The organism is Pseudomonas sp. WC2 (genome assembly GCF_050586545.1).
Classification (GTDB): domain Bacteria; phylum Pseudomonadota; class Gammaproteobacteria; order Pseudomonadales; family Pseudomonadaceae; genus Aquipseudomonas.
On the sequence record NZ_JBOBDR010000017.1, the window covers coordinates 57,672 to 113,724 of the forward strand.

Genomic DNA, 56,053 nt, shown 5'->3' on the forward strand with positions numbered 1-56,053 from the left:
CGCGCAGTTTGCCAGCGCGGGCCTGACCCCAGTCTCTGCTGCGCTCATCTAGTTTTTCTTGCGACAGATTGTTCAGCAGGGCTTGTGCAGCGTTGCGTGCGTCGGCCACCAGCGCCAGGTGCGGCGGGTAGTTGCGCACGGTCTGGTCGGCGTCGATATCGATGCGCAACAGTTTGCCGGGAATCTCGAAACCACCGGCGAAGGTCACATTGTAATCGGTCTCGGCCAGCTCGGTGCCAATGGCCAGCACCACGTCGGCATCAGCAACCAGCGCGCGGGTGGCGACCAGCGTCTGGGTCGAGCCGATCAACAGCGGATGGTTGCCCGGCAGCATGCCTTTGGCGTTGATGGTCAGCGCCACCGGAGCATCGAGCAGCTCGGCAAGTCGGGTCAGCTCCGGCGCTGCGTCGATGGCACCGCCCCCCGCCAGAATCAGCGGACGTTTGGCTTCGGCCAGCAACCCGCTCATGCGTTTAACGGCAGCGGGCGCAGCACCGGCGCGGTCAATATTGACCGGCACGCTGGCGAGCAATTCATCAGCGTTTTCGACCAGCACATCCAACGGAATCTCGATGTGCACCGGACGCGGACGACCGGCCTGGAACAACGCAAAGGCACGCGCCAGTACCACCGGCAATTCAGCGGCGGACATCAAGGTATGCGAGAACGCTGCGACGCCGGAAACCAGCGCGCTCTGGTTCGGCAGCTCATGCAACTTGCCGCGACCGCCGCCCAATTGGCTGCGCGATTGCACGCTGGAGATCACCAGCATCGGGATCGAATCGGCGTAGGCTTGGCCCATGGCGGTGGTGATGTTGGTCATGCCCGGGCCGGTGATGATGAAGCACACCCCCGGTTTGCCCGCGGTGCGCGCGTAGCCGTCAGCCATGAAACCGGCGCCCTGTTCATGCCGGGGCGTGACGTGGCGAATGCTCGAACGGGCCAGCCCGCGATACAGCTCTACGGTATGCACCCCGGGAATGCCGAACACCTGCTCGACCCCATAACCTTCGAGTAACTTGACCAATACTTCGCCACACGTCGCCATGTCGATTGCCCTTCCTATTTAATCGGTACGCCGGATCAAATGTGGGAGCGAGCAGGCTTGCTCCCACATAGTCCGTGGAATGGCCTCATTGAACGGTCGGCCGGTAGCGGCAACAATCGATTAAAAGTCATACTAGCCATGTCCTCACGTCATACCTTGGATCCACATGAAACGCCTGCCTCCCCTGCCCGCCCTGCACACGTTCCTGATCACCGCGCAGTGCTGCAACTTCACCCGCGCCGCCGAGCAGTTGCACATCACCCAGGGTGCGGTGAGCCGGCAGATCGCCGGGCTGGAGGAGCATCTCGGTTATCCACTGTTCATCCGTCTGGCCCGTGGCCTGGCGCTGACCGCCGAGGGACGTGAATGGCTGCCGCGCGTAGAGAAAATCTTCGGCCTGATCAGCGAGGCGACCGAGCAGATCGGCCTGCAACGCGAAACCCTGCAACTCAAGGCACCGAGCTGCGTGATGCGTTGGCTGTTGCCGCGCTTACTGCAATGGCAGAAAGAACGCCCGGACGTGCCCGTGAAACTCACGGCGTCGTTGCAACACGGCGTGGATTTTCAGCGCGAGCAATTCGATGCGGCAGTGATCTACGGCGCGCCACCCGATAACTCGCCGGGCGCGTTGCACCTGTTCGATGAACAACTGACGCCGGTGTGCTCGCCACTGTTGCTCAAGGGTTCGCCTGCGCTGAAGGCACCGACGGATTTGCAGGAGCATCTGTTGCTGCACCCGACGCACGATATTCAGGATTGGTCGGTGTGGCTCAACGCCGCTGAGCTACGACTGAACAACATCGGCAGCGGCCAGCATTTCGAAACGCTGGATCAGGCGATGTCGATGGCGTCCCACGGGACGGGGGTGGCGATCGGAGATTGGTCGTTGATTGGCGATGACTTGCGCGCAGGGCGGCTGGTGATGCCGTTTGATCTGAAGGTGAAGACGGGGTTGGCCTATTACGTGGTGTTGCCGCCGGGGGTTGAGGCCTCGCCGCAGCTGGAAGAGCTGATGATCTGGTTGGTGGAACAAGCCCACACCCGCTAAACACAAATCCCCTGTAGGAGCTGCCGAAGGCGGCAGCTCCTACAGGGGATGTATCAGTAGCCGACGGTGTAGCGCTTGCGCGAGTGCTTCGGCGTTTCCACTTCGTCGATCAACGCAATCGCGTAATCAGCAAAAGTGATCCAGCTACGCCCTTCAGCGCTCACCAGCAAGTGATCCTGGCCGACACGGAAACTACCCGTGCGCTCCCCTTCGACAAACTCTGCCGACGGCGACAGGAAGGTCCAGTCCAGATCCTGCTCCTGACGCAACGCATCCAGAAACGCCGCACCGGCGCTGGCCTCGGTCTTGTACTCTGCCGGGAAACCCGCGCTGTCGATCACCCGAGAATCGTCCGGCAGCAACAGCGAACCCGCACCGCCGACCACCAACAAGCGCCTCACCCCGGCCTGCTTAACCGGCCCGACGATAGCGCTCGCTGGAACAGTGGCGAAATGCGCTGCCGTAATCACCACGTCGTGACCGGCCACTGCATCCTGCAGCGCCGCCGCATCCAGCACATCGACATTCTTGCTGACCACACCGGCACGGGCGCCGATCTTCGAGGTGTCGCGGGCGATAGCGGTGATGCTATGTCCGCGACGCAGGGCTTCTTCCAGCAATTGGCTACCGGCACGTCCGGTGGCTCCAATGATTGCGATCTTGCTCATGACATTCTCCAGTTGGCTTGAGAGTGCTGCGTTTTCACGAATCGGCTTACCACTGCATTTCGCCCTTGGCGACTTTCGCGCTCAGCTCCAGCGAGCTTTCCTCGCCGAGTGTCGGGTAGCGCTTTTTCATCGCCGCGATCAGTGCGGCGGCGTCTTTGGCCTTGGCGGTTTCCGCGTCGAAAGCCTTAATGTAGTCGGCGGTGAATTTCACGCTGGCCAACGAATGGCTGCTGTCACCGAGGTAGTGACCCGGGACCACGGTGTTCGGCTTCAGGGTTTCGATCGAGTGCAGGGTTTGCAGCCAGTCGGCGTGAGATTGCGCGGTCTGGGTGTCGGCCATCCACACATGAATGTTCTCAGCGACGACCACGCCACCGACCACGGCTTTGAGCGACGGGATCCACACGAAACTGCGATCCGGCTGTTTGCCGTCAAGGCCGATCACCTGCAATTTCTGCCCCTCAAGCATCAGGCTGTCACCCTTGAGCACGCCCGGCACGATGGTTTTCGCTGGCACGTCGGCGCCCATTTTCGGGCCCCAGAAAGCAAGCTTGCCAGCGACGGTGTTGTTGATGTGATCGACGGTCGGTTGCGAAGCCAACACCTTGGCGTCGGGGAACGCTTTAGTCAGGGTGTCGAGGCCGAAGTAGTAATCCGGGTCGCCATGACTGATGTAAATGGTGGTCAAGTGCTTGCCGCTGGCGCGGATTTTTTCCACGACGTGCTCAGCTTGGGATTTGCCAAATTGCGCATCGACGAGGATCGCGTCTTTCTCGCCGCTGACCAGCACCGAGGTCACCGGGAAAATCGCTTCCGTGCCAGGGTTATACACATCGAGGGTCAGATTGGCTGCGGCGGCATGTGCTGCAAAACCCAGCGAGGCGCTGGCGAGAAGAACGCGTTTGATAAGGGTGAAGCCGATCATCTGTTGCTCCGGTGTTCGAATGCCATGCTTGGCGATGGAACAGAGCTTAGTTGCCTGACTCAGTACAAAAAATGCGATGCTTGGACATAGTTTGTTTCTGAAAGCGGGCAAATCATGGATCGTCTCCAGGCTATGCGGGTGTTTGTGACAGTGGTGGATCTGGGCAGCCAGTCAGCGGCAGCCGATCATCTGGACCTGTCCCGGCCCGTGGTTTCACGTTATCTGGCGGAGCTGGAAGACTGGGTCGGCGCGCGGCTGATGCACCGCACCACGCGCAAATTGAGCCTGACCGCCGCCGGCAGTGAAATTCTGCCGCGCTGTCGGCAGATGATCGAACTGTCGAACGACATGCAGGCTGCCGTCAGCGAACCCGACGACGCCCCACGCGGTTTGCTGCGCATCAGCGTCAGTACGTCGTTTGGCCAGGCGCAACTGGCCGATGCCATGGCGGCGTACGTCAAACGCTATCCGGGGGTGAGCATCGACCTGCAAATGCTCGACCGCACAGTGAACCTGGTGGATGAACGCATTGATCTGGCGATTCGCACCAGTAACGATCTCGATCCAAATCTGATCGCCCGGCGCCTGACCGTTTGCCGTTCAGTCGTGTGCGCCGCGCCGGCATATCTGCAAGAACAGCCGATGCCGTTACGGGTCGAGGAGTTGAGCCAACACAACTGCCTGACCCATTCGTATTTCGGGAAGAGCCTGTGGCACTTCGAAGAGGATGGCGAACCGGTTTCGGTGCCGGTACAGGGCAACATCAGCGCCAACGAGGCCAGCACGTTATTGCGCGCGACGCTGGCCGGTACGGGGGTGGCGATGCTGCCGACGTATCAGGCCGGCGTGCATATTCACAGCGGTGAGCTGGTACGGCTGCTGCCCCATGCCGAGCCACGGCAAATGAACATCTACGCGGTGTATGCCTCGCGCAAGCACATGCCGGCGGCGCTGCGCAGCCTGCTGGATTTTCTGGTGCAGCGCTTTCCCGAAAATCCCGAGTGGGATATCGGCCTGTAAACCCAATCCACTGTGGCTTCATCAATGTTCTGAATGGCGGGGTAAATCCTCGAACGCACTGGCTGGCAAGTCCGCCCCGCTGACCTATGCTGAAAGTAATACCGCAGGGTATTTCGTTCAGAGGTGAACGCCATGAACATCAAAACAAGAAGATACGTCGCGATTTTCATCACCTGCGCTGCCACGCTGGCGCTGTACGGCACCGCGGCCTGGCGGGTCGAACAAATGCGACAGCTGCCGCGCGAATATGCGAGCTGCAATTACGAGCGCTGCATTCCGCACAACGCCACGCTTAACGCGTTGCGCTGATGTGAACGAGTTGAGACACGCCCCTGTGGGAGCGAGCCTGCTCGCGAAAGCAATGGGTCATTCAACATAGTTGGCGACTGACACAACGCATTCGCGAGCAGGCTCGCTCCCACAGTGGGTAGTAGCGATAACCTTATTGCTCGGCCTTCAATCGGTCGCGGAACGCCTTTGGCGAAATCCCCACCCGGCGGCGGAACAGGCGTGTGAAGTTGGTTGGATCGGAAAACCCCAACAACTCCGACATCTCGTAAATCGTCATGCTGGTGTAAGTCAGTAAACGCTTGGCTTCCAGCAACTGACGCTCATGCATGATCTGCAGCGCCGGCTGTCCCGCCAGCTCACGGCACGTGCCGTTCAGGTGCGACACCGAAATGCCCAACCGATGCGCCAGATCCTCGACCTTTACATGCTGGCGATAGGTTTCTTCCACCAGTTGGATAAAGCCGTTGAGGTATTCGCGCTGACGTTGCGGACGCTGACTTGCCTTATGGCGCACGATCGCCTGGCGACTGACCCAGACCATGATCACGCTGACCAGCGAATGCATGAGCATTTCCCGCGCCGGTTGATGGCCGTTGTATTCGGCCTGTAACGCACTGAACAGGCTGTTGAGATAATCGCCGTCCTTGCCCGCCGGGTAGTTCTCCGCGAGGGCCAAGGCGTGCACCGAGTCACCGAGTTGCGCCTGCAAATGATTGATCAGCGGCGTGGCGAGGGTAACGATGAAACCTTCAACGTCCTCGGAAAAACGAAAGCCGTGCACCGACAACGGTGGCAGGACTTGAATGGCCGGGGTGTCGAGTTGCGTACGTTGGCCTTCGATTTCAAGCTCTGCCTGACCTTTGAAAACGAAGAGTAATTGGCACAAATCAGCATGGCGGTGGGGTTTGATTTCCCACTCGTGTTCGCGACTGCGGGAAGAAATGGTTTCACAGTGCAGCAAGTCGGGGGTCGGCCAGTCCAGGCTTTCACCGTAGAGCTTGAACACTGGAATCGAAGGCAGCTCAGGCTTGTTCATCACTTCAATCCAGGCCTCAGGGTTGTGGGGCGATAATCGCACCGATTGGCAGAATGTACAGGTATCGGCTCAGTTTTCACCTTCAATTGACAGACCCGCAAGGGAAAAATGCAAGCACTCGATCCATAAAAAACATTCGCCGGCCCTTGCCGCGTGAAGCTTGCGAGTCATAAAAACAATGAAAACGCTAAAAACCCAAGTCGCTATTATCGGCGCCGGTCCGTCCGGTTTACTCCTCGGCCAGTTGCTGCACAACGCTGGCATCGACACCCTCATCCTCGAACGTCAAACCCCTGACTATGTGCTCGGCCGCATCCGTGCCGGTGTGCTGGAACAAGGCATGGTAGAGCTGTTGCGCCAGGCCGGCGTGGGTCAGCGCATGGACGCCGAAGGGTTGGTCCACGGCGGTTTCGATCTGGCGCTGGACGGCCGTCAGGTGCACATCGACCTGCACGCGTTGACCGGCGGCAAGACCGTGATGGTCTACGGCCAGACCGAAGTCACCCGTGACCTGATGGCCGCTCGTCGGGAGGCTGGCGCGGCGACGATTTACCAGGCAAGCAATGTCGTTCCTCACGGCATGAAAAGCGACGAGGCTTTTGTCACCTTCGAAAAGGACGGCGAAACCTGGCGCGTCGATTGCGATTACATTGCCGGTTGCGACGGTTTCCACGGCGTAGCCCGGCAGTCGATTCCGGCGGATTGCCTGAAGGTGTTCGAACGGGTTTATCCATTTGGCTGGCTGGGCATTCTCGCCGATACGCCGCCGGTGCATGAGGAGTTGGTCTACGCCCGCCATGAGCGCGGCTTTGCCCTGTGCAGCATGCGTTCGGCGACCCGCACTCGCTATTACCTGCAAGTGCCGGCGCAAGAGAACGTCGAAGACTGGAGCGATCAGCGTTTCTGGGATGAGTTGAAAAATCGCCTGCCGGTGGACCTGGCCGAGAAACTGGTGACCGGTCCGTCGATTGAAAAAAGCATCGCGCCGCTGCGCAGCTTCGTGGTCGAGCCGATGCAGTACGGGCGGATGTTTTTGGTCGGTGACGCCGCGCATATCGTTCCGCCTACGGGCGCCAAGGGTTTGAATCTGGCCGCCAGCGATGTCAGCACTTTGTTCAATATTCTGCTGAAGGTTTACCGCGACGGACGCACCGACCTGCTGGAGAAATACTCGGAAATCTGCCTGCGCCGCGTGTGGAAAGCCGAGCGGTTTTCCTGGTGGATGACTTCGATGCTGCACCGCTTCGACGATCACGATGACTTCAGCCAGCGCATCAGCGCCTCGGAACTGGACTACTTTGTCAGTTCAGAAGCGGGGCGAAAAACCATTGCAGAAAATTACGTCGGACTTCCTTATGAGGCTATCGAATAGCCTGCTACCGGAGGGTGTGTCATTCATTATTTCTCGCGCCGCGTTGCCACCTGAAAGCGGGCCAGGCAAGGCGCAGCCTGAAGGTAAGGGTTGTTTCCTTGCCGAGGGCTGCAACGCAGCATGGCCCGCTTTCAGGTGACAACCCGGAGGGCCGGGCGTGCTGTTGCGCAGGGCTGCGTTGCTCGGAGCTTATTTGGAATGACCAAACCACGCTCCTCGCGCCTTGCCCTGCGCAACAGCACACCCGGCGCGGCGCGAGAAATAATGAATGACACACCCTGTTACACTGGCGAGCATCCCCGCTCGCCTGACGATCTGCGGGACTCTCACTGCCCGCAGGTTTTGCCCGTGACCAATCTCAATCACCCCGAAACGCCCAAACCGGCCATTCGCAGCGTGCTGGTCGCGCTGATGATGGCGATTTTTCTCGGTGCGCTGGATCAGACCATCGTTGCCGTGTCGATGCCGGCCATCTCTGCTCAATTCAAGGACGTCAGCCTGCTGGCCTGGGTGATTTCCGGGTACATGGTGGCGATGACCGTCGCCGTGCCGATCTACGGCAAGCTCGGCGATCTCTACGGGCGGCGCAAATTGATGCTGTTCGGCATGGGCCTGTTCACCCTCGCTTCGTTGTTCTGCGGCATGGCGCAGAGCATGGAGCAATTGGTGCTGGCGCGGATCCTTCAGGGCATCGGCGCCGGCGGGATGATCTCGGTCAGCCAAGCGATCATCGGCGACATCGTCCCGCCGCGTGAACGTGGCCGTTATCAGGGTTATTTCAGCAGCATGTACGCGGTGGCCAGCGTCGCCGGCCCGGTGCTCGGCGGTTACATGACCGAATACTTGTCGTGGCGCTGGGTGTTCTTGATCAACCTGCCGTTGGGCCTTGGCGCTTGGTGGGTGGCGCGGCGCAATCTGCGCGGGCTGCCGATTCCGCAACGCAAACCGATCATCGACTACCTCGGTACGCTGTTGATGATCATCGGCCTGACCGCATTGCTATTGGGCATCACTCAGGTCGGTCAGGGACACTCGTGGCGCAGCAGCGAAGTGCTGGGTTTGTTCGCCTGCGCGGTGGTGGTTTTGGCGGTGTTTGTCTGGCATGAGCGTCGGGCGCGGGAGCCGTTGCTGCCGATGCATCTATTCGCCAACCGCAATGCCTTGCTGTGCTGGTGCACGATTTTCTTCACCAGTTTCCAGGCGATTTCGCTGATCGTGTTGATGCCGCTGCGCTTTCAGACCGTCACCGGTGCCGGCGCCGACAGCGCAGCGTTGCACTTGCTGCCGCTGGCGATGGGGCTGCCGATCGGTGCGTTCTTCGCGGGCCGGCGCACCTCGATCACCGGGCGTTACAAACCGCAGATTCTCACCGGCGCAGTGCTGATGCCGATCTCGATTCTTGGCATGGCCTTCAGCCCACCCGAAGCGACACTGGTCAGCGGTTTGTTCATGTTGCTCTGCGGCATTTCCAGCGGAATGCAGTTTCCGACCTCACTGGTCGGCACACAGAATTCGGTCGAGCAACGCGACATCGGTGTGGCGACCAGCACCACCAACCTGTTTCGGTCGCTGGGCGGCGCGGTGGGCGTTGCATTGATGTCGGCGCTGTTGCTGGCATTGCTGCAGGACTCGAACTTTGCCCATCTGGCGAGCAGTTCGCTGATCAGCGAAGGTCATTCCGGCAACGTATTGCTCGATGGCCTGAACGCGGCACCGGGGGATGCACAAAACGCCCTGCGCGCGGAGCTGCTGGTGACGTTCCGGCATTTGCTGTGGGTGAGCGCGGCGGTGTCGTTGCTCGGGTTGGCGGCGGCGATTGCGATGCCGAACAACCTGCTGCGCGGGCGTGAGCACGGCGCGAAATAACCCTTTCACACGATCGTTCCCACGCGAAGCGCGGGAACGATCGGCGCTGGGACTCAAGGGCTGTAGTAACCGACCGCCACGAGGAAATGCCCGACCTTTTTCAGGTAGGCGTGTTTGTCTTCTACCTTGCCGGTCACCGGGTTCTTCCAGCGGTATTCGTACTCGCCCTCATCCTGCTTGCCGATCAGCGCCAGAATCGGCTCGCCCACCGGTTTGCCTTCCGGATCCTTGATCTTGCCGAAGTCGGTATTGATCAGTCGCAGGTTGGTGCCGTGGGCGACGTATCGCTGAGTATTCAGATCGACGACGAAGACATACAGATCGTCCTGCAAATAACCGCCCTTGAGCGAGTTGATCGCCGTCAGCGTGCCCTTCTCGTCTTTGCCCAGATCCGTCGCCGCTTTGTCCAGCAGCGCCTTGGCTTGCTCGGCCGAAGCGCGCGGCAAGTAATAACCCACCGCAAGAATCCGCTGGCCGATGCGCTGGTAGAACACGTGCTTGCGTTCGACCTTGCCATCGGCCCAGTTCTGCCAGCGGTATTCGGCCTGCTGAATACCGTTACCTTCCGGCACGGTCAACGCTTGCTTGAAGGCTTTCTGTAAATCCGGCCCGAGCACTTCGCTGACATCGCGGCCAATCAGGGCCGATGAAGGCCCGCCGCTGGCGAGCATTACCCCTTTGGTATCGACCACGAATACGTAGCGATCCTTGTCGACAAACTCGCCCTGGCGACTGAAGGCGGCGAACGCCTTGTCACCGTTATCGTGGTAATAGGCCAGCGCCTTTTCCAGCAGGGCAATGGCGGCCTGGCTGTCGTCTTTGGCGGTGGTGGCGGCGCTGGCCTGGCCGAGCCCGACCAATAACAGCAAACAGAGACAGGCGAATTTATGCACAAACCCCATGACGCATCCCTCGTTCTTGTTGATGTTTCAAGAGCGTAGACGGCTTGGGCTGATGCATGGATATTCAGACGGTTTCTGAACATGTCGGCGGTGCGGTGGCGAGCATTCTCTCACCGCCGCTGCCAAGGCTCAGGGGCGGGAATTGATCTGCTGCTGCAAGTTCTGGATTTGCGCCTGCAGGGTATTGAGGTTGCGGGTCATCTGGCCGCGAAACGCGTCGAACTCAGCGGTATTGCCGCCACCTTGCGGGGCTGCCGGACGATTGTCCTGCTCGCTTTTGAGCACAACGATTTCCTGCTCGAGACGGTCAATGGCTGCGCTCGGGTTGCCCTGCTTTTTCAGCGCGGCAATGTCAGCGCCAAGGCTTTTGAACTGCGCGTCGAAACCCTTGAGCTGGGCATCGACCTTGCTGGTATCAGCCGGGGTGTTTTTCAGCGCCGCCACTTCCGCCGTCAAGGCTTTGACCTGCGCCTGCAACTGGGTGTTGGCGTTCTGCTGTTCGGTGGTCTGCGCGGTCATTTGCGCCAGACGCTTGTCCAGATCGCTGGCCTGGCCGGCCACGCCCTGTTGTTCTTTGCTCTGATCGAGCAGCTTGCCTTCGAGCTGTTTGATTTGCAGCTTCAACGCTTCGCTGTCACTGGTGACATTGCTTTGGCTGGCCACGACCTTGCCGGAAATATCCTGCAGGCGCCCCGCCGCTTCTTCGCTGATCCGCGCGAAGCTTTCCTGGGTCGCCACCAGTTGCTGCTCCATCAGCGAAATCTGCTGGAAACTCCACCAGGCCAGACCGATGAAAGCGAAGAACAGCGCACCGACCAATGCCCACAAAGGCCCGGTGCTTGCGGCCTTGACCTTGACCACCGGCGGTGTGCGCGAGTGCACGGAGGTGCGCGCGGTGGTCGGAATGTCATCGTCGTCGAAGGTGTCGGCACGCAGGCTCGGGACATCGTCGAAATCGTCGTGGGCATCATTACGCATGGACATTGAGGCAACCTTTGTGAAACGCGGTGATGGCTAAATGCTGCGAAGTATAACCGCCGTAGCCGCAGGGATTGACCCTCAACCTGCAGTGCGGTTCATTGCCGCCCGGCCGAATCGTTTCAACGGATGTCCTGAGCTTTCCACCACGCGCAGAACTCATCCAGCGCCGACCACAGGCTGACTTTCGGATCGTAATCCAGATAATGCCGGGCGCGACTGATGTCGAGGGTGAAATTTTTCTTCATGACTTGCATGCCCAACCGCGACAGCGTTGGCTCGGGCCGGCCCGGCCAGAGCATGCAGGCGCCTTCATTCAGCGCCGCGACGCTGTAGGCCAGACCATACGAACGGTACTGGGTGACCTGCGGCACCTCCATCTTGCGCATCACGTAATTGACCACATCCCACAACGGCACCGGCGCGCCGTTGCTGATGTTGTAGGCCTTGCCCAGCGCGGAACCGGCGGCCAGCAGGCTACTGAGCATGGCTTCATTGAGGTTCTGCACGCTGGTGAAATCGACTTTGTTCAGGCCGTTGCCAATGATTGCCAGCCGGCCCTTGCGTTGCATGTTCAGCAGGCGCGGGAAGATGCTCATGTCGCCGGCACCAGTGACGAAACGCGGGCGCAAGGCGATGGTTTCGAGGCCGAATTCCTGCGCGCCGAAGACCTTTTGCTCGGCCAGGTATTTGGTCGCGGCGTAATGATGCTTGAAGCGTTTGGGCACTTGCTCTTCGGTCAGGCCCACGTGGTCGCGGCCATCGAAGTAGATAGACGGCGACGACAGATGCACCAAACGGCGGACGCGCTGCTTGAGGCAGGCTTCGACGACGTTTTCAGTGACCTGCACGTTGCCCTGATGAAAGTCCTGATATCGGCCCCAGAGTCCAACGGCGCCCGCGCAATGCACCACCGCTTCAACGTCGGAACACAGCTCGCGGACCAAATCAGGATCGGTCAGATCGCCGGGGACGAACTCGGCGCCACGGCGTACCAGATGCTCGACGCTCTCGGCCCGGCGACCGTTGACCCGCACGTCCAGGCCCTGCTCCAGGGCGAAACGCGCAAAGCGCCCGCCGATGAAGCCGCTTGCGCCGGTGACCAAAATTTTCATGCAAAACTCCAATGAAACCAGCTGCGAGCTTCAAGCGTCGAGCTGCAAGTTTAAAACGGTGCGCAGCGCTGAACTTGCCGCTTGCAGCTTGACGCTCATGGCTGTTTCCAAGGCACCAGCCATTGCGCTGAAGCGCGCACCAATTGCTCGGTCAGCAAACCCAGCAACTGACCGCCATTGCGCCAATGATGCCAGTACAACGGCACGTCGATCGGTTTATCTGGCAACAACTCGCGCAACATCCCGCGTTGCAGTTGATCGCGTACTTGCAGTTCCGGCACCAGGCCCCAGCCCAATCCAGCTTCGGTCAGGCGGATAAAACCTTCCGAGGACGGGCATAAATGATGTTCGAATCCGCCGTCTACGCCGAGCGAGGCCAGGTAGCGATGCTGAAGAAAATCATCCGGCCCGAACACCAGCGCCGGCGTGCGCGGCAGCTGCTCGGCGCGCACGCCGTCGGGGAAATGCCGTTCGATGAATGCCGGGCTGGCCAAGGCGCGATAACGCATCGCGCCGAGCAATACGCTGCGTGCCCCCGCGACCGGCCGCTCACTGGCGCAGAGGCAGGCAGCCACTTCACCGGCGCGCATGCGTTTGAGGCCGACGGTCTGGTCTTCCACCACCAGATCCAGCAATAAATGCTGTTCGGCGCAGAAATCACCCACCGCCTCGGCCCACCACGTTGCGAGGCTATCGGCATTGAGCGCAATGCGCAGACGTTCCGGCAGACCTTCTTCGTCCAATGCCGGCACCAGTGTCTGCAGGTCGCGTTCGAGCAAACGCACCTGTTGCACATGGTTGAGCAAGCGTCGGCCAATCTCGGTCGGCGACGGCGGCGTGCCGCGTATCAGCACCGGTTGGCCGACCCGCGCCTCAAGCAGTTTGATCCGCTGCGAAATCGCCGACTGCGACAACCCCAGTATTTGCGCCGCGCGCTCGAAGCCGGCCTGCTCGACCACGGCGGCCAGAGCGGAAAGCAATTTGTAGTCGAACATCAGTTTTCCTAATGAGCGATCAGCACTATTGGTTTTTCTTATACAGGTTTCGCCCGGAGAATAGCCAGCAAGCACTCTTTATCAAGGACCACTGTCATGGCTGGGGAAACTTCACTCTCGACTCTGCTGCGCAGCATGAGCCCGCAACTCAACGCCGGCGAATATGTGTTCTGCACCCTGCGCGACGCTCAGATGCCCGATGGCCTGACGATTGTCGGCAGCTTCCGCGAACAGGAAGGTCTGACGGTGATTCTCGAACGGTCCGACGCCGAACAGGCCGGTTTCAGCTTCGACTACGTCGCCGCGTGGATCACCCTCAACGTGCATTCAGCGCTGGAAGCGGTTGGCCTTACCGCTGCATTCGCCACGGCGCTGGGCAAGGCCGGCATCAGTTGCAACGTAATCGCCGGTTATTACCACGACCACTTGTTCGTCGGCCAAGCCGATGCCGAACGCGCCATGCAAGTGCTGCGCGATCTGGCAGCTAACGCGGAGTAAAGATTATGTGGCAAAGCTATGTGAACGGCCTGTTGGTGGCGTTCGGGCTGATCATGGCGATTGGCACGCAGAACGCGTTTGTATTGGCGCAAAGCCTGCGGCGTGAACACCACCTGCCCGTGGCGGCGCTGTGTGTGATTTGCGATGCGTTGCTGGTCGCCGCTGGCGTGTTCGGCCTGGCGACGATTCTGGCGCAGAACCCGACGCTGCTGGCGATTGCCCGTTGGGGCGGCGCGACGTTTTTGATCTGGTACGGCAGCCAGGCGCTGCGCCGGGCCTGTTCTAAACAGAGCATGAACCAAGGTGAGAACCAGACCGTGCGTTCGCTGCGTGCGGTGATGCTCAGCGCTTTGGCCGTCACGCTGCTCAACCCCCACGTTTATCTGGATACGGTGTTGCTGATCGGTTCACTCGGCGCGCAACAATCGGTGCCGGGGGCTTACGTGGTCGGTGCTGCGAGCGCTTCGCTATTGTGGTTTTTCACCCTCGCGCTAGGCGCGGCATGGCTGGCGCCATGGTTGGCCCGACCGAGTACCTGGCGGATCCTTGATCTGGTGGTGGCGTTGATGATGTTCACGGTTGCCGGGCAGTTGATATTGGCGGGCTGATTTATTCCAAACAGCTCTGGAACCTCTATCCCACACAGTTGTTGCGTGGTTATGGCGCAACCCCGGTGCTATGATCGAAACCCTGCGCCGCAAAGAGTAAAAACTCGCCGGTGCATTTCTGGCCGCCCGTGATCGGCCTTGCGCTCACCGCAACAGACCTGATTAGGAGAATCATCATGGCTTTCGAATTGCCGCCGCTGCCTTACGCACACGATGCCCTGCAGCCGCACATTTCCAAGGAAACCCTGGAATACCACCACGACAAGCACCACAACACCTACGTCGTGAACCTGAACAACCTGGTGCCAGGCACCGAGTTCGAAGGCAAGACCCTGGAAGAAATCGTCAAGACTTCCTCGGGCGGTATCTTCAACAACGCCGCTCAGGTCTGGAACCACACTTTCTACTGGAACTGCCTGGCGCCAAACGCCGGCGGTCAACCAACCGGCGCGCTGGCTGAAGCCATCAACGCTTCGTTCGGTTCGTTCGACAAGTTCAAGGAAGAGTTCAGCAAAACCTCGATCGGCACCTTCGGTTCCGGCTGGGGCTGGCTGGTGAAAAAGGCTGACGGTTCCCTGGCTCTGGCCAGCACCATCGGCGCCGGCAACCCGCTGACCAGCGGCGACACCCCGCTGCTGACCTGCGACGTCTGGGAACACGCTTACTACATCGACTACCGCAACGTTCGTCCTAAGTATGTCGAAGCGTTCTGGAACCTGGTCAACTGGAAGTTCGTTGCTGAGCAGTTCGAAGGCAAAACCTTCACCGCTTAAGCTGCGCGCCAGTCAAAAAACCCGGCTATTGCCGGGTTTTTTTATGGGCGTTCAATGATCGTTCCCACGCTCCTGCGCAGGAATGCAGGCCGTGACGCTCCGCGTCCCTAGCGGCATTCCCAAACAGAGCATGGGAACGATCATGGCGTTATTCCCACAGTAAATGCAGCCGCAGACGGCTTGCCGCCTCGGTACAGACGGCTAACATCAAAACATTGGGAATATTGTCGCGAACCGCTCAAGTTGAGGGCCGAAACAACCGACACAGTACAAATAGGGCTAATACTCCAGACAGCAGCATTTCGGCCAACGCCACGGGTAATTCATCCCGGGCCTGATTGTCCCTTTGACTGCCAACACGGGATTGCCAATACTCATGGCAAACTGACGCTACCCGCTCGGAACAAGGAATAACCCTTTGAAGCTGGAACTCAAGAACAGCTTGTCGGTGAAGTTGCTCCGGGTCGTGCTCCTGTCGGCATTGATCGTCGGCGTGGTCTTGAGCTGCGCGCAGATTGTTTTCGACGCCTACAAAACCCGTCAGGCGGTTGCCGGCGACGCCGAACGCATCCTCGACATGTTCCGCGACCCCTCGACCCAGGCCGTTTACAGCCTCGATCGGGAAATGGGCATGCAGGTGATCGAAGGCCTGTTTCAGGACGATGCCGTGCGTCAGGCCTCCATCGGCCATCCCAACGAAGCCATGCTCGCGCAGAAATCCCGCGACCTGCAGCATTCCAACAGCCGCTGGCTGACTGACCTGATCCTCGGTCAGGAACGCACCTTCACCACGCAACTGGTGGGGCGCGGCCCGTACAGCGAATATTACGGCGACCTGAGTATCACCCTCGACACCGCCACCTATGGCGAAGGGTTTATCGTCAGCTCGGTGATCATTTTCATTTCCGGCGTGTTGCGCGCACTGGCCATGGGTCTGGTGTTGTATCTGGTCTATCACTGGCTGCTGACCAAACCGTTGTCGCGGATTATCGAACACCTCACCGAGATCAACCCCGATCGCCCCAGCGAACACAAGATTCCGCAGCTCAAGGGTCACGAGAAAAACGAGCTGGGCCTCTGGATCAACACCGCCAACCAATTGCTCGAGTCCATTGAGCGCAACACCCACCTGCGCCACGAAGCGGAAAACAGCTTGCTGCGCATGGCCCAGTACGACTTCCTGACAGGCCTGCCGAACCGCCAGCAATTGCAGCAGCAACTGGACAAAATCCTCGTCGATGCCGGCAAGTTGCAACGCCGGGTCGCCGTGCTGTGTGTAGGGCTGGATGACTTCAAAGGTATCAACGAACAATTCAGCTACCAGACCGGCGACCAATTGCTGTTGGCGCTGGCTGATCGTCTGCGCGCCCACAGCGGCCGCTTAGGTGCCCTCGCCCGCTTGGGCGGCGACCAGTTTGCGCTGGTCCAGGCCGATATCGAACAGCCTTACGAAGCAGCGGAGCTGGCGCAAAGCATCCTCGATGATCTGGAAGCGGCGTTTGCCCTCGATCATCAGGAAATCCGCCTGCGAGCGACCATCGGCATCACCCTGTTCCCCGAGGATGGCGACAGCACCGAGAAGCTGTTGCAGAAGGCTGAGCAGACCATGACGTTGGCGAAGACCCGTTCGCGCAACCGCTATCAGTTCTACATCGCCAGCGTCGACAGCGAGATGCGTCGCCGCCGCGAACTGGAAAAAGACCTGCGCGATGCCTTGCTGCGCGATCAGTTCTACCTCGTCTATCAACCGCAGATCAGCTATCGCGATCACCGCGTGGTGGGCGTCGAGGCGCTGATTCGCTGGCAACATCCGGAACACGGTCTGGTGCCGCCGGACCTGTTCATTCCACTGGCCGAACAGAACGGCACGATCATCGCCATCGGCGAATGGGTGCTGGATCAGGCCTGCAAGCAACTGCGCGAATGGCACGATATGGGTTTCGCCGACCTGCGCATGGCGGTGAATCTGTCCACCGTGCAGTTGCACCACGCCGAGCTGCCGCGCGTGGTCAACAACCTGATGCAGATGTACCGCCTGCCGCCGCGCAGCCTGGAACTGGAAGTCACCGAAACCGGCCTGATGGAAGACATCAGCACCGCCGCCCAGCATCTCTTGAGCCTGCGCCGCTCCGGTGCGCTGATCGCCATTGATGACTTCGGCACCGGTTATTCATCGCTGAGCTATCTGAAAAGCCTGCCGCTGGACAAGATCAAGATCGACAAGAGCTTCGTTCAGGATCTGCTGGATGACGACGATGATGCGACCATCGTTCGCGCGATCATTCAACTGGGCAAAAGTCTGGGCATGCAGGTGATTGCCGAGGGCGTGGAAACGGCCGAGCAGGAAAGCTACATCATTTCCGAAGGCTGCCACGAAGGTCAGGGTTACCACTACAGCAAACCGCTGCCGGCGCGCGAGCTGAGCATCTATCTCAAGCAGGCACAACGCAGTAATGCGGCGATCCTTTGATCGTTGCCACTTCAGCGTCGTAAATAAGAAATATTTCCAGCCACAACCCTTTACACATAATGCGAAAGATTTGCATTATGTCGCAGCTTTGCGCACCCCCGCGCCTGTCCAATCAATCAACGAAGCAGGATGTTCGCCATGATTCGTATGCCTCTGGCTACCGCCAGTCTGCTGGCCATCGCTATTTCCCTCGCCGGTTGCGGCGAAGGCAAAGACAAGGCCGCCGCACCGGCCGCACCGACTCCAGCCGCCAGCACCACCGCACCTGCGGCTGCTCCTGCCGCTGCCGGTAAAGTCGATGAAGCCGCCGCCAAGGCTGTGGTTGCGCACTACGCCGACATGGTCTTCGCCGTTTACAGCGATGCCGAATCCACCGCGAAAACCCTGCAAACCGCCGTCGACGCTTTCCTCGCCAAGCCGAACGCCGACACCCTGAAAGCCGCCAAGGCTGCCTGGGTCGCCGCGCGCGTTCCGTACCTGCAGAGTGAAGTATTCCGCTTCGGCAACACTATCATCGACGATTGGGAAGGTCAGGTTAACGCCTGGCCACTGGACGAGGGTCTGATCGACTACGTCGACAAATCCTACGAGCACGCACTGGGTAACCCGGGCGCGACCGCCAACATCATCGCCAACACCGAAGTTCAGGTCGGCGAAGACAAGGTCGACGTCAAAGACATCACCCCGGAAAAACTCGCCAGCCTCAACGAGCTGGGCGGTTCTGAAGCCAACGTCGCCACGGGCTACCACGCCATCGAATTCCTGCTGTGGGGCCAGGACCTCAACGGCACCGGCCCAGGCGCTGGCAACCGTCCTGCTTCCGATTACCTCGAAGGCGCCGGCGCCACTGGCGGTCACAACGATCGTCGTCGTGCCTACCTGAAATCCGTGACCCAACTGCTGGTCAGCGACCTGGAAGAAATGGTCGGTAACTGGAAGCCGAACGTGGCTGACAACTACCGCGCCACTCTGGAAGCCGAGCCGGGCGAAACCGGTCTGCGCAAAATGCTCTTCGGCATGGGCAGCCTGTCCCTGGGCGAACTGGCGGGCGAGCGCATGAAGGTTTCCCTGGAAGCCAACTCCCCAGAAGACGAGCAGGACTGCTTCAGCGACAACACGCATTACTCGCACTTCTACGATGCCAAAGGCATTCGTAACGTTTACCTGGGCGAGTACACCCGTGTTGACGGCACCAAGATGACCGGCGCCAGCCTGTCGTCGCTGGTGGCCAAGGCTGACCCGGCTGCCGACACCGCATTGAAAGCCGATCTGGCGGCCACCGAAGCCAAGATCCAGGTCATGGTCGATCACGCCAACAAGGGTGAGCACTACGACCAGTTGATCGCGGCGGGCAACACCGCTGGCAACCAGATCGTTCGCGACGCGATCGCATCGCTGGTCAAGCAGACCGGTTCGATCGAAGCCGCTGCTGGCAAACTGGGCATCAGCGACCTGAACCCGGACAACGCTGATCACGAGTTCTGATCACAGCGTCTGCGTCAAAAAAAGGCGACCTTCGGGTCGCCTTTTTCATCCCTGCCAAACACAAACCCCTGCTTGAAGGTGTACCCAATCAATCCCTGTGGGAGCGAGCCTGCTCGCGAAGGCTGTATCGGCCACCACATTCTCAGCGCGTCAGACGCCGCTTTCGCGAGCAGGCTCGCTCCCACAGGGTTTGCATGGGCTTGAAGGTTTGCGCCATATAAAGCAAACGATAATTCCTCTTATTCAAACCCCCTCGCCCTGTTAGACTTTGCGCCTTTGTTTTCGCCCGTCCGCAGGATGTCTGATGCCCTCGCTGCCTCTTCGCTTGTCCGCACTGTTTCTGGCCTTGGGCCTGAGTGCCTGCGATGACGCCCCGCGTTTCACCAAGGCCGAGCCCGGTGAAGCACGCTCGGGCGGAGCGGCGACCGTGCGCAAGACCGATCAGAATGCATTCTCGCTGCCCTCGGCGAATCTGCCGCCATCGCGGCGGGTGGATTTCAGCGTCGGTAACAGCTTCTTTCGCAGCCCGTGGGTGATCGCACCATCGACCACCACTGCGCGCGACGGTCTCGGGCCTTTGTTCAACACCAACGCCTGCCAGAACTGCCACATCAAGGACGGTCGCGGTCATCCGCCGACGCCGGATGCGGCCAACGCGGTGTCGATGCTGGTTCGATTGTCGATTCCCGATGCGCCGGAATATGCCCGGCTCATCGAGCAGGTCGGTGTGGTGCCGGAGCCGGTCTACGGCGGCCAGTTCCAGGACATGGCTGTGCCCGGCGTCGCCCCGGAAGGCAAAGTGCGCGTCGAGTACACGCCAGTGCCCGTGCGGTTCAAGGACGGCACAGAAGTCGAATTGCGCAAACCGGTGTTGCACATCACGCAGCTCGGCTACGGCCCGATGCACCCGGACACACGTTTTTCCGCCAGGGTTGCGCCGCCAATGATCGGCCTCGGTCTGCTCGAAGCCATCCCCGACGATGCGATCCTCGCCAACGCTGCTGCACAGACCAAAGACAACAAAGGCATCAATGGCCGCCCCAATCAGGTCTGGGATGACGAACTGCAAAAAACCGTCATGGGCCGATTTGGCTGGAAAGCCGGGCAACCGAACCTCAATCAACAGAATGTTCACGCGTTTTCAGGTGATATGGGCCTCACGACCAGCCTGAGACCTTTCGATGACTGCACCGATGCGCAAACCGCCTGCAAACAGGCGCCGAACGGCAACGGCCCGGATGGCGAGCCGGAAGTCAGCGACAACATCCTGCGTCTGGTGCTGTTCTACAGCCGCAACCTCGCCGTGCCTGCGCGCCGTGGCGTTAACGATGCCGACGTCATCGCCGGCAAGAACCTGTTTTTTCAGGCCGGTTGCGATTCGTGCCACACGCCGACATACACCACCGCCGCCAACGCGGCCGAACCTGAACTGGCCAATCAAGTGATTCGCCCTTACAGCGATCTGCTGCTGCATGACATGGGCGACGGTCTCGCCGACAACCGCACGGAATTCCAGGCCTCCGGCCGCGACTGGCGCACACCGCCGTTGTGGGGGATTGGCCTGACGCAAGCGGTCAGCGGTCACACACAGTTTTTGCATGACGGTCGCGCGCGCAATCTGCTCGAAGCGGTGCTCTGGCACGGCGGCGAAGCGAAAGCGGCGCAGCAACAGGTTTTGTCTTTCAATGCCGAGCAGCGTGCCGCGCTGCTGGCGTTTTTGAACTCACTATAAACACTGATAAAGAATCGGGAGCCCGACATGTTCCGTCCCAAGCTACTGTTCACCAGCCTTGCCGCGCTCGCCCTCGGCGCCTGCTCGCCGCAGGATCCGCAAGCGGTCACCTCGGCGGCCATCGCCAAGTCGGTGATTCTGCCGACCTACACGCGTTGGGTCGAAGCCGACAAGCAACTGGCGGTCAGCGCCCTCGCCTACTGCCAGGGCAAAGAAACCCTGGAAACCGCCCGCGCCGACTTCCTTCACGCGCAGAAAGCCTGGGCTGAGTTGCAACCGCTGCTGATCGGGCCGCTGGCCGAGGGCAACCGTTCGTGGCAGGTGCAGTTCTGGCCGGACAAGAAAAATCTTGTCGGCCGTCAGGTCGAGCAACTGGTCGTCGCGCAGCCGCAGATCGATGCCGCGGCACTAGCCAAATCGAGCGTGGTCGTTCAGGGTCTGTCGGCCTACGAATACATCCTGTTCGACGCCAAGCCTGACGTGGCCAACGCCGATCAGAAAGCCAAGTACTGCCCGCTGCTGATCGCCATCGGCGAGCGTCAGAAGCAACTGGCCGAAGAGATTCTGCAGAGCTGGAACAACACTGACGGCATGCTCGCGCAGATGACCAAATTCCCCAACCAGCGTTACGCTGACTCCCACGAAGCGATCGCCGATCTGCTGCGGGTGCAGGTCACCGCGCTGGACACCCTGAAGAAAAAGCTCGGCACGCCAATGGGCCGCCAGAGCAAGGGCGTGCCACAGCCGTTCCAGGCCGATGCATGGCGTAGCCAGTCATCCCTGACCGCGCTGGAAGCCAGCCTCGCCGCCGCCAAAAGCGTGTGGGAAGGCGTCGACAACAAAGGCCTGCGCAGCCTGCTGCCAAGCGATCAGAAGCCACTGGCCGACAAGATCGATGCCGCTTACGCTGCCTCGCTGAAACTGTTCGACAGCACCCAGCGTTCGCTCGGCGAAATGCTCGAAGACGACGCCGGTCGTCAGCAACTCAACGATATCTACGACAGCCTCAACGTCGTCCATCGCCTGCACGAAGGCGAACTGGCCAAGGCGCTGGGCATCCAACTGGGCTTCAACGCCAACGACGGTGACTGATGAGGGCAAGTGCCATGCTGCGACGCCAGGCTCTGACTTTAGCTAGTACGCTGCTGGGAGCAGTGACACTGGGCGGCTGGACGCTGTTCAAACGCAAGGATCAGAGCCCGCTGTTGCTGTCGGCGCGCGACGATACCGACGGCAAGCACTACGCCGTCGGTTATCGGCTCGACGGCACGCGGGTGTTCGCCACTGAAGTCGGCCAGCGTTGCCACGACATCATCAACCACCCGACGCAGCCGATTGCGCTGTTCGTCGCACGTCGCCCGGGCACCGAAAGTTACCTGATCGACCTGCGCGACGGCACGTTGTTGCAGACCGTGACCTCGCAGCCGAACCGGCATTTCTACGGGCATGCCGTGGTGCACAAGGACGGCGAGTACCTGTACGCCACCGAGAACGACACGACCGACCCCGGTCGTGGTTTGCTTGGCGTGTACAAGTTCGTAGGCGAGCGACTGGTGCACAGCGGCGAGATTTCCACCCACGGCCTCGGCCCGCATCAAGTGTCATGGATGCCTGACGGCGAGACGCTGGTGGTGGCCAACGGCGGGATTCGTACCGAGGCGGAAAGCCGCGTCGACATGAACCTCAACGCCATGGAACCGAGCCTGGTGCTGATGCAGCGCGACGGCACGCTGCTGAGCAAGGAAACCCTGGCCCAGCAGATGAACAGCGTGCGGCACTTGGGCATCGCCAGCGACGGCACCATCGTCGCCGGTCAGCAGTTCATGGGCGCGTCTCATGAACGCTCGGAGTTGCTGGCGATCAAGCGTCCGGGCCAGCCCTTCGTGGCGTTCCCGGTGCCGGAGCATCAATTGCAGTCGATGGGGCATTACACCGCCAGCGTCGCGGTGCACAGCGAACTGCGTCTGGTCGCGCTGACGGCGCCGCGTGGCAACCGCTTCTTTATCTGGGACCTGGACAGCGGCGAAGTGCGCCTCGATGCGCCTCTGCCCGATTGCGCTGGCGTCGGTGCGGTGCAGGACGGCTTTGTCGTGACGTCCGGACAAGGGCGCTGCCGCTACTACGATTGCCGTCAGGATGAACTGCTGGCCAAACCGCTGGAATTGCCGGCGGGGCTCTGGGACAACCATCTGCATTTGATGGCATAACCGGCCCGTTTCAGCGACAGATACGCCATCAAGGGTGAGCGGGATTTCATCCCCCTCACCCTTTTCATCACCTGTAATAACTGCCAGTTGGAATACCCCCTGTACTCGGAGTAATGTGCCCGCCTGTCTCACCTGATTTATCCAAGGAACTGGAAATATGCTGCGTCGCCGCATGCTGATCATGTTGGGTGTTGTTTTGCTGATCGTCCTCGTGCTGGGCGGGTACAAAGCCTTTTCGATCTACACGATGATCCAGGGCTTTTCCAAACCGAAACCGCCGATCAGCGTCGCCGTGGCCAGCGCCTCGGAACAACCGTGGCAGATGCGCCTGCCCACCGTCGGCACGCTCAAGGCGCTGCAAGGTGTCGAACTGAGCCTGGAAGTCGCCGGCACTGTCACCGAGCTCAAATTCGAATCCGGACAGAAGGTCAAAGCCGGGCAGCCGTTGCTGCAACTCGACAGCGCCGTCGAAACCGCCCTGCTCGAAACCGCCAAGGCCGATCTGGGTCTGGCGCAACTGGACTTCGGCCGTGGCGCGCAATTGGTCGACAGCCGGGCCATCTCCAAAGGCGAATTCGACCGTCTCTCCGCCGTTCTGCAAAAGAACAAGGCCACGGTCAATCAGCTCAATGCCTCGCTGGCGAAAAAACGCATCCTCGCGCCATTCAGCGGCACCATCGGCATCCGTCAGGTCGACGTCGGCGACTACCTCGCCAGCGGCACCAAAATCGCCACGTTGCAGGACTTGAGCAGCCTCTACGCCGACTTCTACCTGCCCGAACAATCGGTGCCGAAACTGGCCATCGGCCAACCCGTACAGATCTCGGTCTCCGCTTACCCCGGGCAAAACTTCGCCGGCAAGATCAGCGCGATCAACCCGATCGTCGAAAGCACCACACGCAACATCCTGATCCGCGCCACCCTGGCCAACCCCGATGGCAAACTGCTGCCGGGCATGTTTACCAGCCTTGAAGTCCTGCTGCCTGACCCGCAAAAACACATCGTGGTGCCGGAGAGCGCAATCACCTACACCCTCTACGGCAACTCGATCTATGTGGTCGGGCAGAAGAAAGCCGAGGACGGCAACGTCGAAAAGGATGACAAGGGCCAACCAGTACTGATCGCCGAGCGCCGCTTCATCGAAACCGGTGAACGCCGCGATGGCCTGGTGATGATCAACAAGGGCGTGCAGAGCGGCGAACAAGTGGTGACGGCTGGCCAGATCAAACTGGACAACGGTGCCCACATCGCCATCAGCGACGACAAGACCCTCGGCGAGCAGAACAGTCCGCCCCGCGCCGACTGATCAAGGAATCCCCATGGCTTTTACCGATCCGTTCATCCGCCGCCCGGTGCTTGCCACCGTGGTCAGCCTGTTGATTGTGCTTTTGGGTTTTCAGGCCTGGAGCAAGTTGCCGCTGCGCCAATACCCGCAAATGGAAAACGCCCTGATCACGGTAACCACCGCCTACCCCGGGGCCAACGCCGAAACCATTCAGGGCTACATCACCCAACCGATGCAGCAGAGTCTGGCCAGTGCCGAGGGCATCGACTACATGACCTCGGTGAGTCGCCAGAACTTCTCGACGATCTCGATCTACGCACGCATCGGCGCCAACACCGACCGCTTGTTCACCGAACTGCTGGCCAAGGCCAACGAGGTGAAAAACCAGCTGCCCCAGGACGCCGAAGACCCGGTGCTGAGCAAGGAGTCCGCGGACGCCTCGGCGCTGATGTACATCAGTTTCTTCAGCGATGACCTGAGCAATCCGCAGATCACCGATTACCTGTCACGGGTAATCCAGCCAAAACTGGCGACGCTGCCGGGCATGGCCGAAGCGGAGATTCTCGGCAATCAGGTGTTCGCCATGCGCCTGTGGCTCGACCCGGTGAAACTCGCCGGTTTCGGCCTGAGCGCCAGCGACGTGACCAACGCCGTGCGCCAGTACAACTTCCTCTCCGCCGCCGGCGAAGTGAAAGGCGAGTACGTGGTCACCAGCATCAACGCCAATACCGAACTGAAATCCGCCGAGGCTTTTGCGGCGATTCCGCTCAAGGTCAGTGGCGACAGCCGCGTGCTGCTCAGTGACGTCGCGCGGGTGGAAATGGGCGCGGAAAACTACGACTCGATCAGCTCGTTCGGCGGCACGCCTTCGGTATACATCGGCATCAAAGCCACACCGGGGGCGAACCCGCTGGATGTGATCAAAGAAGTGCGCAAGATCATGCCGGAGCTGGAGGCGCAGCTGCCGCCGAACCTCAAAAGCGAAATTGCCTACGACGCCACGTTGTTCATCCAGGCCTCGATCGATGAAGTGGTGAAGACCCTGTTCGAAGCAGTCCTGATCGTTATCGTCGTGGTGTTCCTGTTCCTCGGTGCGCTGCGCTCGGTAGTGATCCCGGTGGTGACTATTCCGCTGTCGATGATCGGCGTGATGTTCTTCATGCAGATAATGGGGTACTCGATCAACCTGCTGACGTTGCTGGCGATGGTGTTGGCCATCGGCCTGGTGGTGGACGATGCGATTGTCGTGGTGGAGAACATTCACCGGCACATCGAGGAAGGCAAAACCCCGTTTGATGCCGCCCTTGAAGGCGCCCGGGAAATCGCCATGCCGGTGGTGTCGATGACCATCACCCTGGCGGCGGTGTACGCGCCGATCGGTTTCCTCAGCGGGCTGACCGGGGCGCTGTTCAAGGAGTTCGCCCTGACCTTGGCCGGGGCGGTGGTGATTTCCGGGGTCGTCGCGCTGACCCTGTCACCGATGATGTGCGCCTATCTGCTGCGGCACGAACAGAATCCCAGCGGCCTTGCCCATCGCCTCGACCGCATCTTCGACGGCCTCAAGCGCCGCTATCAAAGCACGCTGCACGGCACACTGAATACGCGGCCGGTGGTGCTGGTGTTTGCAGTGATCGTGCTGTGCCTGATTCCGGTGTTCCTCAAGTTCACCAAATCGGAACTGGCGCCGGATGAAGATCAGGGCATCATCTTCATGATGGCCACCGCCCCGCAGCCAACCAACCTCGATTACCTGAGCACCTACACCGACGAGTTCATCAAGATCTTCAAGGAGTTCCCGGAGTACTACTCGTCGTTCCAGATCAACGGCTACAACGGTGTGCAGGCCGGCATCGGCGGCTTCCTGCTTAAACCATGGAACGAACGCAGCCGCACGCAGATGGAAATCCTCCCCGAGGTGCAAGGCAAACTGGGCGCCATAGCGGGTCTGCAGATCTTCGGCTTCAACCTGCCCTCCCTGCCCGGCACGGGTGAAGGCTTACCGTTCGAATTCGTGATCAACACGGCCAACGACTACGAGCTGCTGCTGCAAGTCGCTGACCGGATCAAGAAACGCGCAATGGAGTCGGGCAAGTTCGCCTTCGTCGACCTTGATCTGGCGTTCGACAAACCGGAGGTGGTGGTCGACATCGACCGCGCCAAAGCGGCGCAGATGGGCGTGTCGATGCAAGACCTTGGCGGCACCCTGGCGACACTGCTTGGAGAGGCGGAAATCAACCGTTTCACCATTGAAGGCCGCAGCTACAAGGTCATCGCTCAGGTTGAACGGCCGTATCGCGACAACCCGGACTGGCTGAACAACTACTACGTGAAAAACACCCAGGGCGAATTGCTGCCGTTGTCGACGCTGATCAAGGTCAGCGACCGCGCACGACCGCGACAGCTCAACCAGTTCCAGCAACTCAACGCGGCGAAGATTTCCGGGTTCCCGCTGGTGAGCATGGGCGAAGCCATCGACACCGTGTTGCAGATCGCCCGCGAAGAAGCGCCCGCCGGTTTTGCCTTCGACTACGGCGGCGCTTCCCGGCAGTTCGTGCAGGAAGGCAGTGCCCTGTGGATGACGTTTGCCTTGGCGCTGGCGATCATTTTTCTGGTGCTGGCGGCGCAGTTCGAGAGTTTCCGCGATCCGCTGGTGATTCTGGTGACGGTGCCTTTGTCGATCTGCGGAGCTTTGATTCCGCTGTTCCTCGGCTGGTCGAGCATGAACATCTATACCCAGGTCGGGCTGGTGACGCTGATCGGGCTGATCAGCAAGCACGGGATCCTGATCGTCGAATTCGCCAACCAATTACGCAAGGACAAAGGCCTGACCGCACGGGAGGCGGTCGAGGAAGCCGCGGCCATTCGTTTGCGACCCGTGTTGATGACCACAGCGGCGATGGTGTTCGGCATGGTGCCGTTGATTCTGGCGACGGGTGCGGGGGCGGTCAGCCGCTTTGATATCGGCATGGTGATTGCGACGGGGATGTCGATCGGGACGTTGTTTACGCTGTTTGTGCTGCCGTGCGTTTACACCCTGCTGGCGAAACCCGATCCCAAACCAATCGCATAACCCTGTGGGAGCGTATATCCATATCCATCCGGGCATAAAAAAAGGCCTCGCATCTGCGAGGCCTTTCATTTGGGCTTCAATCGGTTCAACTTTGCGGCCTCATCCCTTGAGAAAGTCCGAACATGAACAGCAACAAATCATGATCGGGTTTGGTCGCCACGGAGGCTTTCGCCACCCGTGGGACTGCGCAGTGGGCGTCGTCTATCGACGCGCCAACGACCTGCATGCGGGGCTGCTCCCAGGCCGCCACCGCCAATGATGCAACTGCCAAGGCTCCAACCAGAAACAAACCTCGTGCAATTTCTAGTTTCATCGCTATAAACCTTTGATAGCGCTGCCAAACGCCGTCTCATAAAAGTAGACGAGTTTTTTCCAGTCGGTGTCGCTGAACGACGAATGGCGGCGCATTTGCTTCATGTCGTGGGAGGCTGCGCGATAGGCGGTCAGACGCTGGCGGCATTTCTCCAGATCGATCAATGCCACTTCAACCTTGGCCGCATCGCGTTCGCCGGTGACCCGCACAAAAACGTGTTTGATGTAGATGCAGCTGTGCTGCCAACGACCCTTGTGCATGCGCACGAGGTTGTCGGCGAGTTCTTTCAACACGCGCTCGTAAACAGCCTCGCCGTAATGCGCACGACCACCGGCCGCTTGCCATTTTTCGAGTTCGTCGAAACCATCCAGTGACTTCGTCACCAGCAGCGCACGCCACTTGTATTGCGGATCGGGCTGAGCGCCACAGAAAACGATTTCCGGCACCCGCACACCGAGTTTGCTGACGCCCTTCAGGGCATCCAGCTCACGCAACACCGTCGGACGACCGAACGGGTGCAGCCAGCTGCGATAGATATGGCCGGTCTGGCGCTTTGCATACAACAATTGGCCGTCACGCCCCATGACGCGTTGCACACCACTTTCGCCACCGCGCCGAACATTGGGCTCTTCTACCCACTCACCGTGCTGGTTCCAGTAATAGTCAAAGCCATCCTGTGAAGCGACGCCCGTTTCTGCTGCAAATTGCACTGCCATCCCACTACCTCTTGCGTAATACGTAAACCCGCCACATGGCATAGAGCGGGATGAAATCCAGTTGTTCCTGAATGCGGAACCCTGCTTCTTCAAATTCTTTTTCTACCGTAACGGCCGGTAACACAAAGCGATTCTGGTAACCCTCCTGTCCACGCTTGGCCTCAGCCTTTTTGCGTTTCCAGGCCTTGAAATTCCCGTCCACCCACAGCGAAATGATCACGCTGTCGCGGGTGACGCGCTCGAATTCACGCAGAATGGCCCGTCGATGCTCGGCTTCACCGACGTGATGGAGCAATCGCATGCAGAAAATGCTATCGACGGCGTTATCAGGCAAGGCAATGTCGAACGCAGAGGTGTGCAAGGGTTGTACCCTTTTCACCACCTCCGCCGGTTGCGCCTGCATCGCTGTCTTGATCATTGATTCGGAGTTGTCCGCGCCAATGATCACCCGGTTCGGTTTTTCTGCCAGCAGGGGCCAGAAACGCCCCGCGCCGCATGGCAGATCCAGTACCAGTCCCGGTTCACCCGCCAGCGTCAGGGCCTTGCGGGCCAACTGTTCGTCACGCCAATGGGACAAACGGCGACCAAGATTGGCCTGATGCTTGTGCAGGTATTTTTCTGCGTGCGTATCGTCGTACTTTTCGGAAAAATCGAGTTTGATCGGGCCGGCCATCACCTGGACTCCTGAATGACTGATGTCCCCACCTTAAGGACGGGGGTGTCAGCGTCAGGTCATCCAGTTGTGAAAATTTCGTTGGGTAAATCAACAAACTATTTCAAGGTTATACAGGATTTAGACAGGTTGGCGGGAGTGGCTGGGTGCCACTACCGTGGGTCAGATACGCCAAGATCTACCTCAAACCGGCAGCCATTGGGCTCCATCGTGCTCAACCTGACGGCCCAGCCCTCGTTTTCGCAAATGCGCTGTACCAGGGAAAGACCGAGCCCAAGGCCTTCGCCGCGATTTTCCTTGCCGCGCACGAACGGCTGGAACATGGCTTCGCGTTTTTCTTCCGGAATACCAACACCCGAGTCCTCGACGACAAACCCTTGAGCCGTCAGCGTCAGGCGAATGAAACCCTGCTCGGTGTAGTGACAGGCATTGCGTAGCAAGTTGCCCATCACTGCGGTCAACAACGTCGCGTTGTAACTGGTCTGCGGCGGGTTGCCCGGCTCGAACTGCAGCTGCAACCCTTTGCTTTCGATCGGTTCGCGCCAGACACAGAGCAAGCTGTCCGCCACTTGGGTGATATTTTGCTGCGGCGACATACCCACGTCTTCACGCTGGGCGCGGGCGAGCATCAGGAAGGTCTGCACCAGTTCGCGCATTTCTTCACTGGCGCGGGCAATGCGCTCGACCTGAGAACGACCGCGCTGATCGATGGCCGGATTCTCCAGCAACAATTCGCAGGAGCTGGCCAGCACCATCAGCGGGGTACGCAACTCGTGACTGACGTCACTGGTGAACAAGCGTTCCCGGGTCAGCGCCTGACGCAAACGCCCCAGCGTGGCATCGAACGCCACGGCCAGCTCGCCGACTTCGTCCTTCGCGTAATCCGGAGCCAGCGGCGGCGCCAGCCCGAGCAACTGGTCGCGATGGCGCACTTGCCGTGCAAGCCGCACCACCGGAGCCATCACTTTGCGCGCCAGCACCCACCCGAGGAAGACCGCCAGCGCCAGGCTGAGTACGAAACCCACCAGCACCACGGCAAACAGTACGCGCTCACGCTCTTCGAAATCGCTTTGATCCTGCAGCAGGACATAACGCCGACCGTCAACGACTTCAACCATCGCGTGATACGAGAGCTGCTCGCGAAAGACTTCATGAAACCCGGAATCGAGGTGGCGCAGATCCTTCGGCAACTCGAAATCGCCCGGCCCGCCGCTGAAGTAGAACAACTGATCCGGCTCAGGGCGGTGACTCCAGTCCGAGACGTTGTCCATCAGCAGCAGACGCTGCAGGTCGCCGCCCAGACCCGCCGAAATCAGTTTTTCTTCGACCAGGTGCACGGTCGCGACGATGCCCATGGCGAAGGCGCCGGCCACCAACGCGCTCATCAGCGCAAAAGCAATGATGATCCGCTGGGAAAGGCTCTGTCTAAACTCCATTACGCATCGGCCAGGCGGTAACCCACGCCGTGCACGGTATGCAGCAGTGGTTTGGCAAAAGGCTTATCGATCACTTGGCGCAACTGGTGCACGTGGCTGCGCAGGCTGTCGCTGTCCGGGCAGTCATCGCCCCACAGCGCCTCTTCGAGAATTTCCCGGCGCAGGACGTGCGGGCTCTTCTGCATCAACACCGCCAGCAACTTGAGGCCGACCGGGTTGAGCTTGAGCAGTTTGCCTTCGCGGGTGACTTCCAGGGTGTCGAGGTCGTAGCTCAGATCGCCGACCTGCAACGCCCGACGACCGCCGCCCTGGGAGCGACGCATCACCGCTTCGACGCGCGCGGCCAGCTCGGACAAGGCGAACGGTTTGATCAGGTAATCGTCGGCACCGGACTTGAAGCCCTGCAAACGGTCGTCGAGTTGATCGCGCGCGGTGAGCATGATCACCGGCGTGTCGCGCCGCGCGTCTTCACGCAGGCGTTTGCACAGGGTGTAGCCGTCGATCCCCGGCAGCATGATGTCGAGCACGATCAGGTCGTAATGCTCGGTGGCCGCCAGATGCAGGCCCGACAGACCGTCCTGGGCACAATCGACGGTATAGCCCTTGAGGCCCAGATAGTCGGCCAGATTGGCCAGGATGTCGCGGTTGTCTTCGACCACTAGGATTCGCATGGGCACCTCTTCCGTACACGGTAACGGCCGTCTTGGCCCGCGCAGCTTAAGGCCAAGTGTGGCTCACGGCTAGGCATGTGTTGGGTTGTTTGAGGAGAAAAACGTTCATTGTGCCCCGCAACGTATTTTTCACTTTCGATTAACAAATCCACGACGCCAGCACGCGCAGACTCCCCGCGGTTGCGCTCCTCAGAACACACTTACCGACCAAGGAATTACCATGGTGTCGACCTCTGCCCGTCCCGTTTCCAGGCCGCTGAATTTCTGGTGGTGCCTGGGAGTACCTGCTGTTGCGGCGCTCATTCTGGTGCTGCTCGAACTCACCGATCTGGACATGGATCTGGCCCGACTGTTTTACGACCCGGTCGCGGGCGACTTTATCGGGCGGCACAGTTACTTTCTCGAAGACATCCTGCATGACCGCGCCAAAGAGGTGGTCATCGCCTTTTCGGTGTTCGCGATCATCGGTTTCATCGGGGCCTTCTTCGTTGAGCGGTTGAAACCGTTCAAGCGTGAGCTGGGTTGCCTGGTGCTGTCGCTCGGATTGGCCACCTCTTTCGTCACGCCGGTCAAAGCCGTGACCGCGGTGCAGTGCCCGTGGAGCCTGGAGCAATTCGGCGGCCATGAGACTTACAGCAAACTGATGGAACATCGCCCGCAGACTGACAAGCCTGGTCGCTGCTGGCCCGGGGGGCATGCGGCCACCGGGTTTACCTTGTTTGCGCTGTTCTTTGTGCTGCGTGATCGCCGTCCGCGTCTGGCCAGACAGGCGTTTATCTTCGCCTTTGCACTGGGCTCGGTGTTTTCGATCAGCCGGATGATGCAGGGCGCGCACTTCTTTTCGCACAACGTGTGGACGGCGATTTTCTGTTGGCTGATTTGCCTGGGGTCGTATTACTGGGTGCTGTATCGCCCGGCGGTTAAGGCTGAGGCCGTGAGCAAGGCACATCCGGTCAGCGCCTGAAACACAAATCCAATTGTGGGAGCGAGCCTGCTCGCGAAGGCGTCGGTTCAGCCAACATAAATGTGAATGACACATCGAAATCGCGAGCAGGCTCGCTCCCACATTGATCCGCGGTGAAGCCAGGATTTGGACAATAAAAAACCCCGCTGACTTTCGTCAGCGGGGTTTTGCGTTACGGGGTAAGGCTGGCTTACATCATGCCGCCCATGCCACCCATGCCGCCCATGTCTGGCATGCCGCCGCCAGCGCCGCCGTCTTTCTTCGGCGCGTCAGCTACCGCTGCTTCGGTGGTCAGGATCAGACCGCCGATCGACGAGGCTGCTTGCAGAGCGGAACGGGTTACCTTGGTTGGGTCCAGGATGCCCATTTCGATCATGTCGCCGTACTCGCCAGTCGCAGCGTTGTAACCGAAGTTACCTTTGCCGTTCTTGACTTCGTTGACCACAACGCTTGGCTCGTCGCCGCTGTTGGCAGCGATCTGACGCAGCGGAGCTTCGATTGCACGGCGCAGAACAGCGATACCTACGTCCTGATCAGCGTTGTCGCCTTTCAGGTCAAGGATGGCTTCCAGAGCACGGATCAGCGCAACGCCACCGCCAGGTACCACGCCTTCTTCAACGGCTGCACGGGTTGCGTGCAGGGCGTCTTCAACGCGGGCTTTCTTCTCTTTCATTTCAACTTCGGAACCAGCGCCAACCTTGATCACTGCAACGCCGCCGGACAGCTTGGCCAGACGCTCTTGCAGTTTTTCACGGTCGTAGTCCGAGGAAGTTTCGGCAACCTGAGCACGGATCTGAGCGATACGCGATTCGATGTCGCCCGCAACGCCAGCACCGTCAACGATGATGGTGTTTTCCTTGGAGATGGTTACGCGCTTGGCGCTGCCCAGGTTTTCCAGGGTGGCTGCTTCCAGGCTCAGACCGATCTCTTCGGAGATAACGGTACCGCCGGTCAGAACAGCGATGTCCTGCAGCATGGCCTTGCGACGGTCGCCGAAGCCTGGAGCCTTGACGGCTGCGACTTTGACGATGCCACGCATGTTGTTCACAACCAGAGTCGCCAGGGCTTCGCCTTCAACGTCTTCGGAAACGATCAGCAGTGGACGGCCGGCTTTGGCAACGGCTTCCAGTACTGGCAGCATTTCGCGGATGTTCGAGATCTTTTTGTCGACCAGCAGCACCAGTGGGTTGTCCAGTTCGGCAACCATGGTTTCCGGCTTGTTGACGAAGTACGGGGACAGGTAGCCACGGTCGAACTGCATGCCTTCTACAACCGACAGTTCGTTTTCCAGGCCAGTGCCTTCTTCAACGGTGATCACGCCTTCTTTACCGACTTTTTCCATGGCTTCGGCAATGATGTCGCCGATGGAGTTGTCGGAGTTGGCGGAGATGGTGCCTACCTGAGCGATTGCCTTGGTGTCAGCGCATGGCTTGGACAGGTTTTTCAGCTCTTTGACGATGGCGATGGTCGCCTTGTCGATGCCGCGCTTCAGGTCCATCGGGTTCATGCCGGCAGCGACGGCTTTCAGGCCTTCGTTGACGATCGACTGAGCCAGAACGGTCGCGGTGGTAGTACCGTCACCTGCGTCATCGTTGGCACGGGAGGCAACGTCTTTGACCAGCTGCGCGCCCATGTTTTCGAAGCGATCTTCAAGTTCGATTTCTTTGGCGACGGAAACGCCGTCCTTGGTGATGGTCGGAGCGCCGAAGCTCTTCTCGAGGATCACGTTACGGCCTTTCGGGCCCAGGGTCGCTTTTACTGCGTCAGCCAGAACGTTGACACCAACGAGCATTTTCTTGCGGGCGGAATCGCCGAATTTAACTTCTTTAGCAGCCATGATCGATATTCCTTAAATACTTTGTAGTAGCGGGAAAATGAACGGGGTATCAGCCTTCGATAACGGCGAGGATTTCGTTCTCGCTCATTACCAACAGGTCTTCGCCGTCGACTTTCACAGTGTTGCTGCCGGAGTAAGGACCGAACACAACCTTGTCGCCTTCCTTCACGGACAGTGCGCGCACTTCGCCGTTTTCCAGAGCTTTGCCCGGGCCTACAGCGAGAATCACACCGTGGTTGGCTTTTTCAGCAGCCGAACCTGGCAGGACGATACCGCCAGCGGTTTTCTTTTCTTCTTCGCTGCGACGGATTACGACGCGGTCATGCAGAGGACGAAGCTTCATTGTCGATCTCTCCTAATTGTGGTTTTCATCGGCCGGTGTATTCCCGGCGGGTTTAACAAATCCGGCCTGCGCCGGTTGCGGTTCGTCGAGCGAGCCGCGGAAGTCTGTCCGACTCAAATGTCGGAAACCTTTCGGTGACCGATACATAAGGGCGCATAAGCTTATTACAAGGGCGAGGCGAAAAATTTTTCACCGATAGGTTGCACAAAAGCAGCCCATAAACGAACACGGCACCCGAAGGTGCCGTGCAGAGAGCGGAATTACTTGGAGTCGCGGTGTTCGAACTCGCCTTCGATCACATCGCCCTCGCGGCCCAGCGGCTGACGCGGTGCAGGACCGCCACGGGGTTGCAGGTCATCGGCGAACGCACGTTGGCGCATGGCCTGTTCTTCGGCGCGCTGGCGCATCTTGTTCGCCAGCAGACGACGGGAGATCGGCAGCAACATCACCAGACCGACCACGTCGCTGATGAAGCCCGGCAGGATCAGCAGACCACCGGCCAAGGCCAGCATCAAACCTTCCAGCATGGTCTGCGCCGGCAGTTCGCCGCGGTTCAGGCTTTCACGGGCACGCAATGCAGTGGCCAGACCGGCGACGCGCAGCACAAACACACCGAACATCGAGCCGACAATGATCAGCAGCAGGGCCGGGAAAAACCCGATAGCCCCTGCCACTTTGACGAATACGAACAGCTCCAGCACCGGAAACAGCAGAAAGAGCAACAGAAAAGGGCGCATCAAAGTTTCCTCAACGCAAGAAATGCCTTGCAGTAAGCCTTAGATGACGTCGCCCTTTCGTGAATTCAAGCGTCGGCCACTGCATTTTTTGGCCAGACCTCGGCGTGAGCCAATGAAACCAGGGCTTCGCGCACTTGTGTCGGCGTATTACAAACTGCCGGAAACGGCAACCAGTACAGCGCCTGACCGATGCGCAGATGCATGCCTTCGGTGTCGATCCCGGCCAGTTGCGCCGCCACGGTTTTCGGCAGGCCGGCGAGATCGACGTAGTGCGCGATGGCTTTGGCGTGATCGCTGTTCATGTGCTCGACCATGCTGATTTCAGCCTTGCCGGCAAACGGGTTGGCCAGGGTCAGTTGATCGACCCAGTGAATCGCGCCGAAACCGCCGATGTAGCGATGCCGCACCGGGATCAGCACCCAGAAGTCGAAATCGTGGGCCTTGTGATAGTTCTGCGAATCGGGGAAATAACGGTAGTAACGCTCGGCGGCCGCTTCAATCGCTGCAGGGTCTTCGAGCTTTTGCGCTTCGGCCAGATAGGTCAGGCGACCAACGGCTTGCACGTCATCGGCTTCACGTTCCCCCACCAGCAGCGAGCATTTCGGGTCTTTTTGCAGGTTGTGGGTGTGCTGGGCGATGCGGCTGATCAGGATCAGCGGGCGGCCCTGCTCGTCCAGGCAATACGGCACCACGGAGCCAAAGGGAAAACCGGGCATCGATTTGGAGTGCGTTGACAACACTCCGCGGTATTCCTTGAGAAGCAATTCTCGGGCATTCTTCGCCACTTCAACGCTCAATTTATGACTCCTTAAATAGAATCCGTCGAAAAAACGGACGGGCGCCGGGAATCAAGTCCCAGTCACACCTTCAGGCAATTCTCATGTGCAAACCCGCCACGGCGGTGCAGATCGAGAGTCGCTCACAACAAAAACAACTCAGACCTGCTATCGGGGCATGCGAATGCAACTCAACGACAAAGTAATCATTATCACTGGCGGTTGCCAGGGTTTGGGCCGCTCGATGGCCGAGTATTTCGCCGGCAAAGGCGCGAAGCTGGCGCTGGTCGACCTCAATCAGGAAAAACTCGACGACGCGGTCGCGGCTTGCAAGGCCAACGGCGTCGAGGCGCGCAGCTATCTGTGCAATGTCGCCAATGAAGAGCAGGTCGAGCACATGGTCGCTCAGGTCGCTGCCGATTTCGGCGCGATTCACGGCCTGATCAACAACGCCGGGATCCTTCGTGATGGCCTGCTGTTGAAGGTCAAGGACGGCGAAATGACCAAGATGAGCCTGGCACAGTGGCAGGCCGTCATCGACGTCAACCTGACCGGCGTGTTCCTTTGCACCCGTGAAGTGGCGGCGAAAATGGTTGAGCTGAAGAACAGCGGCGCGATCATCAATATTTCGTCGATCTCGCGGGCGGGTAACGTTGGCCAGACCAACTATTCCGCGGCCAAGGCTGGCGTTGCTGCGGCGACGGTGACGTGGGCCAAAGAACTGGCGCGTTACGGGATTCGTGTTGCGGGGATTGCACCGGGCTTCATCGAAACCGAAATGACCCTGGGCATGAAACCGGAAGCGCTGGAAAAGATGACCTCGGGGATTCCGCTCAAGCGCATGGGCAAGCCGGAAGAGATCGCCCATTCGGCGGCTTATATCTTCGAGAACGACTATTACACCGGTCGGATTCTGGAGATGGATGGCGGTTTGCGTATTTAACCCACACCGCAAAACCCAATGTGGGAGCGAGCCTGCTCACTCCCACAGGTTTTTTCAGTGTTGCTGATTGATCAATCGTCGCTGATGGTGATGTTCGGCATCGCCGGCGTCGCCGCTTCCTGCAATACGATCCGAGCGCCGACGTGGCGGGCCAGTTCCTGGTAGACCATGGCAATCTGGCTGTCCGGCTCCGCGATCACGGTTGGTTTGCCGCCATCGGCCTGCTCGCGGATCAGCATCGACAATGGCAGCGAGGCGAGTAGTTCAACGCCGTACTGTGTCGCCAGCTTCTCACCACCGCCCTCACCGAACAGATGCTCGGCATGCCCGCAGTTAGAGCAGATGTGCACGGCCATGTTTTCCACCACGCCCAGCACCGGAATGTTGACCTTGCGGAACATTTCCACGCCTTTGCGCGCGTCGAGCAGGGCCAGATCCTGTGGCGTAGTGACGATCACGGCGCCAGCCACCGGGACTTTCTGCGCCAGAGTCAGCTGAATATCGCCGGTGCCTGGCGGCATGTCGATGACCAGATAATCGAGATCGCCCCACGCGGTTTGCGTGACCAGTTGCAGCAACGCGCCAGAGACCATCGGCCCACGCCAGACCATCGGCGTGTTGTCGTCGGTCAGGAAGGCCATCGACATGACTTCGACACCGTGAGCCTTGAGCGGCACGAACCACTTTTGATCCTTGACCTCTGGGCGAGTGCGCTCAGGGATGCCGAACATGATGCCTTGGCTCGGGCCGTAGATATCGGCGTCGAGAATGCCGACCTTGGCGCCTTCGCGGGCCAGCGCCAGCGCCAGGTTGGCGGCGGTGGTCGACTTGCCCACACCGCCCTTGCCGGAAGCCACGGCGACCACGTTCTTGACGTTGGCCAGCCCCGGAATCTGCGCTTGGGCCTTGTGCGCGGCAATCACACTGTTCACTTCAACTTTGGCCGTCACCACGCCGTCGAGGTTTTCGATGGCCATTTGCAGCAATTGCGCCCAGCCGCTCTTGAACAGACCGGCGGCGTAACCGATTTCCAGCTGCACGTTGACGCGGTCACCGAGGATTTCGACGTGCTTGACGCAACCGGCGCTGACCGGGTCCTGGTTCAGATATGGGTCGGTGTATTGGCTGAGGACGGCTTCCACCGCTGCGCGAGTGACGGCGCTCATGGGCAACTCCGATAACAAGACTGGGAAAAGATGGCGGGTATCGTACCCCTTCTAACCTCCAGACGGCATGTCCGGCAACTATTTGCAGGGGTGAAATATCTTGCCCGGCGCTTTATAGTGGCCGACCTCCGTTTCATCAAGTAGCGAAGCCCCACATGTCCGAACCACGCAAGATCCTCGTCACCAGCGCCCTGCCCTACGCCAACGGTTCGATTCACCTTGGCCATATGCTGGAATACATCCAGACCGATATGTGGGTGCGCTTCCAGAAGCATCGCGGCAACCAATGCATTTACGTCTGCGCCGACGACGCCCACGGTTCGGCGATCATGCTGCGCGCGGAAAAGGAAGGCATCACCCCGGAACAACTGATCGCCAACGTGCAGGCTGAACACAGCGCCGACTTTGCCGAGTTCCTGGTTGATTTCGACAACTTCCACTCCACTCACGCTGAAGAAAACCGTGAGCTGTCGAGCCAGATCTACATCAAGCTGCGTGACGCCGGGCACATTGCCCAGCGCTCGATCACCCAGTATTTCGACCCGGAAAAGAAAATGTTCCTGGCCGACCGCTTCATCAAGGGCACCTGCCCGAAGTGCGGCACTGAAGACCAGTACGGCGACAACTGCGAAAAATGCGGTGCGACCTACGCCCCGACTGACCTGAAGGATCCGAAATCTGCGATCTCTGGTGCCACCCCGGTGCTCAAGGATTCCCAGCACTTCTTCTTCAAACTGCCAGATTTCCAGCAAATGCTGCAGACCTGGACCCGCAGCGGCACCCTGCAGGACGCCGTCGCCAACAAGATCGCCGAATGGCTGGACGCCGGCCTGCAACAGTGGGACATCTCCCGCGATGCGCCGTATTTCGGTTTCGAGATCCCGGGCGAGCCAGGCAAGTATTTCTACGTGTGGCTGGACGCACCAATCGGCTACATGGCCAGCTTCAAGAACCTCTGCGATCGCACGCCGGAGCTGGACTTCGATGCGTTCTGGGCCAAGGATTCCACCGCCGAGCTGTATCACTTCATCGGCAAGGACATCGTCAACTTCCACGCGCTGTTCTGGCCAGCGATGCTCGAAGGCGCGGGCTACCGCAAGCCGACCGGCATCAACGTACACGGCTACCTGACCGTCAACGGCCAGAAGATGTCCAAGTCCCGTGGCACTTTTATCAAGGCGCGCACCTATCTGGATCACCTGTCGCCGGAATACCTGCGCTACTACTACGCGGCGAAACTGGGCCGTGGTGTCGATGACCTCGACCTGAACCTTGAAGACTTCGTGCAGAAGGTCAACTCCGACCTGGTCGGCAAAGTGGTCAACATCGCCAGCCGTTGCGCCGGTTTCATTCAGAAGGGCAACGGCGGCCTGCTGGTCGACATCAATGCTGCGCCTGAGCTGACCGAAGCTTTCCTCGCTGCCGCGCCAAGCATCGCTGACGCGTATGAAGCCCGCGACTTCGCCCGTGCCATGCGTGAAACCATGGCCCTGGCCGACCGCGCCAACGCCTGGATCGCCGACAAGGCGCCGTGGTCGTTGAACAAGCAGGAAGGCAAGCAGGATGAAGTCCAGGCGATCTGCGCCACCGCCATCAACCTGTTCCGCCAACTGGTGATCTTCCTCAAACCGGTGCTGCCGCTGCTGGCCGCCGATGCCGAGGCGTTCCTCAACGTCGCCCCGCTGACCTGGAACGACCACACCACCCTGCTGGCCAACCATCAGCTCAACGAATTCAAGCCGCTGATGACCCGCATCGACCCGGTAAAAGTACAAGCCATGAGCGACGCCTCGAAAGAAGACCTGACCGCCAGCCAGACCGACACCGGTGCAGCCGCCCCGGCCGGCAATGGCGAACTGGCCAAGGATCCGCTGTCGCCGGAAATCGACTTCGATGCTTTCGCCGCGATCGACCTGCGCGTCGCGCTGATCGTCAAAGCCGAACACGTGGAGGGCGCCGACAAGCTGCTGCGCCTGACCCTCGACATCGGTGACGAGCAACGCAATGTGTTCTCCGGCATCAAGAGCGCTTATCCGGATCCGTCCAAGCTCGACGGTCGGCTGACCATGATGATCGCCAACCTCAAGCCGCGGAAAATGAAGTTCGGTATCTCCGAAGGCATGGTGATGGCCGCCGGCCCGGGCGGTGAAGAAATCTACCTGCTGAGCCCGGACAGCGGCGCCAAGCCGGGGCAACGCATCAAGTAATCCTCGGCGGTGAATCAATCCCACAGACGTGCCCGGCATGCCTGTGGGATTTTTCATATCTGGCCTGATAATGCCTAACCTTAAGAGACAGCCGCCCGTTTCGCTGGCAGAACCATGACCGAACTTGTGCTTACGCTCATCAGTGCTGCGCTGCTCAACAACTTCGTGTTGCACTGGCCGCTGGGTGTCGATCCGCTGTTGGCGGGGAGTCGCCGGCAGGTGCATGCGCTGGGTTTGGCGACGTTGTGCCTGATGCTGGTTGTGGGTGTGGTCGGTTTCGTAATCTGGCATTGGCTACTGGTGCCGCTGCAACTGCAAGCGCTGCACCTGTTCGTGTTTCTGCCGTTGAGCGTTTTGCTGATCGCGCCACTGTTGAAACTGTTGACGCGCTGGCTGCCGAATCTGCCCTTCGACGGTTTGTGGCCACTGTTACTGGGCAACGCTGGCGTACTTGGCCTGGCGCTGATCAACGCGCAAAACGATCAAGGTCTGCTCCACGCCGCAGCCCTGAGCCTCGGCGCCGGTCTGGGTTTCTGGCTGGTGCTGAGCCTGTTCTGCGACTTGCGTGAACGCACGGCCGACAACGATATTCCCCTGCCCTTTCGCGGCCTGCCGATCGACCTGATCGGTGCCGGACTGATCGCAGTGATTTTTCTCGGATTCAGTGGACTGATCAAAACATGAGTCTGATTCAACGCATCGACGCCCTTTTGCCGCAGACCCAATGCGGCAAGTGCGGCCATCCCGGATGCAAACCGTACGCAGAAGGCATCGCCGACGGCGAGCCGATCAACAAGTGCCCGCCGGGCGGTGAAGAAACCATCGCGGCCCTGGCTGAGTTGTTGAAAGTGCCGGTGCTGGAACTGGACATCAGCCGGGGCGCGGCGCCGCCGCAGGTTGCCTATATCCGCGAAGCCGAATGCATCGGCTGCACCAAATGCATTCAGGCGTGCCCGATCGACGCCATCGTCGGCGCGGCGAAATTGATGCACACCGTCATCATTGATGAGTGCACCGGTTGCGACCTGTGCGTCGCGCCGTGCCCGGTGGATTGCATTGAAATGCACCCGCTGCCGCTCGGCACACTGCCGGTGGTGGGAGGTCTGGCCTTCAACCTGGATGAACAACGCGCCCGCGCCGCGAAACGTGATCACGCACGTCAGCGCTTTGAGCGACGTAATGCCCGTCTGCAGCGGGAAGAACAGCAGAAGCAGGCTGAACGTGAAGCCCGGGCCAAACGCGCAGCTCAAGCTGAGGTGACTGCAACGGACCCGGTGCAGGCAGCGCTGGAGCGTGTGCGTGCACAAAAAACCGCGACCGCTGACGCCGCACTGAAAAAAGCCAAAATCGATGTGGCGATGAGCCGCGCCCAGTTGCAAAAGTCGTTGAAAGCTTTCGGTCATCCGCCGACGTTTGAACAGCAGTCGCAACTGATCGTGCTGCAGCAGCAGTTTGAAGCCGCGGAACACGCTTTGGCGAAACTCGAAAGCAGCGCCCCACCGCCGCCGGTCGTCTCAGCACCGACGAAAGACGCGGATTTGAAACGAGCAAAAATTCAACTGGCCATGCGCCGCGCCGAACTGAAAAAAGCCCAATCCGCCGAAGCCGCCCCGGAGCAGATCGCCACGCTGGAACAGTCTTTGCGCGATGCCGAGCAGGCCTTGCATGACGCCGAAGCGACCAGCGATCAACCTGTGCCTGACTGGGTGCGCGTCGAAAAACGTCCGATCGACAGCCGGCTTCGCCAACTTAAAACCGAATTGGCCTACGTTCGCGCAGACCTGAGCAAACTCGAACGCCGCGCCGACACGCCCAGCGAGATCCTCGATAAGGCACGCGCCCGCCTGCAAGACGCCGAGCGCCAGGTGCAAGACCATGTCGCCCCTTGAGACGCCGGACGATCGCCTGCAACAGGCGATGAAGCTGGTGTTGCTCGCCACGTTGCCGGGGCTGTTGGCGCTGTTCTGGCTGTACGGTTGGGGCATCTTGATCAACCTGGTCCTGGCGATTGCCACGGCGTTGCTGGTCGAAACGATGGTCGCTCATCTACGGCGGCAACCGTTACAGCCCCCGTTACGGGACGGCAGCGCGGTGGTCAGCGCGACATTGCTCGCCGTCGCGTTGCCGCCCTATTGCCCTTGGTGGCTGACGGCGACGGCGGTGGCTTCGGGGCTGTTGTTCGGCAAGCATCTGTACGGCGGCGTCGGTAAAAACCCGTTCAACCCGGCGATGCTCGGATTTGCCATGGCCATGGTGATGTTCCCGCAATCGATGACTCACTGGCCGGCGCACGGTCTCGATTTTGCGACCACTCTTCAGCAAATCTTCAACATTGGCCTAGCCCCGGACGCTTGGGCTCAGGCCACCGCGCTGGACAGCCTGCGCCTCAACAAAAGCCTGACCATGGACGAATTGTTCGCGAGCCATTCCGCGTTTGGCCGTTTCGGCGGCCGCGGTGCCGAATGGGTGAACCTGGCCTTTCTCGCCGGCGGATTATTTTTGCTGCAACGGCGGGTGATCGCCTGGCACGCACCGGTCGGCATGCTCACCAGCCTGTTTGTGATCAGCTTGGTGTGCTGGAACGGTTCGGGGTCGGATTCCCATGGGTCGCCGCTGTTTCACCTGCTCAGCGGCGCGACCATGCTCGGTGCGTTTTTCATCATTACCGAACCGGTTTCCGGCGCCAGAACGGCACTCGCCCGAGTGCTGTTTGGGGTTGGGGTTGGCTTGCTGACTTATCTGATTCGTACGTGGGGCGGTTATCCGGATGGCGTCGCGTTTGCGGTGCTGTTGATGAATCTTTGCGTGCCGGCGCTGGAGCGGTTTGCCTGTGACCGCCAGCCACAGGTGAACCCATGAACCGCACGGCCAGCGCACTGACGTTATTGTTGCTGGCGGTGGTTGGCATCGGCGCTACGTACCTCATGCAACGCAGCAGCGCGCCGCACATTGCTGCCGAAAGGCGCTTGGCCGACAGCCGCAAACTGCTCGACCTGCTAACCGCCGACGCTTACGACAATCAACCGCTGCAACAGCCGCTGAACCTGGCCGACGCCCAGTTGAGCCATAGCAGGCTGCTGGCGGGTTATCGCGCGACCAAAGCCGGGCAAACGGTTGCCGTCTTGCTGCGCAACCAGACCGAAGGTTATGCCGGCGTCATCGAACTGCTGATAGCGATTGATGCCAACGGCAAGTTGCTCGGGGTGAAAACCCTCAAGCAAACCGAAACCCCGGCACTCGGCGGGCCGATTGGCGACTGGCCGAACCACTGGCTTCAGGCATTCACCGGCAAATCGCGCGGTGAACCAAGCGATGCTGGCTGGGCGTTGAAAAAAGATCAGGGGCAATTCGATCAAATGGCCGGGGCGACCATCACCTCGCGCGCAGCCATCAACGCGATCCACGATGCATTGCGCTACTTTGACGAGCATCGATTGGCATTATTGGGGAGCGGAGCATGAATCTGTCCAACTCACTGATGCTGGTGTTATTGCTGGGCACCACGTCTTCTCTGGCGGGCGCGTTGGGGACGGTGTTGATGTTCGTCCTCGTGGTAAGCATTTATGGGTTAGCCATGGCACCGCTGCGCTCGCGCATGACGGGTAGGAGTGTCTTGCTGGCCAGCCTGGTGCTTGCCGCAACGTTCACCAGTTGCGCGGATCTTCTGGCGCGAGGCTGGTTTCTGACGTGGCAGCAGTCGTTCGGACTCTACGTGGGATTGATCGCCTTGCAGTGCGTGGTGCTGGAACACCATGGCTTCTTTCGGCAACCGCAGGCCGTACGTTTGAGGCTCTCTACGTTGTTCGTCGGCTTGATGTTTCTGCTCGCCGTCGCACGTGAAGTCAGCGGCACCGGCAGCCTGGCTCGCGGGCTGACGGAAAACGTAGCCGGCCTGGCCCTGTTCAGCGAAGCGCTGCCTCTGGCCACTCTGGTTCCCGGCGCTTTCATTATCTTGGGGCTGCTGCTCGCGGCCCGACAGGCCTGGACTCGCTCGAACTCTATTTCCAAGGAAACGCATCGCCCATGAACGCCGCAAAACGTCTTGAGATCTTCCGCCGACTGCATGAAGACAATCCCGAGCCGAAGACTGAACTGGCTTACTCCTCGCCCTTCGAACTGCTGATCGCCGTGATCCTTTCGGCGCAGTCGACCGATGTCGGGGTCAACAAGGCCACTGCCAAGCTGTTCCCGGTCGCCAATACGCCAGCCGCCATCCACGCGCTGGGCGTCGAAGGTTTGTCCGAATACATCAAGACCATCGGCCTCTATAACAGCAAAGCCAAAAACGTTATCGAGACCTGTCGCCTGCTCGTCGAACGCCACGGCAGTGAAGTCCCAGAGACCCGCGAAGAACTGGAGGCCTTGCCCGGCGTGGGCCGCAAGACCGCCAACGTCGTGCTGAATACCGCATTTCGCCAGTTGACCATGGCCGTCGACACGCACATTTTCCGGGTCAGCAACCGAACCGGCATTGCGCCTGGCAAAAACGTGGTGGAGGTGGAAAAGAAGCTGATGAAGTTTGTACCCAAGGAGTTTTTGCTCGACTCCCACCATTGGCTGATCTTGCACGGCCGCTATGTCTGCCTGGCCCGCAAGCCCCGGTGTGGCAGTTGCCGCATAGAAGACCTCTGCGAGTACAAAGACAAAACATCGGACGATTGACTGGCTATTACATTTACTGATTCGTCGATTGAAAAAATCTTTTTTACCCGCTGCAGGAATGTCGATATAAGGGGCGCCAAAGGCATTCTTAGCCGGGAGTCAGCTTATGAGTAGCGACAAAGAGCAACTGGACGTAGATGACGATATCCCTGTGGACTCTGATGATGCCGAACCTGTGGTCGAAGTCGCCAAGACCAATCTGAGCAAGCGCCGCACCATCGACAATCTGCTGGAGGAGCGCCGACTGCAGAGGCAATTGTCCGAGTACGATTACGATCTATGACACCTGAAGCCTCCAGCAACGGAGGCTTTGTTCTTTCTATCGGTAGCTGAATTCGATCGGCCCATGATCCGGTCAACTAGTGAAATGCTCAGACCAGCCCATTACGTTGCGCCAGTTCAATCAGATCAACCAGCGAACGGGCATTCAATTTCAACAGCAGTCTGGTTTTGTAGGTGCTTACGGTCTTGTTACTCAAAAACATCCCGTCGGCGATTTCCTTGTTGGTCTTGCCCCGCGCCAACTGCTGCAACACCATCATTTCGCGCCCGGACAGGCGATCGACCATATCGGCTTCGCTGGCGTTACCGAGAGTGGTTCGTACGGTATGCAACGCTTGATTCGGAAAATAACTGTAGCCTGACAGAACAGCCTTGATAGCGCTGAGCAATTCGGTCAGGTCTTGTTGTTTACAAACATACCCGGCGGCCCCCGACTGCATACAACGCATGGAAAAATGTCCAGGCGCCTGAGACGTCAACACCAGAACTTTCATTGGCATCGCGACTGAACTCAGCCGAGCGATAACTTCCAGACCATCAAGTTTGGGTATTCCAATATCGAGAATGACGATATCTGGCATTTGTTCGCGAGCCAGTTGTAATGCATCCACGCCATTGTCTGTTTCTGCAATGACTTCGTAGCCATGACGTTCCATCAGCATGCGCACCGCAAGCCGAATGACGGGGTGGTCATCCACGATCAGCACTTTATTCATGGGCAGGTCCAATTTCGCTGTTCGATTTTTAGAGCCCGCACAATAGCGTAGTCAAATCACTCGTGGGACAGACGAGTTCCCTTACACTTGCAGCGAAAGACCCCTCCTACAACCATTGAAGATTATTCCTACAAAAAACCCATTTTCAGCCTTCAACAAGATTGCAAATGCAATAACGCCCTCTCCCCCTGCGAAGTCGTTACTCTTAAAAACCCTAAAAACCTGAAACAAGATACGTCTATTCAATCCGTATTTTTTAATATAAATATCGAACTACAACCACAGACAAACGACTTTCAGGAAAACAAACATGCACTACATAAAAAACAAGATAAGTAACCCAATGACTGTTATTGCCACATTCGCTCTCATCTCGGAAACATCCGCCGCTGTATCTCTACCTTTTCTTGAGAATGACGAACGCAGAATCTATATCTGGTTCTTGATCAGCTTTCCTTTTTATCTATTGTTTCTGTTTTTCCTGACGCTCAACTTCAACTATCGCTCCCTTTATGCACCTTCTGACTTTGCCAAGGATGACAACTTCTTAAAAGCTTTTGATGACATATCGACTAATGACAGCAAAACCAAAGCCAACTCAGCTGCTGACGATACACCGCAAGCGGATTCGCCTGAACTGCACGCCAAAACCAAAATCGACTCGCCTCACCCGGGTAAAGCGCCCGACCCACCCGAAGACGATGTTTCACAATCGCGTCCGTGGGTCGAGCACTCGATTCAATTGCCGAAAATCATGGGCATGGTGCGCGTCATTGATGTACGTCAAATGAGTACGCAGTCACAGTTCGATCAATTGCTGATGGATCTGCCACGACTCGCCAAACAACCCTGCAAGTTCATGGTGTTTCTCACCCATTGTCCAACCGACGATTTACTGCAACAGATTGCGATGCGTCATATCAAGCACACGAAAAAAGGCGTGGGGGCAACGCGCTGTATCGCTTACAACGTCAGCCTGCAGGCCACTACGATTTTGAAATGGGATTGAGAGGTGGGCTACTTCTGGAACAGAACGTTCGCCCTGACAGCAAGATGGATACACGAACAGGAAGAAGCTGACAGGTCAACGTCAGATGAGAAAGGAAAGATAAACAATGGCGGCCTTGCCATTACGACAAGGCCGCCATTTTTTTGCGTGTCTGGAGGACTCAGAACAGCTTGCGACCCTTGTTGGCAGCAATACGCATGCGCAGCGCGTTGAGCTTGATGAAGCCCGCCGCGTCGGCCTGGTTGTAAGCACCGCCGTCTTCTTCGAAGGTCGCGATGTTGGCATCGAACAGCGAATCGTCGGACTTGCGACCGGTAACGATCACGTTGCCTTTGTACAGTTTCAGGCGCACAACGCCGTTCACGTTGACCTGCGAGGCGTCGATCATCTGTTGCAGCATCAGACGCTCTGGGCTCCACCAGTAACCGGTGTAGATCAGGCTGGCGTATTTCGGCATCAGCTCGTCTTTGAGGTGAGCGACTTCGCGGTCCAGGGTGATCGATTCGATGGCGCGGTGAGCGCGCAGCATGATCGTGCCGCCCGGGGTTTCGTAGCAGCCACGGGACTTCATGCCGACGTAACGGTTTTCGACGATGTCGAGACGGCCGATACCGTGAGCACCACCGATCTTGTTCAGCGTCGCCAGCACGGTGGCCGGGGTCATTTCCACGCCGTCCAGTGCAACGATGTCGCCGTTACGGTAGGTCAGTTCCAGGTACTGCGGTTTGTCAGGAGCGTTCTCCGGGGAGACGGTCCATTTCCACATGTCTTCTTCGTGCTCGGTCCAGGTGTCTTCCAGCACGCCGCCTTCATAGGAGATGTGCAGCAGATTGGCGTCCATCGAGTACGGGGACTTCTTCTTGCCGTGACGCTCGATCGGGATCGCGTGCTTCTCGGCGTAGTCCATCAGTTTTTCGCGGGACAACAGGTCCCACTCACGCCAAGGCGCGATCACTTTTACGCCAGGCTTGAGCGCGTAGGCACCCAGTTCGAAACGCACCTGGTCGTTGCCCTTGCCGGTGGCGCCGTGGGAAATGGCATCAGCGCCGGTTTCGTTGGCGATTTCGATCAGGCGCTTGGCGATCAGCGGACGTGCGATGGAAGTACCCAGCAGGTACTCGCCCTCGTAAACGGTGTTGGCGCGGAACATCGGGTACACGAAATCACGCACGAATTCTTCGCGCAGATCGTCGATGTAGATTTCTTTGACGCCCATGGCCTGAGCCTTGGCGCGGGCCGGCTCGACCTCTTCGCCTTGACCGAGATCCGCGGTGAAGGTCACCACTTCACAGTTATAAGTATCCTGCAGCCACTTGAGGATCACCGAAGTGTCCAGGCCGCCGGAATACGCCAGAACGACCTTGTTTACGTCCGCCATGCCATCACTCCACGGGGTTCTACGGAAAGCCGAGGAGTCTACCGCCCAAACGCGATAATTTACAGAGGCGCGACAGCTTAAGACGACAAAGCGACAGAATCTGTCGAGAGCGCGACGATGACCGGCGGGTCAGGAAGTCGCTGCGGTACTGGCTGGCGTGCTCGCTTGCGGCGCTGGAGTGGTAATCGGTGCAACCCGCGCCAGTTTGACATTGACCCGACGGTTCTTCGCCCGATTGGCCGCATTGGTGTTTGGCACAATCGGGTATTGCTCGCCATGGAAGCGCACGGTGATCTGCGATTCCTGAACGCCATTGGCCTTGAAGAAGTCGACCACCGCCAGCGCCCGGCGGCGGGACAGTTCGCGGTTGGTCAGGCGATTGCCACTGTTGTCCGAGTGTCCGTCGAGTTCGATGTGATTGACCGTCGGATCAGCCTTCATGTACTCGAGCATCACTTGCAACCTGGCTTTGGCAGCGGGATCCAGATCAACACCTTCGCCGGGGAAGCCGATCTGCGATTGCTTGATCTGGTCGAAATTCTGCGGCAGCAATTTCGCCACACAGGTCTGATAGTCGTTAAACGCCTTGCTGAATTTCACCGGCAATAAACGCACTTCCGACACGCGGCCATCGCCTGAAGCACGGCGCACGACCGGGCTGCGGCCGTCGAGCAGACCGCTGATCAGCCCGCCAGCCTGGGACTGCGAACTGCTGAACAAGACGCTGCCGCTGCCGAGCCTGACACTGCCCAGATTGATGTCGCCGCGCCCCGGTTGCCACGGCGCTGCCGCGGCCAGCAGCGTTGCCGAACCACCGCCAAGCATGGCGTTGTAGGCATTCAGACGAAATATCGCCTGCTCACCGGCCTTGCGCACGAACTCGCCCGAGCCGAAATCGGTGATCGGCTGGCTTAGACGACATTCGAACTTGTCGCCGGCGACCGTCCACTCAATGTTCTCCAGACGGGTCTGGTACGTGAGCGCCATCGCGGGGAGGCTGGCAAACACACTGAGCAAGGCTAAATAACGCTGGCGCACGGGAGGCTCCATTGGCTTCTGAAACACAAAGACCGATTCACACTATGTTTACGGCATACCTACGTGATATCGGAAGGTTCCCGCAAAACTTGATAGCGAGTGCCTGCAAGAGTCTTTTCCGGTAGCATTCGCCTCAGTTTGACCCGCCTGGAATCCCCTCATGTCCGACCGCCTGACCCTGCTGCGTCCCGACGACTGGCACATTCATCTTCGCGATGGTGCCGTGTTGACCAATACCGTTGCCGATGTTGCGCGCACTTTTGGCCGCGCGATCATCATGCCCAACCTGGTACCTCCGGTGCGCAACGCCGCTGAAGCCGACGGCTATCGCCAGCGGATTCTCGCTGCCCGCCCGGCTGGCAGTCGCTTTGAGCCGCTGATGGTGCTGTACCTCACCGACCGCACCCAGCCCGAAGAAATTCGTCAGGCCAAGGCCAGCGGTTTCGTGTACGCCGCCAAGCTGTACCCGGCCGGCGCCACCACCAACTCCGATTCCGGGGTGACCAGCATCGACAAGATTCTGCCGGCGATCGAAGCCATGGCCGAAGTCGGCATGCCGCTGCTGATCCACGGTGAAGTCACCCGTGGCGACGTCGATGTGTTCGACCGCGAAAAGATTTTCATCGATGAGCACATGCGCCGTGTGGTCGAGCGTTTCCCGACGCTGAAAGTGGTGTTCGAACACATCACCACCGGCGACGCCGTGCAGTTCGTCAACGAGGCTTCGGCCAACGTTGGCGCGACCATCACCGCGCATCACCTGCTCTACAACCGCAACCACATGCTGGTGGGCGGGATCCGGCCGCACTTCTACTGCCTGCCGATCCTCAAGCGTAATACGCACCAGGAAGCCCTGCTCGACGCCGCCACCAGCGGCAGCGCGAAGTTCTTCCTCGGCACCGACTCGGCGCCGCACGCCCAGCATGCCAAGGAAGCCGCTTGCGGTTGTGCCGGCTGCTACACCGCGTACGCCGCCATCGAGATGTATGCCGAAGCCTTCGAACAGCGTAATGCGCTGGACAAGCTCGAAGCCTTCGCCAGCCTCAACGGCCCGCGTTTCTACGGCCTGCCGGCAAACACCGATCGCATCACCCTGGTTCGTGAAGAATGGACTGCCCCAACCAGCCTGCCGTTTGGCGAGCTGACCGTTATCCCGCTGCGCGCCGGTGAAAAACTGCGCTGGCGCCTGCTGGAGGAACACGCGTGAGTGAAGACCATTTCGACGACGAACTGGACGGTCAAAGTGGTGGTGGCGGTTCCCGTCACCCGATGGCAGCACGCTTTCGCGGCTACCTGCCGGTTGTCGTTGACGTAGAAACCGGCGGCTTCAACTCGGCCACCGATGCGTTGCTGGAGATTGCCGCGACCACAATCGCCATGGACGAAAAGGGTTTTGTTTACCCCGATCACACCTACTTCTTCCGCGTCGAGCCGTTCGAAGGCGCCAACATCGAAGCAGCAGCGCTGGAGTTCACCGGAATCAAGCTCGATCACCCGCTGCGCATGGCGGTCAGCGAAGAAACCGCGCTGACCGACATCTTCCGTGGCATTCGCAAAGCGCTGAAGGCCAACGGCTGCAAGCGCGCGATCCTGGTCGGCCACAACAGCAGCTTCGACCTTGGCTTCCTGAACGCTGCGGTCGCGCGTCTGGACATGAAGCGCAACCCGTTCCACCCGTTCTCCAGTTTCGACACCGCGACGCTGGCCGGTCTGGCGTACGGTCAAACCGTACTGGCAAAAGCCTGCCAGGCAGCTGACATCGATTTCGACGGCCGTGAGGCGCACTCCGCGCGTTACGACACCGAGAAAACCGCTGAGCTGTTCTGTGGCATCGTCAACCGCTGGAAACAGATGGGCGGCTGGGAAGACTTCGACGACTGATCTTCGTTGAATAAATACCGCGCATAAAAAAACCGGCCACATGGGCCGGTTTTTTTGTACCTCGACGTTGCGCCTTACAGGGCAGCAGCGTTCTCGGTCAGGTAAGCCGCAACGCCTTCTGGCGAAGCGTTCATGCCTTTGTCGCCTTTCTTCCAGTTGGCAGGGCAGACTTCGCCGTGCTCTTCGTGGAATTGCAGAGCGTCGACCAGACGGATCAGCTCTTCCATATTACGGCCCAGCGGCAGGTCGTTGATGATCTGCGAGCGGACAACGCCTTTGTCGTCGATCAGGAACGCGCCACGGAAAGCCACGCCGCCTTCGGATTCAACGTCGTAAGCCTTGGCGATGTCGTGCTTCATGTCGGCAGCCATGGTGTATTTCACCTGACCGATGCCGCCATTGTTCACCGGGGTGTTGCGCCATGCGTTGTGAGTGAAGTGCGAGTCGATCGACACAGCGATCACTTCAACGTTGCGTGCCTTGAAGTCAGCCATGCGGTTGTCCAGAGCGATCAGCTCGGACGGGCAGACGAAGGTGAAGTCCAGTGGGTAGAAGAACACCAGGCCGTATTTGCCTTTGATGGCCGAGGACAGGGTGAAGCTGTCAACGATCTCGCCATTGCCGAGTACGGCCGGGACGGTGAAGTCAGGGGCTTGTTTGCCTACGAGTACGCTCATTGATATCTCCTGGTGTAAAAACTTGAAGTTCAGGGTCCGCGCCAGCCTGCCACCCTCAGGCGACAGCCCTGTGACACGAACCCCCTTCGCAAGGGCCGACCATCATACACTGCGAATTTGGCCTGTCCTTAACGGTTTTTTAAAGCAGGCGCAGAACGGCGCTGCATTTACGGGGCCAGGCAAATCGCCAGCAAATACCGTTCGTCAGTCATGGCTGTTAATCAGCTGAAGCCTTCCGAAAGCACTTTGACAATCATTCTCGTTAACATTAAGATCCATCGCAATTGAGTCACAACCAGCGACGGTTCTCACTTATGTATGTTTGTCTCTGCACTGGCGTCACCGACGGACAGATCCGCGAAGCGATCTATGAAGGTTGCTGCAGCTATAAAGAAGTCCGCCAGGCCACCGGCGTCGCCAGCCAATGCGGCAAATGTGCCTGTCTTGCCAAGGAAGTGGTCCGCGAAACCCTGACCAAACTGCAAACCGCTCAGGCCGCGATCCCCTATCCGGTAGAATTTACTGCTGCGTAATAACACCCCATTTCGAAGAACCGGACTTATGTCCGGTTTTTTTATGCCTGTAAATCAATTGCTTAGGCTCAAGACGCGGAACACAAACATTCTTATTCCGATTAATTTTCATATATTATTCAATAACTTAGGTTTGACACTTACAAGTACGAAGCTCAAACTCTGCCGTATATACAGCGCATACAGGGCAGGACTCCGATCATGAAAGGCGACATTACAGTCATCCAGCATCTCAACAAGATCCTTGCCAATGAGCTGGTCGCGATCAATCAGTACTTCCTGCATGCGCGCATGTACGAAGATTGGGGTCTGAACAAGCTCGGCAAGCACGAATACAAAGAATCCATCGACGAGATGAAGCACGCGGACAAGCTGATCAAGCGCATCCTGTTCCTCGAAGGCCTGCCGAACGTGCAGGACCTCGGCAAGCTGCACATCGGCGAACACACCCGGGAAATGCTGGAGTGCGACCTGCGTATCGAGAAGACCGGCCACGCTGACCTGAAGACGGCGATCGCGCATTGCGAAACCGTTGGCGACTTCGGCAGCCGTGAACTGCTCGAAGACATTCTCGAATCCGAAGAAGAACACATTGACTGGCTGGAAACCCAACTCGGTCTGATCGATAAGATTGGTCTTGAGAACTATCTGCAATCGCAGATGGGCGAAGAGTAAGTTAGCGCCCGCTAAACTCGAGACACTAAAAAGCCCCGCCCTCTTTCGAGGCGCGGGGCTTTTTATTGCCCTTTGTGGGAGCCTGGCTTGCCAGCGATGCAGACGCCGCGATTTTACAGAAACACCGCGTCATCGGTTTTCGCGAGCAAGCTTTGCCCCTACAACAAAGGCATCAAGCTTCGGACTTGTTCGCCGCAGCCGCTTCAACAGCCGACTTGATGGTGCTTTGCAGCGAACCGTCTGCAGCCATCTCGGTCATGATGTCGCTACCGCCGACCAGCTCACCGCCGACCCACAGTTGCGGGAAAGTCGGCCAGTTGGCGTACTTAGGCAGGTTGGCGCGGATTTCCGGGTTCTGCAGGATGTCCACGTACGCAAACTTTTCGCCACACGCCATCACAGCCTGTGCAGCTTTCGCGGAGAAGCCACACTGCGGGGCATTCGGCGAGCCTTTCATGTAAAGCAGAATGGTGTTGTTGGCAATCTGCTCTTTAATCGTTTCGATGATATCCATGGAGCACCTCGGCTGAACTTTCCGACTCATGGGTCGGCACGGTGACGCATTGTAACGGAATCCCGAGCGCCATGCTCGGTCTCCCCGACAGTCACGTTCAGGCCGCCGCCACCGTGACCGGCACACCATTGAGCGCCGCGTTGCCGGACAACTCGTCGAGCTGGCATTCGTCGGTCAGGTCATTGGCACTCGACCCCGGCTGACCGCTGGCAATCGCCATCTGCACACCTGGCCGCGCATGACCCCAGCCGTGCGGCAGGCTGACCACGCCTTTCATCATGTCGAGGCTGCCGAGCACCTCCACTTCAATCTGCCCGACCCGCGAACTGACGCGAACCCGCTGACCATCGTTGAGCCCACGGCTGGCGAGGTCGTCCGGGTGCATCAGCAACTGATGGCGCGGCTTGCCCTTCACCAGACGGTGATAGTTGTGCATCCACGAATTGTTGCTGCGCACGTGACGGCGGCCAATCATCAACAGTTCATCGGCGGCTGGTGCTTGCAATGCAGCGAAGCGTGTGAGGTCAGCGAGAATCTCTGGCGGAGCAGCCTGCACTCGCTGATTCGGCGTTTTCAGGCGCGACGCCAGATTGGCTTTCAACGCGCCCAGATCAATTCCATGGGGATGATCGAACAGTGTCGCCAACGAGAGCTTCTGCTCGGCGGCGTCACCGTAAAGGCCCATGCGCAGGCCCATGTCGATCATCTTCGCCGGCGGCATGGTTGGCTTGAGTTCTTTACCGGTCTTCTCAGCAAAGGCCTTGGCCAAGCCGACGAAGATCTCCCAGTCATGCAGCGCGCCCTCTGGCTTGGCGAGGATCGCGCGGTTGAAGCGAGTCACGTTGCGCACCGCAAACAGGTTGAACGTGGTGTCGTAGTGATCGTTCTCCAGCGCCGAGGTCGACGGCAGAATCAGGTCGGCATAACGCGTGGTTTCGTTGATGTACAGGTCGATGCTGACCATGAACTCCAAGCCGTCCAGCGCCTGTTCCAGTTGCCGCCCGTTCGGTGTCGACAATACCGGATTGCCCGCCACGGTGATCAGCGCACGGATCTGGCCTTCGCCGTCGGTGAGCATCTCTTCCGCGAGCGCCGAGACCGGCAACTCGCCACCGTACTCGGGCCGCCCGGAAACCCGACTTTGCCATTTGTTGAAATGCCCGCCCGAGGTCGACGCCACCAGATCGACAGCGGGTTCGGTGCACAGCGCGCCACCCACGCGGTCGAGGTTGCCGGTGACCAGATTGATCAACTGCACCACCCAATGGCACAACGTGCCAAAGGCCTGAGTGGATACGCCCATGCGCCCGTAGCAAACCGCACTCGGCGCCGCCGCAAAGTCACGCGCCAGTTGGCGGATCTGGTCGGCCGGCACGGCGCACAGCGGGCTCATGGTTTCAGCGGTAAATGCGGCGACGGCGGCGCGCACTTCGTCCAGCCCATCGATCGGCAAGTGGCTGTCGCGCGTCAGCCCTTCGCTAAACAGCGTGTTGAGCACGCCAAACAACAACGCCGCATCGCCGCCAGGGCGCACGAACAAATGTTGATCGGCGATCGCCGCTGTTTCGCTGCGCCGTGGATCGACCACCACGACTTTGCCGCCCCGCGCCTGGATCGCTTTCAAGCGTTTCTCAACATCGGGCACGGTCATGATGCTGCCGTTGGACGCCAGCGGGTTGCCGCCGAGGATCAGCATGAAATCGGTGTGATCGATATCGGGAATCGGCAGCAACAGGCCGTGGCCGTACATCAGATAGCTGCTCAGGTGATGCGGCAACTGATCGACCGACGTCGCCGAGTAGCGATTGCGCGTCTTCAACAAGCCGAGGAAATAGTTGCTGTGGGTCATCAGCCCGTAGTTGTGCACGCTCGGGTTGCCTTGATAAACCGCCACCGCATTCTGCCCATGACGCTCCTGAATCGCCGCCAGTTTCTCGGCCACCAGTGCAAACGCCTCGTCCCACTCAATCGGCAGCCATTCGCTGCCGATCCGGCGCATCGGCTGGCGCAGGCGATCGGGATCGTTCTGGATATCTTGCAGCGCTACGGCTTTGGGGCAGATATGACCACGGCTGAAGGTGTCCAGCGCATCGCCCTTGATCGAGGTGATCGCGACGTTGCCATCGGTTTCCGTGGTCTCGATGGTCAGGCCGCAAATGGCTTCACACAGGTGGCAGGCACGGTGGTGGAGAGTCTTGGTCATGGCCAGTCTCTGTCTTGTTCTGGGCGGGCAATGACGCCCGCGGGAACAAAACTATGGCCCCGGCGCCGATCTGGCGCCAGCGATGTTCGTCTTGTGAATCGACGCCTATCAGGTGCGCGGATAAACCGGCGGATTCAATTGGAGGGCAATTGCGGCGGCGCTGCCAGCTGAATCTCCTGGATGGTTTCGATCTGCTCATGGGCGACGTGCACGCCGGTGAGTTCGCCGATCAACCGCCAATGCTCATCGAGCCCAGCGCTGATAGTGGCCATGCGATCGATCATGTGGCGGCCGGCAGATTTGACCACGTC

At 59.4% G+C, this 56,053-nt stretch carries 54 protein-coding genes and 1 pseudogene (2 of these 55 only partly in view); 30 read left to right on the forward strand and 25 right to left on the reverse strand.

Translation table 11 applies throughout. The features are described 5' to 3' along the window. Positions 1-1,048, reverse strand: partial view of a 5-guanidino-2-oxopentanoate decarboxylase gene (locus ACQ4OE_RS20390; RefSeq protein ID WP_430947691.1) — the 5' portion only. Its footprint begins 590 nt before the window's first position; 1,048 of the gene's 1,638 nt are visible here — the first part of the coding sequence; the start codon lies at positions 1,046-1,048; its stop codon lies beyond the left edge, outside the window. Between the two features lie 166 nt (positions 1,049-1,214). Between ACQ4OE_RS20390 and ACQ4OE_RS20395 the strand changes: the two genes are divergently transcribed. Then, on the forward strand, positions 1,215-2,096 hold the full coding sequence (locus ACQ4OE_RS20395; protein ID WP_430947692.1) for a LysR substrate-binding domain-containing protein: 882 nt from the start codon (positions 1,215-1,217) through the stop codon (positions 2,094-2,096). 53 nt (positions 2,097-2,149) lie between these two features. Here ACQ4OE_RS20395 and ACQ4OE_RS20400 read toward each other — a convergent pair whose 3' ends face one another. Together ACQ4OE_RS20400 and ACQ4OE_RS20405 are read right to left on the reverse strand one after the other, a co-directional pair. Beyond that, the gene (locus ACQ4OE_RS20400) at positions 2,150-2,764 is read right to left on the reverse strand and encodes an NAD(P)-dependent oxidoreductase (RefSeq protein ID WP_430947693.1); all 615 of its coding nucleotides are present in this window, start codon (positions 2,762-2,764) and stop codon (positions 2,150-2,152) included. A 46-nt stretch (positions 2,765-2,810) separates the two neighbouring features. After that, entirely contained in the window at positions 2,811-3,689 is an 879-nt protein-coding gene (locus ACQ4OE_RS20405; protein ID WP_430947694.1) for an MBL fold metallo-hydrolase, read from the reverse strand. A 114-nt stretch (positions 3,690-3,803) separates the two neighbouring features. On the opposite strand from ACQ4OE_RS20405, the gene ACQ4OE_RS20410 reads away from it, so the two are divergent. Further along, positions 3,804-4,709, forward strand: a complete 906-nt coding sequence (locus tag ACQ4OE_RS20410; RefSeq protein WP_430947695.1) for a LysR family transcriptional regulator — start codon at positions 3,804-3,806, stop codon at positions 4,707-4,709. A 132-nt stretch (positions 4,710-4,841) separates the two neighbouring features. Then, positions 4,842-5,018 (forward strand): hypothetical protein, encoded by a 177-nt coding sequence (locus ACQ4OE_RS20415; RefSeq protein ID WP_163004900.1) that lies wholly within the window; start codon positions 4,842-4,844, stop codon positions 5,016-5,018. Positions 5,019-5,151: 133 nt separating this feature from the next. Here ACQ4OE_RS20415 and ACQ4OE_RS20420 read toward each other — a convergent pair whose 3' ends face one another. After that, entirely contained in the window at positions 5,152-6,036 is an 885-nt protein-coding gene (locus ACQ4OE_RS20420; RefSeq protein WP_122589688.1) for a helix-turn-helix domain-containing protein, read from the reverse strand. A gap of 178 nt (positions 6,037-6,214) precedes the next feature. Here ACQ4OE_RS20420 and pobA point away from each other — a divergent pair, with 178 nt between their 5' ends. Together pobA and ACQ4OE_RS20430 are read left to right on the forward strand one after the other, a co-directional pair. After that, positions 6,215-7,408 (forward strand): 4-hydroxybenzoate 3-monooxygenase, encoded by a 1,194-nt coding sequence (pobA, locus tag ACQ4OE_RS20425; RefSeq protein ID WP_122589690.1) that lies wholly within the window; start codon positions 6,215-6,217, stop codon positions 7,406-7,408. 348 nt (positions 7,409-7,756) lie between these two features. Continuing rightward, entirely contained in the window at positions 7,757-9,274 is a 1,518-nt protein-coding gene (locus ACQ4OE_RS20430) for an MDR family MFS transporter (RefSeq protein WP_430947696.1), read from the forward strand. A gap of 53 nt (positions 9,275-9,327) precedes the next feature. Here the strand turns inward: ACQ4OE_RS20430 and ACQ4OE_RS20435 are convergent, their stop codons facing one another. From ACQ4OE_RS20435 to ACQ4OE_RS20450, 4 genes are all read right to left on the reverse strand, one after another. Continuing rightward, entirely contained in the window at positions 9,328-10,176 is an 849-nt protein-coding gene (locus tag ACQ4OE_RS20435; RefSeq protein ID WP_430947697.1) for a cache domain-containing protein, read from the reverse strand. 129 nt (positions 10,177-10,305) lie between these two features. Next, entirely contained in the window at positions 10,306-11,160 is an 855-nt protein-coding gene (locus ACQ4OE_RS20440) for an ATPase (protein WP_430947698.1), read from the reverse strand. A gap of 116 nt (positions 11,161-11,276) precedes the next feature. Then, positions 11,277-12,269 (reverse strand): NAD-dependent epimerase/dehydratase family protein, encoded by a 993-nt coding sequence (locus ACQ4OE_RS20445; protein ID WP_122589696.1) that lies wholly within the window; start codon positions 12,267-12,269, stop codon positions 11,277-11,279. Positions 12,270-12,364: 95 nt separating this feature from the next. Next, a complete protein-coding gene (locus ACQ4OE_RS20450; protein WP_430947699.1) occupies positions 12,365-13,264 on the reverse strand; it encodes a LysR family transcriptional regulator ArgP in 900 nt (299 codons plus the stop codon). Between the two features lie 96 nt (positions 13,265-13,360). Here ACQ4OE_RS20450 and ACQ4OE_RS20455 point away from each other — a divergent pair, with 96 nt between their 5' ends. The 10 genes from ACQ4OE_RS20455 (at position 13,361) to ACQ4OE_RS20500 (ending at position 27,392) form a co-directional block, all read left to right on the forward strand. After that, a complete protein-coding gene (locus ACQ4OE_RS20455) occupies positions 13,361-13,762 on the forward strand; it encodes an ACT domain-containing protein (RefSeq protein WP_430947700.1) in 402 nt (133 codons plus the stop codon). A 5-nt stretch (positions 13,763-13,767) separates the two neighbouring features. Beyond that, positions 13,768-14,370, forward strand: a complete 603-nt coding sequence (locus tag ACQ4OE_RS20460) for a LysE/ArgO family amino acid transporter (protein WP_430947701.1) — start codon at positions 13,768-13,770, stop codon at positions 14,368-14,370. 176 nt (positions 14,371-14,546) lie between these two features. Then, positions 14,547-15,143 carry a superoxide dismutase gene (locus tag ACQ4OE_RS20465; protein WP_008085479.1) on the forward strand — a complete coding sequence of 199 codons (597 nt, stop codon included), beginning with the start codon at positions 14,547-14,549 and terminating at the stop codon, positions 15,141-15,143. 418 nt (positions 15,144-15,561) lie between these two features. Continuing rightward, positions 15,562-17,613 carry a bifunctional diguanylate cyclase/phosphodiesterase gene (locus tag ACQ4OE_RS20470; RefSeq protein WP_122589704.1) on the forward strand — a complete coding sequence of 684 codons (2,052 nt, stop codon included), beginning with the start codon at positions 15,562-15,564 and terminating at the stop codon, positions 17,611-17,613. 138 nt (positions 17,614-17,751) lie between these two features. Next, a complete protein-coding gene (locus ACQ4OE_RS20475; protein ID WP_008085485.1) occupies positions 17,752-19,098 on the forward strand; it encodes an imelysin family protein in 1,347 nt (448 codons plus the stop codon). A 304-nt stretch (positions 19,099-19,402) separates the two neighbouring features. Continuing rightward, positions 19,403-20,830 (forward strand): di-heme oxidoredictase family protein, encoded by a 1,428-nt coding sequence (locus ACQ4OE_RS20480; protein WP_430947702.1) that lies wholly within the window; start codon positions 19,403-19,405, stop codon positions 20,828-20,830. A 27-nt stretch (positions 20,831-20,857) separates the two neighbouring features. Next, positions 20,858-21,922, forward strand: coding sequence for an imelysin family protein (locus ACQ4OE_RS20485; RefSeq protein WP_430947703.1), 1,065 nt, complete (start codon positions 20,858-20,860; stop codon positions 21,920-21,922). Between the two features lie 14 nt (positions 21,923-21,936). Continuing rightward, positions 21,937-23,037 carry a DUF1513 domain-containing protein gene (locus ACQ4OE_RS20490; protein ID WP_430947704.1) on the forward strand — a complete coding sequence of 367 codons (1,101 nt, stop codon included), beginning with the start codon at positions 21,937-21,939 and terminating at the stop codon, positions 23,035-23,037. A gap of 157 nt (positions 23,038-23,194) precedes the next feature. Next, positions 23,195-24,343 (forward strand): efflux RND transporter periplasmic adaptor subunit, encoded by a 1,149-nt coding sequence (locus ACQ4OE_RS20495; protein ID WP_430947705.1) that lies wholly within the window; start codon positions 23,195-23,197, stop codon positions 24,341-24,343. 13 nt (positions 24,344-24,356) lie between these two features. Then, positions 24,357-27,392, forward strand: coding sequence for a multidrug efflux RND transporter permease subunit (locus tag ACQ4OE_RS20500; protein WP_430947706.1), 3,036 nt, complete (start codon positions 24,357-24,359; stop codon positions 27,390-27,392). Positions 27,393-27,477: 85 nt separating this feature from the next. On the opposite strand, the gene ACQ4OE_RS20505 is transcribed toward ACQ4OE_RS20500, so the two are convergent. From ACQ4OE_RS20505 to ACQ4OE_RS20525, 5 genes are all read right to left on the reverse strand, one after another. Continuing rightward, positions 27,478-27,705, reverse strand: a complete 228-nt coding sequence (locus tag ACQ4OE_RS20505; RefSeq protein WP_122589718.1) for a hypothetical protein — start codon at positions 27,703-27,705, stop codon at positions 27,478-27,480. A gap of 2 nt (positions 27,706-27,707) precedes the next feature. Next, positions 27,708-28,421 (reverse strand): lipopolysaccharide kinase InaA family protein, encoded by a 714-nt coding sequence (locus tag ACQ4OE_RS20510; protein ID WP_430947707.1) that lies wholly within the window; start codon positions 28,419-28,421, stop codon positions 27,708-27,710. Positions 28,422-28,425: 4 nt separating this feature from the next. Further along, positions 28,426-29,094: a class I SAM-dependent methyltransferase gene (locus ACQ4OE_RS20515; RefSeq protein WP_430947708.1), complete on the reverse strand. Its 669-nt coding sequence runs from the start codon at positions 29,092-29,094 to the stop codon at positions 28,426-28,428. 152 nt (positions 29,095-29,246) lie between these two features. Further along, positions 29,247-30,530, reverse strand: coding sequence for a sensor histidine kinase (locus ACQ4OE_RS20520; protein WP_430947709.1), 1,284 nt, complete (start codon positions 30,528-30,530; stop codon positions 29,247-29,249). Next, positions 30,530-31,201 (reverse strand): response regulator transcription factor, encoded by a 672-nt coding sequence (locus tag ACQ4OE_RS20525; protein ID WP_122589726.1) that lies wholly within the window; start codon positions 31,199-31,201, stop codon positions 30,530-30,532. Before ACQ4OE_RS20525 ends, ACQ4OE_RS20520 begins: the two co-directional genes overlap by 1 nt. A gap of 220 nt (positions 31,202-31,421) precedes the next feature. Here ACQ4OE_RS20525 and ACQ4OE_RS20530 point away from each other — a divergent pair, with 220 nt between their 5' ends. Further along, positions 31,422-32,165: a phosphatase PAP2 family protein gene (locus ACQ4OE_RS20530; RefSeq protein WP_430947710.1), complete on the forward strand. Its 744-nt coding sequence runs from the start codon at positions 31,422-31,424 to the stop codon at positions 32,163-32,165. Positions 32,166-32,355: 190 nt separating this feature from the next. On the opposite strand, the gene groL is transcribed toward ACQ4OE_RS20530, so the two are convergent. The 4 genes from groL to ACQ4OE_RS20550 all read right to left on the reverse strand — a co-directional run bounded on the left by groL (position 32,356) and on the right by ACQ4OE_RS20550 (position 35,879). After that, positions 32,356-34,002: a chaperonin GroEL gene (groL, locus tag ACQ4OE_RS20535; protein ID WP_064391926.1), complete on the reverse strand. Its 1,647-nt coding sequence runs from the start codon at positions 34,000-34,002 to the stop codon at positions 32,356-32,358. 49 nt (positions 34,003-34,051) lie between these two features. Continuing rightward, positions 34,052-34,345: a co-chaperone GroES gene (locus ACQ4OE_RS20540; RefSeq protein ID WP_007916610.1), complete on the reverse strand. Its 294-nt coding sequence runs from the start codon at positions 34,343-34,345 to the stop codon at positions 34,052-34,054. Positions 34,346-34,605: 260 nt separating this feature from the next. After that, on the reverse strand, positions 34,606-35,082 hold the full coding sequence (locus ACQ4OE_RS20545) for an FxsA family protein (protein ID WP_397481808.1): 477 nt from the start codon (positions 35,080-35,082) through the stop codon (positions 34,606-34,608). Between the two features lie 65 nt (positions 35,083-35,147). After that, positions 35,148-35,879: a HugZ family protein gene (locus ACQ4OE_RS20550; protein ID WP_430947711.1), complete on the reverse strand. Its 732-nt coding sequence runs from the start codon at positions 35,877-35,879 to the stop codon at positions 35,148-35,150. A 163-nt stretch (positions 35,880-36,042) separates the two neighbouring features. On the opposite strand from ACQ4OE_RS20550, the gene ACQ4OE_RS20555 reads away from it, so the two are divergent. Beyond that, positions 36,043-36,801 carry an SDR family oxidoreductase gene (locus tag ACQ4OE_RS20555; protein WP_430947712.1) on the forward strand — a complete coding sequence of 253 codons (759 nt, stop codon included), beginning with the start codon at positions 36,043-36,045 and terminating at the stop codon, positions 36,799-36,801. Positions 36,802-36,872: 71 nt separating this feature from the next. On the opposite strand, the gene apbC is transcribed toward ACQ4OE_RS20555, so the two are convergent. Continuing rightward, complete coding sequence (apbC, locus tag ACQ4OE_RS20560) at positions 36,873-37,967, reverse strand: iron-sulfur cluster carrier protein ApbC (RefSeq protein WP_430947713.1); 1,095 nt, start codon at positions 37,965-37,967, stop codon at positions 36,873-36,875. A 155-nt stretch (positions 37,968-38,122) separates the two neighbouring features. Here apbC and metG point away from each other — a divergent pair, with 155 nt between their 5' ends. The 8 genes and pseudogenes from metG to ACQ4OE_RS20600 all read left to right on the forward strand — a co-directional run bounded on the left by metG (position 38,123) and on the right by ACQ4OE_RS20600 (position 45,119). Next, the gene (metG, locus tag ACQ4OE_RS20565) at positions 38,123-40,174 is read left to right on the forward strand and encodes a methionine--tRNA ligase (RefSeq protein WP_430947714.1); all 2,052 of its coding nucleotides are present in this window, start codon (positions 38,123-38,125) and stop codon (positions 40,172-40,174) included. 114 nt (positions 40,175-40,288) lie between these two features. Then, positions 40,289-40,858: an Rnf-Nqr domain containing protein gene (locus tag ACQ4OE_RS20570; RefSeq protein ID WP_430947715.1), complete on the forward strand. Its 570-nt coding sequence runs from the start codon at positions 40,289-40,291 to the stop codon at positions 40,856-40,858. Positions 40,859-40,875: 17 nt separating this feature from the next. Beyond that, a pseudogene (rsxB, locus tag ACQ4OE_RS20575) lies at positions 40,876-41,250 on the forward strand (electron transport complex subunit RsxB); the annotation flags it as partial. 799 nt (positions 41,251-42,049) lie between these two features. After that, positions 42,050-43,033 carry an RnfABCDGE type electron transport complex subunit D gene (locus ACQ4OE_RS20580; RefSeq protein WP_430947716.1) on the forward strand — a complete coding sequence of 328 codons (984 nt, stop codon included), beginning with the start codon at positions 42,050-42,052 and terminating at the stop codon, positions 43,031-43,033. Beyond that, entirely contained in the window at positions 43,030-43,635 is a 606-nt protein-coding gene (locus ACQ4OE_RS20585) for an RnfABCDGE type electron transport complex subunit G (RefSeq protein ID WP_430947717.1), read from the forward strand. The genes ACQ4OE_RS20580 and ACQ4OE_RS20585 overlap by 4 nt, the downstream gene beginning before the upstream one ends. Next, positions 43,632-44,201: an Rnf-Nqr domain containing protein gene (locus ACQ4OE_RS20590; protein ID WP_430947718.1), complete on the forward strand. Its 570-nt coding sequence runs from the start codon at positions 43,632-43,634 to the stop codon at positions 44,199-44,201. The genes ACQ4OE_RS20585 and ACQ4OE_RS20590 overlap by 4 nt, the downstream gene beginning before the upstream one ends. After that, positions 44,198-44,836 carry an endonuclease III gene (nth, locus tag ACQ4OE_RS20595; protein WP_122589745.1) on the forward strand — a complete coding sequence of 213 codons (639 nt, stop codon included), beginning with the start codon at positions 44,198-44,200 and terminating at the stop codon, positions 44,834-44,836. The genes ACQ4OE_RS20590 and nth overlap by 4 nt, the downstream gene beginning before the upstream one ends. A gap of 106 nt (positions 44,837-44,942) precedes the next feature. Next, positions 44,943-45,119 (forward strand): PA3496 family putative envelope integrity protein, encoded by a 177-nt coding sequence (locus tag ACQ4OE_RS20600; RefSeq protein ID WP_122589747.1) that lies wholly within the window; start codon positions 44,943-44,945, stop codon positions 45,117-45,119. A gap of 88 nt (positions 45,120-45,207) precedes the next feature. Here the strand turns inward: ACQ4OE_RS20600 and ACQ4OE_RS20605 are convergent, their stop codons facing one another. After that, positions 45,208-45,834: a response regulator transcription factor gene (locus ACQ4OE_RS20605; protein ID WP_122589749.1), complete on the reverse strand. Its 627-nt coding sequence runs from the start codon at positions 45,832-45,834 to the stop codon at positions 45,208-45,210. A 310-nt stretch (positions 45,835-46,144) separates the two neighbouring features. On the opposite strand from ACQ4OE_RS20605, the gene ACQ4OE_RS20610 reads away from it, so the two are divergent. Continuing rightward, entirely contained in the window at positions 46,145-46,843 is a 699-nt protein-coding gene (locus tag ACQ4OE_RS20610; RefSeq protein ID WP_430947719.1) for a hypothetical protein, read from the forward strand. A 160-nt stretch (positions 46,844-47,003) separates the two neighbouring features. On the opposite strand, the gene ACQ4OE_RS20615 is transcribed toward ACQ4OE_RS20610, so the two are convergent. Further along, entirely contained in the window at positions 47,004-48,221 is a 1,218-nt protein-coding gene (locus tag ACQ4OE_RS20615; RefSeq protein WP_016986656.1) for an argininosuccinate synthase, read from the reverse strand. Positions 48,222-48,350: 129 nt separating this feature from the next. Continuing rightward, positions 48,351-49,259: a flagellar protein MotY gene (locus tag ACQ4OE_RS20620; RefSeq protein ID WP_430947720.1), complete on the reverse strand. Its 909-nt coding sequence runs from the start codon at positions 49,257-49,259 to the stop codon at positions 48,351-48,353. Positions 49,260-49,419: 160 nt separating this feature from the next. On the opposite strand from ACQ4OE_RS20620, the gene pyrC reads away from it, so the two are divergent. Together pyrC and rnt are read left to right on the forward strand one after the other, a co-directional pair. Further along, entirely contained in the window at positions 49,420-50,466 is a 1,047-nt protein-coding gene (gene pyrC / locus ACQ4OE_RS20625; RefSeq protein ID WP_122589755.1) for a dihydroorotase, read from the forward strand. Further along, positions 50,463-51,140, forward strand: a complete 678-nt coding sequence (gene rnt, locus ACQ4OE_RS20630) for a ribonuclease T (protein WP_007916667.1) — start codon at positions 50,463-50,465, stop codon at positions 51,138-51,140. Before pyrC ends, rnt begins: the two co-directional genes overlap by 4 nt. Before the next feature lie 74 nt (positions 51,141-51,214). Here the strand turns inward: rnt and ACQ4OE_RS20635 are convergent, their stop codons facing one another. Continuing rightward, complete coding sequence (locus ACQ4OE_RS20635; RefSeq protein WP_003227723.1) at positions 51,215-51,817, reverse strand: peroxiredoxin; 603 nt, start codon at positions 51,815-51,817, stop codon at positions 51,215-51,217. A gap of 314 nt (positions 51,818-52,131) precedes the next feature. Here ACQ4OE_RS20635 and ACQ4OE_RS20640 point away from each other — a divergent pair, with 314 nt between their 5' ends. Next, positions 52,132-52,350 carry a bacterioferritin-associated ferredoxin gene (locus ACQ4OE_RS20640; RefSeq protein ID WP_003227725.1) on the forward strand — a complete coding sequence of 73 codons (219 nt, stop codon included), beginning with the start codon at positions 52,132-52,134 and terminating at the stop codon, positions 52,348-52,350. Positions 52,351-52,551: 201 nt separating this feature from the next. Next, positions 52,552-53,025, forward strand: coding sequence for a bacterioferritin (gene bfr / locus ACQ4OE_RS20645; RefSeq protein WP_122589757.1), 474 nt, complete (start codon positions 52,552-52,554; stop codon positions 53,023-53,025). 172 nt (positions 53,026-53,197) lie between these two features. Here the strand turns inward: bfr and grxD are convergent, their stop codons facing one another. The 3 genes from grxD to ACQ4OE_RS20660 all read right to left on the reverse strand — a co-directional run. Then, positions 53,198-53,539 (reverse strand): Grx4 family monothiol glutaredoxin, encoded by a 342-nt coding sequence (gene grxD / locus ACQ4OE_RS20650; protein ID WP_008079424.1) that lies wholly within the window; start codon positions 53,537-53,539, stop codon positions 53,198-53,200. Positions 53,540-53,636: 97 nt separating this feature from the next. After that, complete coding sequence (locus tag ACQ4OE_RS20655; protein WP_430947721.1) at positions 53,637-55,742, reverse strand: molybdopterin oxidoreductase family protein; 2,106 nt, start codon at positions 55,740-55,742, stop codon at positions 53,637-53,639. 134 nt (positions 55,743-55,876) lie between these two features. Beyond that, on the reverse strand, positions 55,877-56,053 hold the 3' portion of the coding sequence (locus ACQ4OE_RS20660) for a hypothetical protein (protein WP_122589761.1). It continues 114 nt past the right edge of the window; 177 of the gene's 291 nt are visible here — the last part of the coding sequence; the start codon falls outside the window, past its right edge — the gene reads right to left on this strand; the stop codon is at positions 55,877-55,879.

Bases quoted from the DNA above. Each gene is read 5' to 3' on its own strand.
- ACQ4OE_RS20400 (WP_430947693.1), bottom strand. From the start codon at position 2,764: ATGAGCAAGATCGCAATCATTGGAGCCACCGGACGTGCCGGTAGCCAA.
- ACQ4OE_RS20580 (WP_430947716.1), top strand. From the start codon at position 42,050: ATGTCGCCCCTTGAGACGCCGGACGATCGCCTGCAACAGGCGATGAAG.
- ACQ4OE_RS20520 (WP_430947709.1), bottom strand. From the start codon at position 30,530: ATGGAGTTTAGACAGAGCCTTTCCCAGCGGATCATCATTGCTTTTGCG.
- ACQ4OE_RS20600 (WP_122589747.1), top strand. From the start codon at position 44,943: ATGAGTAGCGACAAAGAGCAACTGGACGTAGATGACGATATCCCTGTG.
- ACQ4OE_RS20590 (WP_430947718.1), top strand. From the start codon at position 43,632: ATGAATCTGTCCAACTCACTGATGCTGGTGTTATTGCTGGGCACCACG.
- ACQ4OE_RS20640 (WP_003227725.1), top strand. From the start codon at position 52,132: ATGTATGTTTGTCTCTGCACTGGCGTCACCGACGGACAGATCCGCGAA.
- ACQ4OE_RS20655 (WP_430947721.1), bottom strand. From the start codon at position 55,742: ATGACCAAGACTCTCCACCACCGTGCCTGCCACCTGTGTGAAGCCATT.
- nth (WP_122589745.1), top strand. From the start codon at position 44,198: ATGAACGCCGCAAAACGTCTTGAGATCTTCCGCCGACTGCATGAAGAC.
- grxD (WP_008079424.1), bottom strand. From the start codon at position 53,539: ATGGATATCATCGAAACGATTAAAGAGCAGATTGCCAACAACACCATT.
- ACQ4OE_RS20615 (WP_016986656.1), bottom strand. From the start codon at position 48,221: ATGGCGGACGTAAACAAGGTCGTTCTGGCGTATTCCGGCGGCCTGGAC.
- ACQ4OE_RS20515 (WP_430947708.1), bottom strand. From the start codon at position 29,094: ATGGCCGGCCCGATCAAACTCGATTTTTCCGAAAAGTACGACGATACG.
- bfr (WP_122589757.1), top strand. From the start codon at position 52,552: ATGAAAGGCGACATTACAGTCATCCAGCATCTCAACAAGATCCTTGCC.
- ACQ4OE_RS20500 (WP_430947706.1), top strand. From the start codon at position 24,357: ATGGCTTTTACCGATCCGTTCATCCGCCGCCCGGTGCTTGCCACCGTG.
- ACQ4OE_RS20420 (WP_122589688.1), bottom strand. From the start codon at position 6,036: ATGAACAAGCCTGAGCTGCCTTCGATTCCAGTGTTCAAGCTCTACGGT.
- ACQ4OE_RS20530 (WP_430947710.1), top strand. From the start codon at position 31,422: ATGGTGTCGACCTCTGCCCGTCCCGTTTCCAGGCCGCTGAATTTCTGG.
- ACQ4OE_RS20635 (WP_003227723.1), bottom strand. From the start codon at position 51,817: ATGAGCGTACTCGTAGGCAAACAAGCCCCTGACTTCACCGTCCCGGCC.
- ACQ4OE_RS20495 (WP_430947705.1), top strand. From the start codon at position 23,195: ATGCTGCGTCGCCGCATGCTGATCATGTTGGGTGTTGTTTTGCTGATC.
- ACQ4OE_RS20570 (WP_430947715.1), top strand. From the start codon at position 40,289: ATGACCGAACTTGTGCTTACGCTCATCAGTGCTGCGCTGCTCAACAAC.
- pyrC (WP_122589755.1), top strand. From the start codon at position 49,420: ATGTCCGACCGCCTGACCCTGCTGCGTCCCGACGACTGGCACATTCAT.
- ACQ4OE_RS20555 (WP_430947712.1), top strand. From the start codon at position 36,043: ATGCAACTCAACGACAAAGTAATCATTATCACTGGCGGTTGCCAGGGT.
- ACQ4OE_RS20540 (WP_007916610.1), bottom strand. From the start codon at position 34,345: ATGAAGCTTCGTCCTCTGCATGACCGCGTCGTAATCCGTCGCAGCGAA.
- ACQ4OE_RS20395 (WP_430947692.1), top strand. From the start codon at position 1,215: ATGAAACGCCTGCCTCCCCTGCCCGCCCTGCACACGTTCCTGATCACC.
- ACQ4OE_RS20480 (WP_430947702.1), top strand. From the start codon at position 19,403: ATGCCCTCGCTGCCTCTTCGCTTGTCCGCACTGTTTCTGGCCTTGGGC.
- ACQ4OE_RS20460 (WP_430947701.1), top strand. From the start codon at position 13,768: ATGTGGCAAAGCTATGTGAACGGCCTGTTGGTGGCGTTCGGGCTGATC.
- ACQ4OE_RS20545 (WP_397481808.1), bottom strand. From the start codon at position 35,082: ATGCGCCCTTTTCTGTTGCTCTTTCTGCTGTTTCCGGTGCTGGAGCTG.
- ACQ4OE_RS20585 (WP_430947717.1), top strand. From the start codon at position 43,030: ATGAACCGCACGGCCAGCGCACTGACGTTATTGTTGCTGGCGGTGGTT.
- ACQ4OE_RS20445 (WP_122589696.1), bottom strand. From the start codon at position 12,269: ATGAAAATTTTGGTCACCGGCGCAAGCGGCTTCATCGGCGGGCGCTTT.
- ACQ4OE_RS20415 (WP_163004900.1), top strand. From the start codon at position 4,842: ATGAACATCAAAACAAGAAGATACGTCGCGATTTTCATCACCTGCGCT.
- ACQ4OE_RS20610 (WP_430947719.1), top strand. From the start codon at position 46,145: ATGCACTACATAAAAAACAAGATAAGTAACCCAATGACTGTTATTGCC.
- ACQ4OE_RS20475 (WP_008085485.1), top strand. From the start codon at position 17,752: ATGATTCGTATGCCTCTGGCTACCGCCAGTCTGCTGGCCATCGCTATT.
- pobA (WP_122589690.1), top strand. From the start codon at position 6,215: ATGAAAACGCTAAAAACCCAAGTCGCTATTATCGGCGCCGGTCCGTCC.
- ACQ4OE_RS20485 (WP_430947703.1), top strand. From the start codon at position 20,858: ATGTTCCGTCCCAAGCTACTGTTCACCAGCCTTGCCGCGCTCGCCCTC.
- ACQ4OE_RS20525 (WP_122589726.1), bottom strand. From the start codon at position 31,201: ATGCGAATCCTAGTGGTCGAAGACAACCGCGACATCCTGGCCAATCTG.
- ACQ4OE_RS20440 (WP_430947698.1), bottom strand. From the start codon at position 11,160: ATGTCCATGCGTAATGATGCCCACGACGATTTCGACGATGTCCCGAGC.
- ACQ4OE_RS20410 (WP_430947695.1), top strand. From the start codon at position 3,804: ATGGATCGTCTCCAGGCTATGCGGGTGTTTGTGACAGTGGTGGATCTG.
- groL (WP_064391926.1), bottom strand. From the start codon at position 34,002: ATGGCTGCTAAAGAAGTTAAATTCGGCGATTCCGCCCGCAAGAAAATG.
- apbC (WP_430947713.1), bottom strand. From the start codon at position 37,967: ATGAGCGCCGTCACTCGCGCAGCGGTGGAAGCCGTCCTCAGCCAATAC.
- ACQ4OE_RS20405 (WP_430947694.1), bottom strand. From the start codon at position 3,689: ATGATCGGCTTCACCCTTATCAAACGCGTTCTTCTCGCCAGCGCCTCG.
- ACQ4OE_RS20435 (WP_430947697.1), bottom strand. From the start codon at position 10,176: ATGGGGTTTGTGCATAAATTCGCCTGTCTCTGTTTGCTGTTATTGGTC.
- ACQ4OE_RS20505 (WP_122589718.1), bottom strand. From the start codon at position 27,705: ATGAAACTAGAAATTGCACGAGGTTTGTTTCTGGTTGGAGCCTTGGCA.
- metG (WP_430947714.1), top strand. From the start codon at position 38,123: ATGTCCGAACCACGCAAGATCCTCGTCACCAGCGCCCTGCCCTACGCC.
- ACQ4OE_RS20450 (WP_430947699.1), bottom strand. From the start codon at position 13,264: ATGTTCGACTACAAATTGCTTTCCGCTCTGGCCGCCGTGGTCGAGCAG.
- ACQ4OE_RS20490 (WP_430947704.1), top strand. From the start codon at position 21,937: ATGCTGCGACGCCAGGCTCTGACTTTAGCTAGTACGCTGCTGGGAGCA.
- ACQ4OE_RS20455 (WP_430947700.1), top strand. From the start codon at position 13,361: ATGGCTGGGGAAACTTCACTCTCGACTCTGCTGCGCAGCATGAGCCCG.
- ACQ4OE_RS20510 (WP_430947707.1), bottom strand. From the start codon at position 28,421: ATGGCAGTGCAATTTGCAGCAGAAACGGGCGTCGCTTCACAGGATGGC.
- ACQ4OE_RS20605 (WP_122589749.1), bottom strand. From the start codon at position 45,834: ATGAATAAAGTGCTGATCGTGGATGACCACCCCGTCATTCGGCTTGCG.
- ACQ4OE_RS20465 (WP_008085479.1), top strand. From the start codon at position 14,547: ATGGCTTTCGAATTGCCGCCGCTGCCTTACGCACACGATGCCCTGCAG.